Origin of the sequence: Bacteroides rodentium JCM 16496 (genome assembly GCF_000614125.1) — a bacterium.
Lineage (GTDB): Bacteria > Bacteroidota > Bacteroidia > Bacteroidales > Bacteroidaceae > Bacteroides > Bacteroides rodentium.
The window spans coordinates 115,343-173,013 of record NZ_BAKJ01000004.1 but is presented as its reverse complement, the minus strand read 5'-3'; the positions used below and the strand labels follow the sequence as shown (position 1 = coordinate 173,013).

Sequence of the window (57,671 nt, the reverse complement as noted above, 5' to 3'; positions counted from 1 at the left end):
ATCCGGAAGTCGAGATTGTGCAGACCCACCGGAGTGCCAAGAACCTGAACAATGACATGGCCCTGCTCGATGCCATCAGTGAGGAAATCAACAATACCATTTTCCGTCTGGGGCATGCCAAACTGGGCTTGTCGGCCGCCCTTATCGGTTCCGGCATGGCGTTCCGTTATGACTTGTTTCGTGATACGATGGCGGGCATCAAGGCTGTGGGCGGTTTCGACCGTGAATTGGAGCTGACCCTGCTCTATCGCGGCAAGCGCTTTTATTATCTGCCCGAAACCTTTGTGTTCGATGAGAAGATACAGAACACCGGTGATTTCTCCCGTCAGCGCCGCCGCTGGCTGTCGGCACAATGGCACTACTGCCAGATTTTCGCCAAGTTTCTGTGGAAGGCGCTTGCTGCGCGTAACTGGGACTTCTTGCGACAAGCTTTTCCAGCAGCTTTCCATTCCCCGCCTGCTGTTGATGGGCTTCACGTTCCTCTTCTCCGTGTTGTTTACGGTCTATCGCTGGACATGGGGGCTGAAGTGGTGGCTGCTCTTGGTGTTGCTCGCTGTGGCCCTGCTCGTTGCCGTTCCCAAAAGGTTCTGCACCAGCCGCCTGGCAATGGCCCTGCAAAAGATACCCTATACATTCCTGCTGATGGCAGGAAATATCTTCAAGCTGAGTGGGGCAAACAAGACCTTTATACATACCAGGCATGGGGTGGTTGAAAAGTAGGAGAGTTGCATTTACGTGAACTGAACAAGTCTATAAGCAAACAAATGATATACGGAAAATTCACTTTAGAAGATTGGCGTACAGCCTGCGTAGAGGGAGAAGAACCGGAACCTTCTTTTGAGAATCATCACCTGCGTCTATTCTTTTTCGGTACTTTGTACAACCGGGACGTCTTGCAGGCAGCCCCGGATGATACCAACGCCAAACTTGCCGCCGCCGCTTTTCTATCCGATCCTACTTATGGTTTCTCACGTCTGGACGGTTCGTTCACCATCGTATATTATTCCGAAAACGAGTGTGGAGTGGTGCGCGACCATCATGGTACGCATTATCCCATCTATTATACCACCGGCGGCTCTTTTTCCACTTCCTGGCAAGTGTTAGGGGAACGGCTGGAAAGTTGTTTCGACTATAATCCGGTTTCACTGAGTGCATTCCTTCAACGTGGCATTCTGAAGAATAACCGTTCCGCTCTGTCCGATGTCCATTCTTTGGGTGCCGGTGAAAAGCTCTACTCCGGTCTGAAGCGTGACAGCGTTTTTGCGCATGAACCCAAGGTCGTGACTGAACGGAATCCGGATGTGGAAGTCTACTCCCGCCGTTATGGAGAATTGCATGCACAAGCCATCCGCCGGCGTATCGGCCATAGCCGCAGGGTAGGTATCCTGCTGAGTGGCGGCTATGATTCCGGGTCCAACCTTGCTGCGCTGCGCAGCATTTACGACGGACAGATTGACTCCTATTCCGTAGGCTTTAAAGGGGATACCTGGACGGAGCTGCCCATGGCCCGCCTGATGTCCGAAACCTTTGGTACCCGCCATCACGAGTACGAGATTGACGGTACGGAAATCACTGCCTTGCCCCACATTGTCCGTTTTCTGGGTGAGCCTTTTATGGAAGGCGGGCTGATGGTAAACTATTGTGCCATGCGCATGATAGGCGATGACAAGCCCGACGTGATTCTGGGAGGTGACGGCAGTGACCAGTATTTCGGTACTTCCGGTCGCGAAGTGGCGCTGCATTATTTGGCCGCCCGCACAGGATTGCGTCCCTTGCTGCGTGGCATCAACCGTCTGCTGGAGCATGAAGCCTTTGATACCGGCGGAAAGCTTTCCCGCATCAATTTCCATTTGGATAAGATACTTCATATACTGGAAGGGGAGCGTTTCGGCTTCTCCGATTCTGCCTTGTGTGCCCTTCTGCAAAATCCGAAAGAAGATTTTGAGCCGGTAAAATCTCTGCGGGCCGATATCCGCAGCTTCGAACATCTTTACGCGCAGCATGCCATTCTTTCCGATTTGGAGATTGTAATCAATCGTATCATTCTTTTCAAGGCGTCCGGCATGGCACGGATGTTCGGTAACAATCTGACGTATCCTTTTATGGACCTGGAGCTTTTCCATTTCCTGCAGGAGCTGCCGGTAGGGTTGAAGTGCAGGGGCAACAGTGTACTGGACATTGCGCGGGGTCGTTCCGTTTCCAAGTATTTGTTGAAGCACCATTATAAACCTCTGCTTCCCGAAGCCATCACGTCGAAAAAGAAGCAGGGTGGTTTTGCACCCATGCCGCTGTTCTTCCGCGACAAGGCACGGCGGGCTTTTTTCAAGGAGTTCATTCTCTCTTCCGGCATTATGGGCGATTATCTCCGTCGTGACGCGGTGGAGAAATTTCTTGAAGATTATGAACTGGTTGCAGAGAAGGAGGGCGGTTGGTTCTGGCATAGGCAGAACAAGGCTTTGCAATATTTCAATCTGTTGACGCTTGTTGTGTGGTGGGAAGAGTTTGTGGAAGGGAGTGAGGTGAAATTCTGAAAATATGATTGAAAGTATGAAAGTTTCCATTATTATTCCGGTTTATAATGTTGCCAAGTACATAGAACGGTGTCTGCTGTCTGTGTTGAACCAGACCTGGCCGGATTTGGAAGTTATTCTTGTGAATGACTGCACTCCGGACGACTCTATGGAGATAGTCAGACGGGTGGTGGCTTCGCATCCGCGCGGAACGGTGGTGAGATGTCTGGAACATGAAGAGAACAGAGGACTTTCTGCTGCAAGAAATACCGGTATTTCTGCGTCTGTTGGCGATTATCTGTACTTCTTGGATAGCGACGATTATATTTCTGCGAATGCAATAGAACTTTTGGCAGATGCAGCGGGGCAGAAGCGACCGGATTTTGTGATAGGCAATTACGAGGTGACCGGTGCCAGACGTTGGGCTCCTCCTTTATCATTAGGCACCGGGTTTTATGAAGGGAATGCTCTTGTACTTTCCACTTATGTGCAGGGAAAATGGTATGTCATGGCAGTGAACAAGCTGATAAATCGTTTCTTTGTTTTGCAACATAAACTTTATTTTCAGGAAGGTATTGTACACGAAGATGATTTATGGTCATTTAAGTTGGCATGTATAGCCCAAAGTATGTATGTTGTTGATGAGGCAACTTACTTTTATTTTATGCAACCGAATTCTATTATGCGGGCACCGTCTATACGTAATTTGGAATGTCGTGTGCTGGTGCTGGGTTATATTTACGACTTTATCCGGTCTTCCCGGTGTTTGCAGGATAACCGGCATATATATATATACTTTGAGAATCTGAAAGCGAAATATTTTGACCGTATTCTGTATTTCACGAAAGACACATCCTTTCATTATCAGAGTTATTTGGTATTCAGGAACAAAAAGTATGCGTCTTTGTTGGAGATGACTGGCCTGCACCCCGAATGGAAGCTGATGTTGCAGAACATCCATTATGTGCTTCCTGCGTATGCCGGCTATCTGTATTTTAAGGCTTTTGTAAAGTCAGCCTACTATTTGTTGGTGTTGTCTATAAAAATGAAGGCAGTGTTGCATGCAAAATGAGCGAATATGAATAATCTTCCGGAAATATCCATTATAGTACCCGTTTATAAGGTAGAAGAGTACTTGCCACAGTGCATTGACAGTATTCTTGCACAGACCTTTACGAATTTTGAGCTGTTGCTGGTAGATGACGGGAGCTGACCGTTGCGGGGAGATTTGTGAAGAGTATGCCGGGAAGGATACGAGGATACGGGTGTTCCATCAGGCTAATGCAGGATTGAGCTGTGCCCGGAATACAGGTTTGATGAATGCTCGTGGAAGATATGTAACCTTTATTGATTCAGATGATTATGTAAAGCCTTGTTATCTTGAAAGGCTGTACGGTGCATTGCCTGCCGATAAAACGAAAGAGGGAGTGATAGTCGGTTCTCTTGATGCGTATCTGCCAAATGGGGACTTTCAGACGTTTCACGTTCCCGAACAAGATATAGCTTCGGAACAGATGTATCTTATATTGACAGACTTGATAGACAAGCGTGTTGCGTACGCAGGCAGCAAGCTATACGACAATCGGATTATCAAACAATACCGGGTGGGCTTTGTTCCTTTTGTTTCCGGACTGGAAGATATGCTGTTTATGTTGGACTACTTGATGTATGCGGATTTTATGGTTATTCGTGATTATAATAATTATATTTATAGAGTGGGCTATTCCATGGATGCATTGTCTGTACGTATAAACAGCTTCCCGGCAGAATATGCTGCATTCTCCAATTTTTTGAAAAGAGTCTATGTGTATCAAAAGAAATTTAATTTGGAGGATGGCTCATTGGGTGGCACATGGAATTCATTGACTGTCTTTTTCCATAAAGTGATTTTGGCCATCTATAAACCAGAGCATAAGTATACCCGGCAGGAACGGTTGTCTTTTTTACATCAAGTCCTTTTATCAGACAAAGAATGGATAAGAAGATTTTTTCTTCCACAGTATAAAGCGGATGTGTTTGGCAAATTCCTGCTTTGCAGAGTGGGGGCATCGGCTTTTGACGGGTGGATGCGTTTCTTGTCAGGTATAAAATTCAAGAAGATGTTTGGAGTAAAATAACGGAGGTCATTATGAATATCTTGTTTATATATCCCAGAATGTTTCATCCTCATCGCGGAGGTATCGAAAGAGTGAGCGATTTACTTTGCAGAGAATTGATAAAGAGAAAACACAAGGTGTTGTTTTTGCATAACATTTGTGATGAATCCCTTGAGGATTATCCATATCCTGCTCCTATTTATTTTTTCCCTTTTTCTGTTCAAGAAGTGGAGAAGAATGCTCCTTTTTATCGCAATTTTCTGATAGAACATCATGTTGATATTGTGATAAACCAAGATATTATGGCATATCATGCACTGTGCCGCTTTTCCAAAGACATCAGTGGGGTAAAAACAATTTCCGTGTTGCACTCGTCTCCTTTAAATATGTATGATCACTTGTTTGGCCTCACGATGCGTTTAAGAAACAAATCATGGATTGAAAAGGTCAAGCGAATAGCTCGTGTAATCAAGATTCCGAAGATAAAATCCGATTATTGGCAGAATTTGAAAGTCTGTTATGACGATTGTTTCCTTTATACAGATTTATTCTGCTTGCTTTCCTCAAAGTTCATTCCTGAACTGAAAAAGGTACATCCGGGCGATATGGAGCGGGTTGTCGCCATCGCTAATCCTAATACTTATACCACACAGACTTTTATAGAGACAAAGAAAAAACAGTTATTGTATGTTGGCCGGATAGAGTGGTATCAAAAACGGGTTGATCGTTTAATTAACATTTGGAGATATCTGTATCAAGATTTTCCTGATTGGGAATTGGTAATTGTGGGTGATGGACCGACAAGGAAGGAGTTGGAGCAAAAGTCTTCAAAGATGGAACGTGTTGTTTTTGCAGGATACCAAAATCCTGATTCGTTCTACCGAGATGCAAGTATTTTATGTATGACAAGTGATTTTGAAGGCTGGGGAATGGTATTGACCGAAGCCATGACATTCGGAACGATTCCGGTGGCATTCAACTCGTTCGCTGCTATAACGGATATTATAGAAGACGGACAGACCGGCGTGTTGGTTCCTCCTTTCTCTTGTAAGCAATTTGCACGGAAGCTGGGCGTATTGATGAAGGATGAGGAATTGCGCAGGGAGATGTCAAAGTATTGTATGGAGCATGTGAAACGTTTTGATATACAAAGTGTGGTGGATGAATGGGAGAAAGTTTTTGACCGTTTGAAAAACAATCAATGATGCCTTTTCAGTATCCGGTGGGCGAATGCACGTATGCCCGGAGTGAAAAGATAGAGTAACGAGCAGGTCAATATCCCATAAGTGGAAATCAGAATCATTCCATAGAGAATCCAATGTGTAAAAGAGCTTTCCGGTGTAAAGTCATTGCTTGGATAGAGATGGTAGCATACTATTCCCGGCAGCAGTATAATCAGCAGATGCTTGATGTAGCCCGTCCAATAGTGGAAAACGGATATTTTGAATCCTTGCGAATAAAGGAAGTAAGGTTTCCAGATGACTATGATGAGAAATAAACTGGTTATGTTGCCCATCAAAATTCCCGACAGTCCCCAAAAATGTCCGGCAATGATGGCAACAGTCAGGTTGATGATTACTTCCGCAATGGGAGCCCAAGTATCTTGAAATAAACCATACCCATAGGTAAATTGGTCTATGGCACCTCGGGTGTAGCTGATGAACGAGTTGATGATAATCAGATACAGAATGTGTTGGGGCAATACATATTCACTTCCCAACCATAATGAAATGAAAGCGCCGGTCAGTTGAAGCAGGGCAAATGAAATGGTTCCGGCTATCAAGAAACGGATACCCATCAACTCCCAGAATACTTGCTGTATACGTTTGGGATCTCCCTCGGCTATCAGATTGCCTACTCCTGCATTGGTACTCCCTAATAAATTACTGATAAATATACTTATCTTATCTATAATGAGGGTATAGTTTCCATAATATGCCACAGTCTTAAGAGAGACGAAGGCATATACCAGGAAGGGAGTGGTTTGGAACTGTACGAAACCGCCAAGTTTATGGACAAAGAGCTGTTTGGTATACCGGGTTACTTCCGGATATTTCTTGAAAAGCAGCTTTCCTTGTTTCACTTCGCTTTTCAGCCAGGGGTATACCTGGTTGACTTTCCAGTTCAGGATAATGGAATAGACAATGCCCAGCAGAAGTTCCAGGCTAATCCATAGGTAATAGTTGCCCGTATAGTAGACTAATCCCATTTGTAGACAAGTCTTTATCAGTACGGCACTTTGAAAATAGGCTGTCACTACATAGTTTTTCTGGTCCGCTCCCAGAAGGGTTTGCTTGTAATTGGCAAAATATCCTATTAGTGAAGTGGTCAGATACGAGAAAAATGCAAAATAGATGATGCCTAAATCAAAGACATTATTGGGGAATATCAGGGGTAGGAAGCATGCCAAGGCACATCCTGCACTTAGAATGATAAAACCGATACGGCGGTAGATGAAACCGAAAACGGAAATTATTTCATTGATTTTCCTTTCATCGTGTTCAAAGAGGGGCTTATACAGAACGTAGCCGATGGCTGTGCTGATACCCAATTCTGCAAGGTTCAGAAAACCCAAGAGATTGTTCAGTGTACCTATCAGCCCCATAAAGTCTGCGCCCAATGCATCCAGAAAGATTTTTCTGGAAAAAAATGATAGGGCTAAACTCAGGACATAAAAAATGAGGTTAACCCGCGCATTGAGCAATGATTTTTTAAGGCGTGACTCCTGAGACATAAGTTTTTTGTTATTACCGGCAAAAGTACACAAAAAAACAGTATGCTCCCTTTTTTTTGTGATTTGTGGGTAAATTATTGATAATTAGCAGCTTTTATGATACGATTTTATTCAATCTTCCATCCGTCAATACTCCTCTTCTCCAACGAAAAGTTTACGCCGATGCGATACAGTTTCCGGTGGTCCATTGCAAAGGGTTTGGCATATCCTTTGTCTTCTATCTGTTGCAGGGCTTCCTCGGGTGTACCATCCAGTTTAAACTCTACGATGTAGACGTAATCCTTAGTCTCTATCACCATATCCATACGGCTTTCACTGGTAGGACGCTCCACTTTGGTATAGAATCCCATCATGCGCATCACGATGAAGAAAGCATTCTGAAAATAGAGTTCGGCATCGCCTACAATCTTATAGTCCGTATCAGAAAACATGGTGGCCAGGCGGGTCATGAACTGCTCCGGATTACCCTTGCGTACGTCTGCTATGAAGTTTGATACAAAATAGACGGATTCACTGTCCTTTATCGGCATGTAGTAGGGCATCAGGTATTTGATGAATCCTTCAGCCACTTCCTTGTTGGGGAATCCCAGCCGATAGATGTTGAATTCTTCGTCATATTCCTTTATCGTGAGGTAGCCACTTTGGTAAATCACAGCAATGGGATTATCCTTGAACGACTCCACGTCTGTCAGTGTCTCTGCAGTCACTCCTTCACTCGTCAGGTCGGGCAGACAGAAGTTGTTGTCTTTCAGTAACTTCACAAGGTAGGTGGGGGTGCCGGTCTCAAACCAGTAGCTGCCGAACTCCAAGGAACGGAAGGTATTCAGCAGGCTGAAGGGGTTATACAGATTGGTTCCGTTCTGGCGGAAGCGGTAGCCGTCGTACCGTTCTTTCAGTCGCAGGCAGACTTCGTCGTAGGTGATACCGTAGTTTTCGGCTATCTGGTGCAGCGGTTCTTCAAAATAGGTGTGTATCTCCTTGTCTGTCATTCCGCAGAGCGTCTGGAACTGTCGGTCCATGGAGAGGTCTATCAGGTTGTTCAGGTCGCTGAATACACTGACCTTTCCGAATTTCGTTACCCCCGTCAGGAAGCCGAAACGGATATACCGGTCCTGCGTTTTCATTACGGAATAGAAGGCTTTGAGCGTGTTGCGATATTCATTTTGCAGCTCTTCGTCACCAATGGCCTGGAGCATGGGTTTGTCGTATTCGTCCACGAGGATGACCACGCGCTGGCCGGTCTGCTCGTAGGCGCGGCGGATGATTCCCTTGAAACGCAGTTCGGGGTTGACTTCGCTGGGGACAGTTCCGTAGATGTTTTCCCACTGGCAGAGGGTATCGTTCAATACATTGATAAGGCTGTTCTTTTCATCGTATTTGCTTGTGTTCAAATCCAAATGCAGTACCGGATATTTCGTCCATTCTTTTTCAAGCTGTTCTATTTCCAGTCCCTTGAATAGTTCCTGCTGTCCGTTGAAGTAGGCTTCCAGTGTGCTGATGAGCAAACTCTTTCCGAATCTCCGTGGGCGGCTCAAGAAGTAGTAGTTACTTGTATTAACCAATTGGTGAATCAATGCAGTTTTGTCTACATAGGTGTACTCACCAAGACGGATTTTCTCAAAACTCTGTATTCCAATAGGGTACTTCATACGACTGATTTTGTTTTGATACGCTTTTTGCTTAATCAAAACAAATGTATGAATAAAAAATGAGGTGGCAAAGCTTTTGTCATGCTTTGTCACCTCTCTTTTCTTGGTTACCACTTCTCTTTTTTCACTTCAAAACACGGGCATTGTTTCGTCCATTCCATCGGTTCCACCTCTCCGTTGTTGTTCAGGTCGGGGCTGAGGTCGCGATGTCCCGCCACTTTTGCTTCCGGATAGTCCATCAGCAAAGCGCGGACCAATACGCGGAGCGAGTGGCGTTGCCATTCCGTGCGTGTGTCTTTGGGATTCCCATAGTGGTCCAATCCGCCTTCGTAGGCGATTCCGATAGAGTGGGCATTGTAGCCGCGGGCGTGGGCGCCGGCCCTCTCGACCGGGCGGGTAGTCAGGATTTGTCCGTCACGACGGATGTAGAAATGATAGCCCGTGCCATCAAATCCACGTCGGCGGTGCGCGGCTTCCAGAGCTTGCCCGGTAAAGGGACGGTCCTCGCACGTGGCGCTGCAATGTATCACAATCAAATCAATTTTTCTCATTTTTCTTTACTGTTTGCCTTTGGGAGCTGTTCGCTAAAAGGGACCACCGCTGTTCATGGCGTGTGCGCTGAATGCACCCAAAAGCGCCGAAGCTACAGCAATGATTACTTTCAGAATCTTGTCCCAGGCTGATGATTTTGTACTCATAAAATTAAGGATTAAGGGTTAAGGGGTAGGGATTAAGGATTAAGGATTGGGGATTAAGGATTGGGGATTAGGGATTAAGGGTTATAGTCGAACAGAATTGGTTTGCGAAAAAATACGGAGTAGCTTACTTCTCCTCCTCCGGAGGAGGGGAATTAAGATACTCGCTCTATTTGCTTTTCTTTTCGCAAATCATTTCTGTTCTACTATAATCATTAGGGATTGATTAGCGATAAACGATTTGCTTGTGTTCATTAATCCCTAACCCTTAATCCCTAATCCTTAAATCCTTCCTTCTTTATCCCAGCGGATTCTCTCCCTGGTCTCCGTCGGAACCTCCGCCATCGGGATTATTGTCGCCGCTTCCGCCACCGGTGCTATCCTTGTCGGCAGTTACAAGCTCAAAGATGAGGTTGTTTGCTCCGCCTTTGGTGGTGGCGTTGCTGTCATTCACCAGCCGCAGGGTGTTGGCTACTTTGAAGCGGATGTTGACGCGTTCGATGTTTTTCACGGTGCAGTCTTTGGCCAGTTCGGTGGCACGGCATTTAAAGGTGGTGTGGAAGATGCCGAAGCCGTCCAGACGGACACTGTTGCCGTCCGTCAGCGTCTGGCGCATCTGTCGTACGATGCTTTGCCTACGTGCTCCACGTCTTCGGCCGACATGGCTCCCAGTGCTTCAATGTCTTGCGCGATACGGGCAAGGTCGAAGATTTTGGCATCTTGGGGCTTGCGTTTCAGGGTGTAGACCATGGGGGAGCTGCTGTCCCCGATTTTCTTGTGGCGCTGTGTGCGCACTACTAATGCTGTTGGCATGATGGTTAATGTTTAATGGTTAATGTTTCATTCCGAAAGGGGAAAGGAGGTGTCTCCGCGGCGATGGCCTCTGCTCCGTTTCGTTGATACAAAGATAGTATATGGGGCGGGGAGGCAGGGAGGTTAGGGGAGGTAGGAGGAGGATGGGAGGTTATTGTTTCTTTTGTTTTGGATTTGTGACAAATAGGAGGTATATTTGTATGCGCATAGATGTGCGTAAACTGAATAAAAAGACGTGGAATATGTTGGAAAACAGTAATCAGGATATACGCTGGAAGCAGCGTTTTCAGAATTATGAGAAGGCTTTCAAGCGATTGGTGCGTGCCATTGAGGTGGTGAAGGCCACGCCGGATGATGATTTGTTGCAGTCGGGACTTGTGCAGACGTATGAGTACACGTTTGAGCTGGCGTGGAAAACCTTGAAAGACTATCTGGAGCTGGAGGGCTTTCTGTTGCGCTCTCCTCGCGAAACCATTCGGCAGGGCTTTCAAAGCGGCTATATTACGAATGCCGAAGATTGGCTGCAGGCTTTGGCCGACCGCAATCTGACTACTCATATCTATGACGATGCAGTGATAACCCGTGTGCTGAAGGATATTTTTGAGCGTTACTTCTTCATACTTCAGGATTTTTACCAAACTTTTACAGCCAGGCGGGATGAGTGAAGTGCAATGGGAAAAATATGGCTTGAGTGAGAAGAACGGCAAGTGTGTATGTGCTGTTTTAGCTCGTTTTGATGAAGTGCGTGAAGCCGTACTTTTCGGGTCGCGTGCCAAAGGCAATTATAAAAAAGGGTCTGATATTGATATAGCAGTGAAAGGCCCCGTAGAAAAAGATGTCTTGGCGCAATTGATTATGGCTTTTGACGAGTCACTGTTACCCTATTTTGTAGATGTGGTGGTATATGCCAATCTTGAAAACGAGGCATTGCGCGAGCATATAGACAGAGTGGGGGTGAGGATTTATGCTAAAATGGGGGAGCCTTAAATCAAGGCTCCCCGAAGACATTAATCATAAGCTGCACTTGTGCGGGCGTGTACCGTCGGCAATAAGGTTTCATGCCCGTGGCAAGCAGGCGTTGTTCCAGCCCGGGGGCGGTGCGTATCCATTCGTTCAGCCGGTTGACGGCAGTCTGCTGGGCGATGCCCGGAAGGTAGTACATGGCCAGTTCGCCTTTCCCGTAACTGCGGACGGGGAAGCGAGGCTCTGCAAAGGAATCATTTTCTTTCATCATATTCTTTAAAGTTCAGGTTGTATGTTTTCTTTAATACGGATAACACGTGATTGCACGGATAACACGTGATTGTACAGTTTGCACATGCTTGCACCTATTCTCTTCTTTCCATCTTGTAAAGATACGGATTTTTACTCGAATAACCTGCCTTGTTCTTCATTATTTTTCAACCAATTTTCGTTGTCGAACTGTGTGTTTACCGGTCCCAGTTGCTCTCCTTGGGGGGTGTGGATGACGTCTTCCTCGCAGGGCCAGTAGCGTCCGTTCAGGTGGTTGTATACGAACTTGGCTTCGGTGTTGGCGCTGCCCAGGTGCTTGAAACGGACCTTCTCGATGTAGATGGTGGCTATCTGCTTCGTGTCGTTGCGGTCTACCACGAGGCAGAAGTCGGACATATTGGCGAAGTTGGCGGATCCGTTGATGTCGTTCATCTCGATGCGGCGCCGGGTGCCGTCCTTTTCGTTGCGGTTCACCTTGCGGGGGTGGGCCACGAGGATGACGAGGCACTGGTTGCGGGTGGCGAAACGTCCCAGCTTGTTCAGCGTGTCGGTGATGTAGTCCATTTCCGTCTGCCCCGGTTCCAGATGTTGTTCCAGGCGGTTCATGGGGTCGATGACGAGGATGCGCACCCCTTTGCGGCGCACCACTTGGCGGGCTTTCTCCAGGATGTGGTCGATGCCGTAGCTCCCGTCGTCGGGCAGGATGTGCGACACGTTGCGGTCCAGCCAGCCCACTGCCTGCTCGTAGACGGCATCCGTCATGCCCGGTCCGGGGGTGAAGCGGTGTCCGGTCAGCTTCTCTGCCAGCTTGTGCAGGTGGTAGGCGATGGGCATGTTTTCGGGGCTGAAGAAGGCGATTTTCCACTCGTGGCGCAGGCAGAGGCGCAGCACCAGTTCGTCGGTGAATTCGGACTTGCCGTCGCCGGGGCGTCCGGTTATCACCAGCAGGCGGCGGGGCTCGAAGGTGCAGTGTTCGTCGAAGTTCTCCCAACCGGTGTCGGCACCCCGCTGCAGGCCGTTTTCGTAGAGGGAGCGCAGGTCGTCGCGGCAGTCTTCGGCGGTGAAGATGCCTTCCAGGGGCATTTCTTCGGCTTGCTCGATGCAGATGCGGAGGCTTTCGGCGCCGTATTTCACCAGATGCTCGTTGGCATCCTTGCAGCCCTCGCCGAAGTGCACGATGCGGCAGCGTTCCACTCCGAGGCGGCGCGTGAGTTCCTGCCGGAGCGACTGCCTGCCGGGTCCTCGTCTACGGCGATGTAGATGGCCTGCTTGTCTTCGAAGTGCGACTCCACGAAGCGGTCCAGCCACGTGAGGTTGCTCTGGGCGCCGGCGGGTACGGAGACGACGTCCTTGCGTCCGGCGGCGATGATGGCTGCCGCGTCGAACTCGCCTTCGGTGATGATGCACTCCGGGGTGCCCAGGATGCTGTCCACGTTGTAGGGGATGAGTTCGGCGCCCTTCACCATCATGAAGTGTTTCAGGGCGCTGCGGTACTTGGTGTTGACGAGCGTCCCGTTCTCGAAGTAGTTGAAGCAGATGCAGTTCTCCTCCTGGCCGCTCTCGGGGAGGCGCACCGTCTCTTCGGTGATGCGCAGGGTGCGCAGCAGTTCCTGCGGCAGGCAGCGGACGGTGGTCCAGTATCGTTCCAGGTTCTCGGAGAGTTGCATCCGGGCAGGGTCGAAGGTGGGGCGGCGGAAGTGCTGGGGCGGTGCGGCGGGCTTCCGGCGCATGTCGCGGCGCTGCTGCTTGAGGCGTTCTTCGGCGTCGTCGGGCACGTAGAGCTTGTAGCCGCAGTGGTGGCAGTAGCACAGGCCTTTGTCCAGGTCTACGGAGAGTGACTTGTTGCCTTTGTGTCCGCGGGTGTCGTTGCATTGCGGGCAGATGGTCTTGATTTTGCCGCTGATGCGGCCACGGGTTTCGATGCCGTGTTGATGGAAGTTTCTCATATTGTTTTTGCTTTAGTAGTTTTCTGATAATTTTTTTAGGCAAATGCCACACTTCACGGGGGCAAATGCCACACTTGGGACGTGCTGAGGTGTGGCATTCGGAACGCTGACATGTGGCATTCGGAACGCTGAGGTGTGGCATTCCGGATGCTGACATGTGGCATTCCGGATGCCGGAGTGTGGCGTTTCAGCCGGGTTTCTGTTTCGACTTTTTCGATGACGGCGGCGGGGTTTGCGAAGCCCACGAACGGGTCGTTTCGTTCCAGAAGGCGGTATTGTCCGGTCGGGGCGGCGCTTCGTCGGGGATGGGGCAGCCCAGGTAGGTGCGCCGTCCGTTCACCAGCTGCTCGTAGCGGTAGGGGTCGGGAGGTGCGGCGGCGGACTGCTGCTTTTCGAGGCCCAGCAACAGCATGCGTAGTTCCTGCGAGGTGCGCTGGCCGGCTTGGGTGTAGAACGTGAAGTAGCTTCGCACTTCCTCCTGGCTGTCCATCTTCTCCTCTTTTCCGAGGAGCACGATGTGTTTCTTGAATTCTTCCAGTGCCGTGTCAAAATACTTGTTCAGCAGGACACTGTAGCCGCTTTTCATGCAGACCATTTCACGGAACAGTTGATTTTTCGACAAGCCATCCACTTGCTTCCTCCAGCTTTGGTAGGGAGTGATGCCGCCGTCGCCGCCGTTCTTTTGGACGACACCGTCGTCTTTTCTCTTCATCTTCTCTTCTCCATTCTGTTCTTCTCCATTCTGTTCTTCTCTATTCTGTTCTTCTCTTACGCGCGCGAGGTCGGTTTTCTTTGTATTGCCGCTGTTGTTCAGTGAGTTATCGTCGTTTTTCGCATCCTTCTGTTTTCTCCGGAGTTTTCAAATTGTTTTGCAAATGATTTCCTTTTTCCGTATAGTTGAAGTTGATGGCAGATTCAAATTCTTCTTCGTGGATAGTGAAAAGTTTGTATTCCCAGATGATTTTCTCCATGTATTTTTTGGAGAACCCTTTTCTTGAAATAATATTCAGTTGACTGAAACTGAGTTTCCTGTCGGGTTGTGCACAGAGCATCTCGATGATGCGCAGATACATACCATAGCCCCTGCATCCTTCATTATCGATGAGTGCGGCCAGTCTTTTGTCATTAGGCAAATCGTTGGGGTGTTTAAACCAAATCATTTTCTTCGTGTATTAGTTTTCTATTTCCTGATAGTTATTCTTATATTCTGAAAGGATAGAAGGGCTTCATAGTGACGTGTAAGGGGGAGACTGTTCAGCGGTCATATCTTTTAAAATATGCGGCAAAGTTACGTATAACAGAACGAGCCTGCAAATGGACTTTTGTAGGCTTGGCAGTATTTCATCGGCCCCAGAAGCTATTCTGCGTGTGCTCCCGCCTTTTTTCGGGTGCTTAGGCATACAATGGGGAAATTTGTGTTTTTTTTTACAGAAAGTAGCCGGTGGAGCTCTCTCTTTAGGCGGCCTTCTACTTGTTACATTCGTAAACATTTGATTCACAACGCAACTATCGGTTTCCGGACTTTGTCTTGTGCATACGCGTCATCTGCCGTATGTGGGCCAGTCCCCTCAGTTCGCTTTGGGAGAAAGACGTTTTCCTTTCCAGCAAGCCGCCAATTGCCTCTGCAATGATTTCCAACTGATCCAATAATGGATTTCTACTGTGTGCAGTATTCTTTTCTATGCTTACTGCGTTTTGACCCTCGCTTTGGAGGGTCAGGGTTACTTTTTTTACTCATTATACGTTTTTTTACAAAAACGCGGCAAAGATACGGATTTTGCCGGGAAGGAGATGTGTTTTTATGATTTTATAGTCGGACAGAACTGGTTTGCGAAAAAAAGAAGTGAAATAGAGAGTAACTCAATTCTGTTCTACTATAAAAGTGCGTCAATGCAGGAATAAAGAAAGAAATTGTGAGACCGGTTACAGATAAATTCCGTATATTTGCAATATGGCAAATGCAGAAAAAAACTTATCTGTTGAAACTTTGCGTGGCATCGCTATTCTGTTGGTAGTGGTGGGACATGTCATCGGTTCCGGGCCGATGGCGGCATGAAGATTGATTTCCCCCACCCGTTGCGCTATTTCTATGTATGGATAGATTATATTCAGATGCCTTTGTTTACAGCCATTGCCGGTTGGGCTTATGCACTGAAGCCTTTCTCCGCATCTTCTGGTTTTAGAAGTTTTGTCCGGAAAAAAGCATTGCGCTTGCTGGTGCCGATGGCGGCGGTGGGCACATTGTATTTTCTGGTACAGTATCTGATGCCGGGCACCAATAACAAAGGGGAGCTCAGCCAGATGTGGCGCATATACATATATCCTTACACTATATATTGGTATCTGCCGTCGTTGTTCCTGATTTTTGTCGTGCAATGGCTGATAGACAGCCGGGGGTGGATGGACACTCTTGCCAGGTGGAGTGTCTGCTGTGTGGTGGCTCTGGTGTTCAGCAGGATAAATGATGTCTGGATTCTGCATGAGGTTCCCAACCTGTTCAGTTTCAAGGGAGCCTTGGGGCAATTGCCCTATTTCTTTGTCGGCGTGGCTGCCTGCCGGTTTGCCGCATCACTCTATGGCAGGGCCGGTGTCAGGCGTGCCATGCTTGCAGTGGCATTGTTGGGGATTGTCTTGATACAGATAGTGTGGTTCTGTCCCGGTAAATACGCTTCTTTGGGCATGCTGCTCTATCCCGTGACGTTGATTCCTGCCTTGTTCCTGCTGCTGGCATTGAAGTGCACAACCGTTTCTTCGTCTGGATAGGCGGTTATGCATACAGTATTTATCTCTTCCACGGCTTCGGTACTTCCGGCGGACGGATTGTAATGAAGATGATGGGGATTGATGCGGTTGTCCCCATATTGCTGTCTGCCACTTTCATTGCAGCCGTCGGACCGGTGCTGGTGGACAAGCTGCTTGGCCGTTCCAGGATGCTGCGGATGCTATTTCTTGGCAAGAAATGACGCTCTCAGCTTGTTGCGTACCCTTATCAGGAAACGCCGCAGCCACGGGAATGTTTCTCCCGACTTCAAATTGTAGTACAGCGATTTGGATTCATAAATCATCTGGAACGTTTCCGTACAGAGTACCGGTTTCTTGGTCAGGCGGTTGATTTCCACGGCCTGCGGCATGGAACTTTCTACAAACAGCATGTAGTCGGTGGATGAACCGTATTCTTGGGCTTTGAAGGAGGCGTGGCAATTCGCCCGTTGGCGTGCAGCCATATCCGGCAGGTCCAGCATGACGAGCTTATTGTATTTTACATGGTTCTTCTGGAGCCAGGCTTCCGTCTCCGGACGGTATTTCTCCAAGCGTGAAGTGACCAGTGTGCCAATGGTGACTTTGGGAATGAATAGCGGAGGAGTGTTCAGCAGGAAATGCCGGTATTTCTCGCCGTCATCGTTCTCTTCCGGAGTGGGGTCTGCGCAAAGCACGCCGTCAATGTCCATGCATGATTTTTGCAGGATGGAGTGGTTCATTATGTTCCACTGGAAGAAACGGGGATAGCTCAGAATCTCAAAATGATAATCTACGCCTTTGGTGTTTTCGGGTGTGCTGTAAATGGCACAGTATTTTATTTCATAGCTGTCCTTGAGGTCCTGCAGCAATATCCTGCATTTATTCATGGCGTTTCCACTGGAGATGCTGTCATCCACCACCAATACTTTGCGGATGCCGGTCATATTGAAAGTCTTGCCGCGCTCTCCTGCCTGATAGATATGCCCGTTGCGGAAAGAATCTATGTCCGTGACCGGCAGGTTCAGATAGAGCGCCAGCAAGTTGGCGGGAAACATGCCGCTGCGGGGCACGCCGACGATGAGGTCGAAATCCCGTGGCAGAATGCTGAGATGTTGTAGGATACAATGGTTCAGGTCGTCTATATTACGATAGTTCATGTAGTTCTCTCCTTCAGGTATTTATCGATTATGTCATATATTTTCTTCACACTGTGCCCCCAGCTGTGAGTCTCAGCAAAGGCGATGCGCTGTTTGGCAAGTTCTTCGTCATCGGCTTCGGCCACAGCGCGGTCTATGGCCGAAAGCCACTCTTCCGGATTGGTAGCCAAGTGCGTGTGGGCTGCGAATATGTGGCGCATGGTATGCGTGCTGGTTGCGACGGTGGGTTTGCCCATGGCGAGGTATTCGTCTATTTTCAGCGGGTAGTTGCCGTCGGTAATGTCGTTCACCATTTGAGGTTGATACAGACATCGTAGGCTGTGATGTAAGCGGGCAGCTCGTCCACCTTTTTCTGCCCGGTGAAATACACATTTTTCAGGCTGTGGATGCGGTGTTGGCGAAAACCGTCGTCCTCCGGTCCGGTGAACACAAAACTATAATCGGGACGCTGGCTCATTATCAGATAGAGCAGTTCTCCGTCAAGGCGGGTACTGTTTATCGTACCCATATATCCGATGATAGGGCGTGGAATGTCTTGCATGTCACCGGGTGCCTCGTACTTCTTGGCCGGATTGTACAGCTCCAGGTTTACGCCGGTTTCGATGGGGTAGGTATGGGGATTGTAGGGTTGCAACTCTGCGGCAAAACGGGTGGAGTTTGCCAGAACAATGTCTGCAGAGGCTGCTAATTCCGGCTCAAGACGGGTGCCGTGCCTGCGCCAGTAGGCTTCACCGATGACGTAGTCGCGACGGTAATAGATGCTGACATCCGGATGGATGTATCCCTTCAGGTAGCGGCTACGGTAAATGTCTGTATCGATGAGGTGGATGTAATTCTTGAAGCCGAGGGCGGCAGCCTGCTCCACAATCCATCGGGCTATGCGGGCATTATTCTTTCTATTGACGATATTGAAAAGCGGTGCAGGCAGGAAGTTGGCCGAAAGCAAGGTGAAAGGACAGTCCAGCACCCACATGTTCGCGTTGATTTGCCGGAGCGGTGAAGCTTTTCCCTTGATGACGTCCATACGCCGGATGTATGACGGAGATTGTCTGTTCCCTCTCAGCCGGTTGGAGATGTCCATCGGAGTGTTTATGTAGAGCACCCGGTTCTGCTTTGAAATCTCCAATGCAGTGTTCTTGATGGTGCTGCCTATCTCAATGTCCCACGTCTGCAGGCTGGTGATGATGAAATCTCTCATAATTCTTGCCGGTTAATCATGAATACTTTGATATATATTTACATACTCTTGCGCAGTATGTTGCCAGGAAAATGATTTTACACGTTCCAGACTGTAAGCTACCTGCTGCTGATAGAATGTTGCATCATCCTCCAGACGCAACAGGGCATCCGCTATTTCCTGCGGTTCCTGGGGGTTGACCAGGATGGCGCCTTTGCCGGCAACTTCGGGCATTGCCGAAACATTGCTCGTCACTATGGGAGTGCCGCAAGCCATGGCTTCCAGCATGGGGATGCCGAAACTCTCCCGCAGGGAAGGATAGAGGAATGCGAATGCAGCATTATAAAGGGTCGCTAAATCCTTGTTGCTGATGTAGCCCGGATAGTACAGATGTTTCTTGATTCCGGTGATTCCTTCCTGCTGGAGAAGCACGTCGATATATTCTTCTTTCAAGTCGGCAATGAGCAAGGGGCGTTTCGCTCCGGATGCCTGCAGATACAGGGAGTATGCTTTCAAGGTCCGTGCCGCATTCTTTTTGGGGTCTGTATTTCCCAGAAAGAAAAGAAAGTCCGGGTGCGGTATATACTTCCGTACGATACTTTCGTCGAGAGGCATTTGGGGGGCAAAGTAGCTGCTATAGCCGTTGTATACAGCCGTGACGGATGTTTCCGGGAGGTGTAGCGCCGTACGTATGCGGGTGCACTCAAAATGTGAGACAGTGATGATTTTCTTTGCCTTTTTCAATATGCGGGGAACAACCAGGCGGCGGTAGTGCCATCCCATCTCCTGATAGAATGAGGGACTGCGATGCTGGCGCGGTTCCAGATAGATAATGTCATGAAGTGTCAGCACCAGGGGAACGGGACACCATAGCGGAGCCGTGTTCGAGGTGCAGTGCAGCAAGTCCGCTTTCAGCCTTCGGACTGCGCGGGGCAATGCTATCTGTTCCCACAATGGGTAAGTGGGGCATCGCAGCTCAACGATATGGAGATTCTCCGATTCTTGCAGGCAGCGGTCTTCGCCTGGGGCAACGAGCACATAGTATTCATTACCGTCTTTCCGCTTTTGCAGCTCTTTCAATGTCTCCAGGATGACAAAGTCCATCCCATGCTTGTCATTGCGGAAAATGCGTTGGGCTTCGATGGCTATTCTCATTTTACAGCATTTCCTTTCTTCCTTCTTCTGAATATTCTTGTGATGTGGCTCATGAAAGAAGTGAATACCAATATCGGCAGGGACCAGAAAGCGCGACGGAACCTGCGGCTGATTTCCCCTTCGGGCATAGCCATTAGGAAAGTGATGAATAAAGTGGCCAAGAGGGCATACCACTTGATGGACAGTGGCCATTCCAGCAATGTCATTACGACGGCACACACCGTGATGTACACAATGAGCAGAAAACGGGATGGAAGCAACCATTGGAACAGCTTCTCGCATAAATCCCATTTTCCTTGTAAAAATGCTATCGGAAACTGTCCTAATGCCAATAGGGAACTGCGGTATTGCGAACCCAACCAGCGCTGGCGTTCCCTGCTGTAGCCTGATGTGTCATCCGTCTTTTTACAGTAGCATACGATTTCTTCCATATATTCGGTGTATATGTTCTCCTTTAGAAGTTCCATTTCGGTGGCCTTTGCCAAGTCGCTCCCCGACAATCGTGGAGTGATTTTCTGGAACATCTCAAAGTCAAACATCATGCCGGAGCCTATGAGGGCAGACGAAAAGCCGAGTATGGTATGGGCTTTGCGGAATAAGTGGTTGTTGATTTCCTCACTGGTGGCATTAAGTATGGCAATGTTCGTATTCAGGTTCTCGGTCATGCGGTGTGCCTGGATAGCATCGCATCCGGAGTAGTATGCATTGTTGAAAAGCTCCAGCGCATTGGGAACTATCTTATTGTCGGAATTGAATATGGTAATGGCATCATACTCATGGGGAGAATAACGCTCCATGACTTGCTGTATGGCATATATCTTTGTACAGTGTTCTTTGTCGGGAACAACGATATTGACCGGCATCTGGAGCAGTGTCACCAAATCTTCTTCGGGCAACTGCGTGGCGGCCACTGCGATGTCATACTTGTCTTTCGGATAGATTTGTGTATCGAGGAAATGATTGATGGACTCTATTACTTCTTTACCATTTCTCAATACGACGAAGAGGACCAGGAACCGGTGCTGCTTTTTGGCGGGCGGATAAGGATTCTTGTATTTTCGCAAAGAAGCCAATGCGTAAATAAACAAATACGCTACGGGGATGGCCAGTAACAGAAAAAGAATGGCATCTGCCATTTGCAAGGCATTGTTGTTCTCGTCCATCCACCAGTCGGGATTGAATATGGAAAAAAAATCGTTCATATCTGTTTTTCTATTTAATTTTTTCTATTGTTTTTTTCGTTCTCAGTTTTTCTGTCAACAGCTGGTCTATATGTTCCCCATTAAGCAGGACAGATAAAAATAAAATGACCATGAAGCCCGTAGGAATTGCATGAAGAAGGCATTCCCGTAAGCGCTTATCATCAGCCCGAAAATTCCGCAGGCAATGGCTGTGAGTACACCGCGCAGTTCTTCGTTCTTAATCCGGAACATGATAAGATAGCATCCCCTTAACAATGCGCTTATATATATGGTAAGGAAAAGTATCAACTACAATGCCGGTTTCCATCCAAAGCTTTACATAAGACGAGTCATGCGGAGTCATGGTGGTGAGGCGCTCTCCGTATACTCTGGCTTCTACTCCTCCTAAGCCGAGCCCTTCGCCGAAAGGTTTGTATTTCAGATATTCAGCTAATTTCTTCCGGTTCTCCTGACGGACAATATATGAAGGGTCATCAGTCGGCCTGAAGGCTGTACGCATGCGTCTGATTTGAGGATTGCCTTCTCCGATATAAGTATGGGCGAAGAAAAGATAAACACATAAACCGAATATGGCTGTGGCTCCCATTAGTTTGGCATTTTTACTTAGGAAGGTGAATAGAATGATGCCTCCTATCGGGACAAATAAAGCTCCACGTGTTCCGGAAATGAATAAAGCATAGATGGCACAGACTGTAACGGCAATGAAATATATCTTTATGGAACGCTTTTTCATAAAGATTGCCGAAATTCCGAATAAAATAGCGGCAAAACCCATATTGGAACCAAAATTTCCGGCATCTGTGAAGAAAGAAAAATAGCGTGTGATGCCAGGCAAAATGTGTGTCTTGTACATCTCTGTCTCAATCAGCATGTTCATTTCTATGTCATCAAAACCGAAGTATTTCTGGTAGGCGGCTTTGGCAACAGCTGTTAAGGTAAATGCAGAGAGAAAGAATAGGATAATACGTAATCGTTTATAGGAAGTTATCGTCAGGACACCGATTAATGAAACGATGAAGGTGCTGTATATAATTCCGCGGGAATAGATCCAGGCTTCTGTGACGGCTGTTGGATTCATTACTTCCGCTGCAGTATATAGCGCCCATATACCACCTCCTAATGTAAGAATATTTTTTGTGTATTTCCATGAAACTTTTCCTTGATGGTAAGAGTATACTAAAAATACTACAAACAATATGATAGTTGAAGTGTCATACCAAACACTTAATCCGGTTCCTAACGTATATCTATACCAAAGTATAAAGAAGTAATTGAATGTAAACAAAAAGCATAAGCCGATGAATGGGTTCTTAAATGCTTGTATCAGTATTATTAGAAAAAAAGGGGAAAAGCAAATGTATGCAATGATATCCCAGGTACTGAATAGTACGCTATAGATAATTGCGCTTAATCCGATGATGAACACTAATAATGTGACCGCTAAGGGAGATATGCTATGTCCTTTGATATCCGTTTGCATTTATTTGACAGCTGCTGATTTTGACGTTAAACCTAATTGTGCCAACCGGCTGAAGAAACTGTGGAATGGGGTGTGAGGTGGCAATTCTCCAGTGAAACTCTCGACCACTTCACGATCTGCATTGTTGAGATACATGAATAGGGGAGTACCTTCCAGTTCTTCCTTCAACGGCTTCAACTGCGTGTCGTCGTCCTTGCCCCATAAGCGGGCGGCATTGGCTATCAGCAGATTGAAATCAGCTTTCTTCAATGCCGGCATAGGCAATGTTGCGGTACTGACAGCGGGATATTCCACCAAGATGATGTCCGGTATCTCTTCTGCTTCGTTCAATACCCAGAAGTCGGACAGTTCTTGAGCTTGTACATACGCTTTGGTTTGCGTGTCGAAATCGTGGTCGTATTGCACAAGGCGTACCTTCATGTCTTCAGTTTCCCAGTAATCGATGAAATACTTGGCAAGGAATGATTTCCCTTCACGCGGCTCCATACTGAGCAGGTTGATGACAGTAGGACGGTCCGGATGCAGATAGTTGTTCAATTGCCGGCAACTATAGGCAGCGGCAAGCCGGTTGCAAGCCTTGAGGAATCCACGGAATTTCAAGTTGCTTACGCCGTTGAATGCTGCAATGACAGAGAGTCCGGTCAGGCGTTTACTGCGGTCCGGGTCGCGGAGAGTGCGGTCTAACAATTCAATCAGCAGGAAGTAGCCGCTTATGAATACCAAACTGCCGAAAAATGCGGCAAGGATGTAGATAAGCCTTTTTCTGCCGTTGTCTGTCAATGGATACTCGGGCGATGCTATAACTTGCAGGTTGGCGGTCGTCATCTTGATGTTCTGCAGACGGAGATGGGCTTCTGCAAGGCCATGTAATTGCTGGCGGTAATTATCTTCAGCAATACCTACGGCACGCTCTTTTCGTTTTATTTGAGTGCCTACGGGTGAAAAATCCCGATATTGGTTGACGATGTCCTGCTGGCGGTCAATCAAAACTTTCATTTCGGCTTTGGCCTTAGCCTCATTGACACATGCCGTCAGCCATTCTGCCACCATATCTTGAATTCCTACACCTTCTTTGGAGAAACCATATTCATTCAAATTGTCGGAGAGATGACTGATTTTCTCTTCTGCCTTTTGCAGAGCATCTTTTTCTCTTTGAAGTTTACTACTGTTCTGCTGGCTCTGTTCTGTGGTGAATACTTCTTGTTCAAGAATACTTTGGTTTAGGGTGCTGACTTTATCCAACTCTTGCAGCAAACTAGTGTTGGTCCGTATAATCTTGGCACGTATATCCATCTTATTCTCTAACATCTGACGGAGCGCAATGGCACTTGCATAGTTTCGTTGGGCCTCTTCCATGCGGTCGTCAGTTGCATATTTGGTTATAGACAAAGACTTGGATTGTTCAGTGTAATTGATAACTTGCTTTTGGACACTGTAATCTGTTAAGTCATCTTCTTCGTCGGTAAGCTTGCTCTTGGCTATGCGTACTTGTTCCTCAAAATAGGCAATGGCACTGTTCGTTGCACTGAACCGGAGAAGCTCATAGGCTTTTAACAGTTCGTCTTCCAATATTTTGAGTGTGTTTTGTGTGATGCCGGGATCGGAAGAAGTATATACTAATTCTATCAAATCGCTGGTTCCCAGCCGTTTGATGATAATAGTATTCAATGCATTGTAGCTATAAAACGGGTAGGGGCGGTTGAATATGGAATAGACAAAATTACTGCTGTTCTCTTTCCGGTAATTCATCAGATTATTTGTAGTTTTATCCAAAGAAGAACGGTCTACCAAAGCCAACACTTCTTTAGGAAGGATTTGGACGAGCTGCCTATAATGCTTGGCTTGAATGTACATGTTGTCTTTCCACTCATCACCGTATACGAGGTTGGTTGCAAGCAGACGTACCGAAACCTTTGCCAAAGTGTTCTTGGACTTGCCTATATTGATGATATTGTCGAAGGTACTATTGATATTGATAAGCTGGCTTCCGTCCAGATTGGTACTGTTGGTTACACCTGCATATAGACTGCTGTTTACCGTATAACTGTATGGTAAAAACTGTGTGAAGTATATGACTAAAGCTGTAACAAGGAGGCTTCCCCACAATAACCAATAACGGATGCGGTAAAAGAAGCTTGCCAAAAATTGTACTATATTCATAACTGGTATTTTACTTGTCTGTTATAACTTTAACATTAGTCAGCATCTCTAACAATACGATAGAATTGTGCAGGGCTACACGGCTCTGTTCATAGTTGGTCACAGCACTGGTACGGCGTGCACGTTCCAAAGAAAGCGATATGATATCAATGGCTCCTTGTATGAAATTATTTTCAGAAATTTTCATTTGTGCGTTATACAATGCAGCTGTTTCCGCTTTGGCCTTTATCGTAGCCAATTGTTCGGTAACTGCATTGTAGGCTTCCAAGACCTTCAGCTTTCGCTCTTCCATTACTCCTTCTTGCGTATATTGCAGTTGCTCTATCTGGTAGCGGTAGTCTTTCAGTTTCAGCGGACGGTTAAACAAATCCCCTAAACTTACCCCAACGCTGGCCCCGACATTGAAGTTATGCTGGGCGCTTGACATCGTTGTCTGGTATACAGAGGTGAACTCGTCACTGGAATTGCCTATAATATTGTAACGTCCGTAAGAATAGTTACCGTTCAGTCTGAAGTAGTTCCACCAGTTCCTTTTTTCCAGGCGGTATTGGTTCCTGACTTGCTCCACTTGGGACTGGGCCTTTTTTACTGACGCATTCTCTGTCACTGCATCCAGAAAGACAGATAGAGGAGGAAGCTCTAATTCTTCAATTTCTATAGATGCCTTCGGACTGATTAATCCTAATGTGTTGACTTCTATTTTTTTATCCTCCATCTTGAGTTGCTCCAATATCTTGATGCGCTCCTCCCGTGTCAACTCCTGCTGCGCAGCCACAGACAAAGGCAATTCCGACAATCCTAAAAGGATTACACTGTAAATGACGGACTTGATGTGTCTCTTTATCATATTTAAAGCCATAATGATTCCTGTTATCTTTCTTTTTATACATTCTCTTTCTGCACAAACGCCGTCAGCGTCTTACACAGTATCTTCATGTCCAGCCAGAATGAAAATTCTTTGGCGTACTTGATGTCCAGCTGCTTGCGCTCTTCGGCAGACATCTTCCCGGCACCGCCTCGTTTCTCCACTTGCCACAGTCCCGTCAGTCCGGCGGGAGCCATGAAGCGCTCAATATACGCGTCGCTGGTCAGCAGCTCGGCCTCGTAGAGGGGGAGCGGGCGGTTGCCCACGATGCTCATGTCCCCCTTGAGGACGTTGAACAGCTGCGGCAGTTCGTCAATGCTGTACTTGCGGATGAAACGGCCTACGCGGGTGACGCGGGGATCGTTCTCTATCTTGATAAACGTATTCTGCTTTTCTTGGGCCTTCTTTTTAAGGAAATCTTCTTCGGAGATGACAAAGTCGTCCGAAATCAGCAGGGTGGCCTCCTCTTCGGAAGTGCCGGTCAGGTCGTCGAAGCGGATATCGGGCTGCTCGTCCGTAAGCTCTTCCTCTATCTTGTATTGGTTGAGGGCGTTCAGCTCTTTCAGGCGCTTGTCGGCATTGGTGTACATGGAACGGAACTTCAGGAAGTTGAATATCTGGTAGTTGCTGCCTACGCGCTGGGACTTGTAAATCACTTTTCCCTTGCTTTCCATGCGGATGGCTATGGCTGTCGCGATGAGTATGGGAGACAGCACGACCAGTACGGCAACGGCAAAGAGGATGTCGAATATACGCTTCCACATAGGCAGGTGGAAGGTGTTGAATATCTTACGGTGTGACTGGCTGAATTCCTGCAGCTTGTGCTCCTTGCGCAGCCGGAGGAATTTTGTCATTTGCCGGATGCTTTCTTCGCTTGCCATGGGAGGGAGGGTGTTGTTGATGCCTGCCTGCAAGTAGGCTTTGCGGCTTTCGCCGGGAAGATGCTCCGTGACAAGTATGTTGTAGACCCGCGGGAAACGTTTGTGAAGGAAGGCGATATTCCGGCAGTCTTTTTCGAGGGTGCCCTGCTCGTAAAGAATGGAGGTGTTATATCGTTCGCGGATGCCGTCGATGACTTTGGCGGCCTTGTTGCAGGAGGATACAGCCATGAACATGCCACCGGTCACTTTGGTCAAGTGGTCGATGGCGGTACGGTTATTTCCTATATATATAAAATATAACATGTCCATCTTGGAGGAATTTAAAAATTATCAACACTCATCTCTCGTCTCTTGTCTCTCGTCTCAAAGGAACCGCTTGATGCGTGCTTTCAACTCCATCGGGTTGAACGGTTTCAGAATGTAGTCTGCAGCCCCGGTTTCGAGCAGGCGGATGCGCTCGGTGGTACTCTCTTCGCTGGACAGCATGACTACCGGGATGTCCTTGAAAAGGGAATTGCCTTTCAGATAGGAAAGGAACTCGTCGCCCGTCATGCGGGGCATGTGGATATCCGATATAATCAGGGCCGGTTCATTGCCTTCGTTCAGCCATTCGATGGCTTTGATGGGGTCTTCAAAATATACCAGCTCGTTGTCGTTGCCTAAATACACAGAGAGTACCTTGCCTATGGCAGGTTTGTCATCTACAAATAATTATTTTTTTCATTGTTTATCTTTATTTATCTATATATATTCTTTTCTACAGGGTGCTCGTACCATTCCGTATTTTGTGTCCTGTCTTGCGCCCAATAGATGAATTGGGGGTAAGCGCTTTCTTCGGGAATGTCGGTACGCGAAATGTTGATTCTTTCCTTGGGATAGCGGAAACCGTAGGGGACACAGATGGCCCAGGTGTTGTTGCCTGCCAAATCCAGGTTCTCTTGCTGTACAGTTCCGGCGGCAGTGGCGCCATATCCCCAGAATTCGTATAAGTGGACTTCCATACGCTTCTGCATGCTTTTATATTGGTAGCAGATGAAGAAGTCGAGGTTGTCTTTCGAGAATAGCGGGTCTGTCTTGCTTTGGTCTGCCAGTTCGATGATGATTTCATACGTATAAGCTTTGGAGGTCATTCCGTCGCCCGTATTCACCAGGTTGCCCAATTGGGTACCGAACACATTGTGGACCTCGCCGACGATGGGAATCACGACGTCCGGGTCGGAGTCTTCCATGTGGCTGCCGCTGCTGTAATCGAGCAGGCTGTATGGGTCGTTGAAAGACCTTTGGAAACGTGAGTCATCTCCTCCGGTGTTGATTTCCTTGATGTCCGACTTCCGGATGCCTACAATACGGAGCCCTGCTCCGACAGCTTTGCTGGCTCCGGCGGCTGTGAGGGTGATGTTGAGCTGTATGCGCTTTATGTAATTTGTCTTTCTCTCGCGTTGGTAGCTGGTTGTTACATCCAAAACCACGTCGTTGAAGTCATAATCGCCTACTAACGGGAAGTTGTCTTCGAATACGTAAGTATAGGGGATGCCTTCCTGGGGCAGCTCCGAACCGGATTCGTCCGGAGTATTGCCTTCGCCCGTACATTCGCCGGCAGGGATGGTGATGGGGGATTCTCCCCATTTGGATATGGTTCCTTCGGTGTTCTTGATGGCATCAAGGAATTGGGCAAGCCAATTTTCTTTGGTGATGTCATCGTCTATCTCTTCAACTTCATAATAAATGTTTCCCTGGCTACTGAATCCGTTGATATCTTCTATCTCTTTTATTTTCACCAGTGCATACTCATTGTCCGGACCGATGAACTTGACTTGCGACAATTCTGCTTCATCGAGTACGGTTATCATGGAGTTGTCGCCCATCGTGATTTTGGTGTTGTAATTGTTGCTATGGTCCCCGAAATCCTTTATCTCTGCAGAAGAGGTGTCTCCCATGTTCAGTGTGCCTACAAATTCTTCCGCATATAGATAGCATCCGTTGTCTATAGTGATGTTGCTGTCGGTTTTCCCGATATAGGCTTTGCCCTGGTTGATGAATTTGCATCCGCTGTCGAAATCCATTTCATCGACACGCACGGTACCACAATTATAGAATGCTCCTCCCTGGCTGACATGGAAATCATCTATTTCCATAGTGCCGGCATTGTAGTTGTAGCTGCCTCCGGATGCATTGGTCAATTCGATGTCGTTCCCTTTGATGGTTCCACCCGCGTAGACGATAAACCGGCTGGATTGCACTAAAGTGAAGGTGTGTTCGTCCGGTATCACGATTTCCCCTCCGTCAATCACATAGAATTCGAAACCGCGTTCGACGGTCATGTTGTTCCCATTGGGTTTCCAGCTGCCTTCAATGATGATGATGGCCGGATTGTCACTTTCCATGCCATCCTTGCTGATTTTATTCTTATATATATTGTCTTTGGAGATTTTGTAGGCTTTTCCGTTTTGAAAATCGGTATTCGGCCTTATCTCTTCGGCACTTGATAGCATGGCGGTGATTTCCGCTTCGGACTTTTCCGGTGAATAGGTCTCGATGCTGACACTGCGTGTCCATGCGGCACGTGTTGTTGCGGGAGAACTGCCGAAAGCGGCATGGAGCTGACCGTTTTGGATGGATACGTATTTCACTATGTTGCGGCTGTGTGCATCGGTGCGGCACACGAAAGCGCTCGTCAGCACAGAAGGGCAGTCCATGACGGTGGTAAATGCTGTTGTATTATTGGCGGTGCTTCTGCCAGCAGTTTGGCGGACGACCGGCTGGTTAAGGGGTTCTTGTCGTAAATACGTATGGTGTAGTCCACGCCGGCATCTTCGGATACAGAAACATTGACCCGGACCTGCTGAGTCATTTTCCAATCCATAGCCGGGTCTATGTTCTTGACCGGAAACCTGTCCTGATAGGCTGCTTTTACTTTTTCGGGGTTAAAGACATCGTCTTTGCAACCCTGCAGCAGCATGCCTATTGTAAGAATAACAAGCGGCAGAAAGCGTTTGTATCGGATATGCTCTCCCATATTTTAATTTTGTTTTGCTTGGATAATAAGCAAAAGTACGTTTATTTAAGCTAATATGCTTTATTAATAGGGATAAAAGCAGTTCTATTAATGCTTTTTAACGCTTTTGTATGAATAGATAAAGCAAGTTTATCTTGAAAATTATCAATATTATGTATGCCGAAATTATGATTCTTCAACCGGAAAGAGCTTGCGGCAAAGATTCTGTTCCCTTTATATGTGTGCAAAGAGTCGATTTTCTTCATCGCAAGCTCCTCTGGATGGCAAAGCTTTTTTATTGTTTATTTCACAACGCCGCCATTTGGTTTTTTGTACCAGTCCTTATTGGTTGCGTAGTTGGCTCCCCATTCGCCGAAAGCGGGATAAGCGTCTGAAATATTGGTTCTTTCCGTAGGCCATGCCCATTCACCGGGAACACAAATCATCTGCGGGGCTGTGCCTTGTCCGGGAGCGGTGATGCGGACGGTTGCTTCCGAGTTGTCTTTAGTAATGACTTTTACGGAGAAGCCGCCCATGTTGTTGCTGGCCATGCTGAAATCTTTGTCGACATTGATTGTTACAGGTTCCCCGGCTGTGCCCTTGCTTCCGGTGGTGTTGATGAATTCGGTAGTGCTGCTTCCACCCAGCAAGGTGTGGATTTCACCCAACTCCTGGCTGCCGAAGCAGATGTAGGCGGGCAGTGTGCCTCCGGCTGCAAGCGGAGTGACGGTTGCGGTGGTCTCGCCGCTGACGTGGCTCACGCTGAACACAATGTCGTTGAAGTCGAAGTCATCGGTTGAACCGAGATCTTCGCAGGCAAGAATCCAAGGGTTGCCGACAGGCTCGGGAGTGGGGGTGGGGTCGGGCACGACGATTGGTGTATCGTCCGGTGCATAGGCGCCTTCGGCCCAGAATACAATGTCGTTCAAGTCTTCATCATGTCCACCGTCTTCGAAACCAACGAATGTGTGTCCTTTGAATGTCCAGGCAGCGCATTTCACGGCACCTTCTGCTGTGGTTCCGTTATAATTATTATTGCCAATGCGCTTATTCAATTCCGGTATGGAATAGTTGAAATTGTTTTTCCAATCACCATCGTTCTGATAGATGAAGAATACGATGTGGTATCCGGTAGGGAAGGTGTACGTGGCTGTCTCATTGTGGTCGTCTCCAAAGAAATAAAGCTTGTATTCTGTGCCATAGATTAAAGCCTCGTTTGTCTTGTCTTCGTCAGTCCACCGGGATAGCTCCATCCCTTGTACGGCTGTACCCCTCCAAGAACCATGATATATGTTTTCTGATGGGCGGGCATCGTTCATCAGGATGTAGTGGGGCTGGGTCAGAGGGTCCTGGCCGTCTTTGTAGTATACGTATCCGAATTTATTGGTGTTATTTGTTGCTCCATATATAAAAGGTATCTTGATTTCACCTCCGCTGGTTGTGATGGAGAAGCCTTTTTCCAATTGCGCAAGTGTAGCGGAATCATAGAGATCTAATTTGGGAGATTCATAGTATTTCTTTTGTTCCTCGAAGAATGAACCTGGTCCGAACATCGTATATCCCCAGCTCTTTCTCCATGGACTGGCTGCTGTCTTTTCTACACCGTTCAAGGGAGTGAGTTCAACACATTGCTCAGCTCCGTAATATGGTTGTACCCCCTCTTTAAGTTGAGGGTTGGAAAAGTCAAAAGTAACACTTATGACGTTATTATGGTTGTCACGTGTATAGGTTGCAATGGATTCAGTAGTGTATGGACCTGGATTGTTGTATTGGATACTTATTCCTAATTTTCTATAATCAGCCTCCCATTCTTCATAGGTTTTGCCTTGTCCCCATTCGCCTATTTTCCATCCCACTTGGGTTGTAGTATTGTATTTTACATTACTAGTCTTTTGTATGCTGCCTTTAGTCACATTGCTTGCTGCTCTGGTTTGTGCCACGCTCAAAGACGGCGTAATGCTTACAGTTCCGTTCTCTACGGCATAGTATCCGTATACGCGGTACAGGTCATTGCTTTCGATAGCAACAAATACTTGTGTCGTGGTGCTGGGTATATCAAAGCTGATGGTTCCTGTCCCGCTGTTCACTGCCGTTTTTGCCAGCAGTCTGGAGTCGCTTTCAAGCGGATTGCTTGTGTAGATACTCATGATGGCTTCGCCGCTGATGTAAGGCACATTGGCTACTGCCGTCACCCTTGCCGCCGTATTCCACGTCTGGTTCGGGTCGACCTTTCCGAACTGTTTTTCCCATGCGTTCTCGTACTTTTTTACGACAGCTTCCGGGTTATACACATCGTCGTTTGTACATCCACCGAGTAGCATGCTGGCAATACCGACACACATTATTGTTCTGAATAATGTTTTTTTCATATTACTATTATTTTAAAGTTGTGTAATCTTCTTTGTTGGCGAATTAGTTGTTTACCAATCTGTTCACAAAGATAGCCGGAAGTATTGTTATATATGTTGTAAATGTTATCTTTTTATGGTACAAATTGATTGAAGTTATGGGGTAAAATGTTATCTGTCCCTCTGTGGTGTATTGTAGAGGGGATTGGGAGGGTGGCCAAGAAATGCAACTTATTGCTTGGTGATTTCTCCTGCCAGGTCGGAATTCATGCGGTGGCGGATTTCGGCTTGGTTCAGTCCGTGCCCCAGGAGGAACATCAGTTTGGTGACGGCGCATTCGGGGGTGCTGTCGTAGCCGCTGATGACCCCTGCCTGGAGAAGTTGCAGTCCGGTTTCGTAGCGTCCCATCTCGACGGCGCCACTTTGGCATTGGGTGATGTTGACGATGACAATGCCACGTTCGCTGGCTTCTTTCAGCTGGCGGATGAACCATTCTTTCTGGGGGGCATTGCCGGAACCGAAGGTCTTGAGGACAACGGCTTTCAGACCGGGAACATGAAGCACGGAGTTGATAATGCTTTCCTGGATGCCGGGAAAGAGGGTGAGCACCACGACATTGGTGTCGAAAAGGTAGTGCGGCTTCATGGGGCGCGACGGGTCGGGGCGTCGGATGAGGTGCTCGTTATAGCGGATATGGATGCCTGCCTTTGCCAGTGCGGGATAGTTGAAGGAGCGGAAAGCGTTGAAATTCTCGGCATTGATTTTGGTGGTACGGTTGCCCCGCATCAGTTCGTTCTCGAAGAAGATGCACACTTCGGGGACGACAGGAGTACCGTCCGGATGCTTGGCGGCGGCTATTTCAATGGCGGTGATGAGGTTCTCTTTCCCGTCGGTGCGCAGGGTGCCGATGGGAAGCTGGGAACCGGTGAGGATGACCGGCTTGGAAAGGTTCTCGAGCATGAAGCTGAGGGCGGAGGCTGTATAGGCCATCGTATCGGTGCCGTGCAGGATGACGAAGCCGTCGAAATTGTCGTAGTTGTAGTTGATGATTTTTACAATCTTTGCCCAGAGGGAAGGCTCCATGTCGGAAGAGTCGATGGGTGGGTCGAACTGATAGGATGAGATGCGGTAGTTGAAGCGCTTCAGTTCGGGAACATGCTGCAGCAGTTGGTCGAAGTTGAAGTTCTCAAGCGCACCGGTCTCGGGATTTTCTATCATTCCGATAGTTCCGCCAGTGTAAATCAATAGTACGGAAGGGCAATCGACTTTCATAATATTCGTGTTAGAGCTTTTTTCGGGCACAAAGATACGAAAAATATGAGATGGGTAAAAATAAAAGAGACAAGTCGTGATGATTTTATCTCTTTTATTTTTATGCTACAGATTTCTTATCCATTTCTTGCCTGCAGATGATATCCATTTTGTTTTTCATTGCGAAAAATAAAATGGATGAGATTTGAATAAGCTCACTGTTTCAAATCTTCCTTCAACTGCCTGATAGCCTTTTCCGCATCTCCTTCCTTCTCGTTGAGCAGCGTGACGAAGCGGCTGCCAATGATGGCACCGGATGAGTGGGCGCAGGCGGCATCGAATGTCTGCTTGTTGCTGATGCCGAAGCTACCATGCGTGGATTGCGCAGGTTCATATCCTCTATCTTCTTGAAGTAGGCTTGCTTCCGGGTGTCGAAGTCTTTCTGGGCACCGGTGGTAGCGGCACTGGACACCAGATAGATGAATCCGTCGGTGTGGGCATCTATCTCGCGGACGCGGGCTTCGCTGGTTTCGGGGGTAATGAGCATGATGACACGGATGTCATACTTCGAGGCGATGGCTTTGTAGCTCTCTTCGTAGTCGCGGAAGGGGAGGTCGGGAATGATGACGCCGTCGATGCCGCATTCCACGCACTTCTGGCAGAAGCTTCGAAGCCGAACTGCATGATGGGATTGAGGTATCCCATAAGGACAAGCGGGATGCGGACATCGCGACGGATGTCGCGCAACTGTTCGAAAAGCAGACGGAGGGACATGCCGCCACGCAGGGCGCGGGTGGCGGCATTCTGGATGACAATGCCGTCGGCCATGGGGTCACTGAACGGAATTCCGATTTCAATCATGCTGACCCCGTTTCTTTCGAGGGCACGGATAACGTCGGCAGTGCCGTCGAGGTTGGGACAGCCTGCACAAAAGTAAATGGACAGCAGATTCTTGGGGCTGTCCTGGAAAAGTTGGTTAATGCGGTTCAACATACTATTTACAATTTTACAATTTACTATTTACTATTTGGCTGCGCAATATATGCTGCATGGGATGATTTACAATTTTACAATTTACTATTTGGCTGCGCAATGTACGCCGCATGGCAAATTGTACATTGTACATGGTAAATAGTAAATAGTCAAATCGTACCTCCCTTCAGTTCTTTCAGGAAGTTTGAGATGCGTTCCACATCCTTTATTCCCGGTGCCGTCTCGAAACGGCTGTTGATGTCGATTCCTGCGAGATAGGGATGGCGGAACTCCCGGAGGGCTTTTACGCTGTAGGGGTTGATGCCACCGCTGAGCAGGAAGGGGGTGGGACCGTTGTAGCGGTGAAGGAGGTTCCAGTCGAACTGGTTGCCGGAACCGCCGTACTGCGGGGTCTTGGTGTCGAAGAGGTAGTAGTCGCACAGACCATTGTAGGCAGATACGGAAAGCAGGTCCTTGGGCAGCAAGATGGAGAAAGCTTGATGAGGTGCAGGCCTGCATTGCGCAGGGAACGGCAGTACTCGGGGGCTTCATTGCCATGCAGCTGGATGTAGTCCAGGCCGAAACGGTCGGTATACATCAGGATGTTTTCCTTACTTTCGTTGACAAAGACGCCGACGCGCTTGGCGCAGGCTGGCAGATACCCGGGCATCTGGCACAGACAACGGGGAGATTTGGGGTAGAAGATGAAACCAATCATATCTACACCTTGCAGTTCTACATTGCGGATGTTTTCTGCTTCGGTCATTCCGCATACTTTGATGAGAGGAGACATTTTATTTACGATTTACAATTTACTATTTACAATTTGGCTGCGCGATGTAACGCTGTATGAGAGACTTTGGTATTTACAATTATCAACTTTCAACTTTTATAGTAGAACAGAAATGATTTGCGAAAAATACGGAGTAACTTACTTCTCCTCCTCCGGGGAGGAGGGGAAGTAAGTTACTCTCTATTTCACCTCTTTTCTTCGCAGGTCATTTCTGTTTGACTATAATTATTGATTGAGAGACTGTCTTGGATGAACTTGTTCAGGGTTTCGCCCGGGGTGGCTGTTTTCATGAAGGTTTCGCCGATGAGGAAGCCGCGGAAGCCGGCGGCACGCAGGCGGCAGATGGTCTCGGGGGCGGAGATGCCGCTTTCGGAGACAAGGAGCGGGGATGCCGGTCCGTGGGTGGCTTCGCGCAGTTGCCGGGCTATCCGGAAGGAGTTTTCCACATCGGTGACGAAGGAGCCGAGGTTGCGGTTGTTGACACCTACCATGTCGACCTCCTTATTTATATAGGAGAGTTCCGAAGGGCTGTGGATTTCGAGCAATACCTCCAGCCCGAGTTCGTGGGCTTGGGCGGTGAGGGTGCTGCACTGCTCCGGACTGAGGCAGGAGGCAATGAGCAATACGGCGTCGGCACCTACGATGCAGGCTTGCAGAAGCTGGTACTCGTCGATGATGAAGTCTTTGCGCAGAATGGGGATGTGGACCAGCGGACGGGCCGTGCGGATGTCGCGCAGCGTACCGCCGAAGAACTTCCCGTCCGTCAGGATGGAGAGGGCGGCAGCGCCGGAGGTTTCGTAGGCAGCGGGTATTTCCTCTGCCCGGGCAGCCTCGTTTATCCAGCCTTTAGAGGGGGAACGGCGTTTGAACTCGGAGATGATTCCTGTAGAAGAAGCGGCAAGGGCCTGCTTCATGCTGCGGCGGTGGGCCGCATTCTCCCGGATAATGGTTCCGGCTTGCTCCTGTAGTTGTTCCAGAGAGACGGTTTGCTTCTGCAGTTCAATCTCTGTTTGCTTATGGGCGATGATTTCGGACAGTATATCTTTCATTGCATCATTTATTAATCTCGATAAATTTTTTCAGTGTCGCCAGCGCCCGTCCGCTATCCAGCGATTCGCGTGCGATGGCGATGCACTCTTCAATCTCTTTCTGCGGCTCCATCACCTGGATGGCAAAGGCGGCGTTGACAATGACGCATTGCGTTTGTGCAGGTGTGGCATGCCCCGTAAGGATATTGTCGAAGATGCGGGCGGCATCTTCCTTGCATGCGCCGCCGAAGAGTTCTTCGGGACGGGCATCCTTGAAGCCGAGAGCCTGCGGACGGTAGATGCGCTCGTAGTTGCGGGTCATCACCTTGAACTCGTCCGTCAGGGAGATTTCGTCGTAGCTGTCGAGGCTGTTGACCACGGCAAAGTCAATGCCGAGCTTATAGAATACGTTGGTATACAGGCGCATCTGCGAGAGGTCTGCCACACCGAGCAGCTGGTATGCCGGGCAGCATGGATTCACCAACGGGCCGAGCAGATTGAACAAGGTGCGCACTCCCAGCGTCTTGCGTACGGGACCGACAAACTTCATCGCCGGATTGAAAAGCTGGGCATGAAGGTAGGCGATGTTGCACTCCTCCATGCTGCGTTTCAGCGTGTCGGGGTTGTTGGTGAAGCGTACGCCGTGCTGCTCGATGACATTGCTGGCTCCGCTCACGGAAGTGGCTCCGTAGTTGCCGTGCTTGGCAACCTTGTAGCCGGCTCCCGCCACCACGAAGCAAGCGCAGGTGGAGATGTTGAAGGTGTTCTTTCCGTCGCCTCCCGTACCCACAATGTCGATGGGGCGATAGGGGGCGAAGTCGATGGGGAGGCGTGTTTCCATCAGTGCTTCGCGGAAACCGATAAGCTCGTCCACAGTGATGCTTCGCATCTGGAAGGCAGTGAGCAGGGCTGCTATCTGCGCCTCAGGATACATTTCCTTGGTGATGTTGAGGAGGATTTGTCTGGTTTCCTCCGACGTAAGCTCTTCGTGGTTGAAGAGACGGGATAATATTGCTTTCATCTATTTATTTACTATTTGACAATCGATTCTATTTACTATTTGACGATTTACGATTTACTATTTGGGTTACTCTGCTCTCGTTTGAAATGCCGTTCATTTGCTTTCGGAATGCCACATGTTACCGTCCGTAATGCCACATGTCAGTAGGGACAAAGTGTGGCATTTGGCTTGATGAAGTGTGGCATTCCGGACGATGAAACGCCTCATTTGAAAAGCCAGTTTTTTACGATTGTTTTTCCGTCGGGTGTCAGTACGGATTCCGGGTGGAACTGGATGCCGTGTATGTCATATTCCCGATGTTTCAGCGCCATGATTTGTCCTTCGGGGCTGATGGCGGTAATGGCAAGTTCGTCGGGAAACTCCTTCGTATCCACTACCCAGGAGTGGTATCGTCCAACGGGAATCCTATGGGGTAAACCGCAGAAGATATAGTCTTCTTCAAGAGAAATACCTTCATAATCCTTCCCCTTAATCCCTAATCCTTCCTCCCTCATCCCTAATCCTTCCCCCTTCATCCTTATCTCCGTCTGTACCCCATGGAATACCTCTTCCAGATTGACCAGCTTTCCGCCAAACACTTGTCCGATGGCTTGTTCGCCAGGCAGACGCCAAGTATGGGTTTCCGTCCGGCATAGGTGCGGATGACATCCTGCAGCAGTCCGGCTTCCTCGGGGACACCGGGGCCGGGTGAGAGGATGATTTTATCGTATGGCTCCAGTTCTTCGAGCCGGAATTTATCGTTGCGCAGCACATCCGTTTCTGCGCCGAGCTCTTTCACCAGATGGGCAAGGTTGTAGGTGAAGGAGTCGTAATTGTCTATGATAACTGTTTTCATCGATTTATTTACTATTTGATGATTTACTATTTACTATTTGGCTGCGCAATGTACGCTGCATGGCAAATCGTACATTCAATTTACTATTTATAGTCGAACAGAATTGGTTTGCGAAAAAATACGGGGTAACTTACTTCTCCTCCTCCGGGGAGGTGGAGGGGGTGAGTACCCGTAGGGGGAGGTGGTAGCGATACGCACTGTACTATTTTTCATTACCTTATGCTCCCTACCACCCCGCCCGTTGGGCACCCCTCCTCCCCGGAGGAGGGGAATTGAGTTACTCTCTATTTCACCTCTTTTTTTCGCAAATCATTTCTGTTCCACTATACACTATACAATGTACTATTTGGCTGCGCAATGTACGCTGCATGGCAAATCATACATTCAATTTACTATTTACAATGTACAATGTACAATTTGGACTGACTGCAATTGTACGCCAGCATGGCAAATTGTACATTGTACATTGTAAATAGTAAATGAACTCATATTTTTTCCGCCATCTCAATCGCCTTTTTCAGTGCGCCGAGCTTGTTGTTCACCTCTTGCAGTTCGTACTCGTCGTTGCTCTTGGCTACGATGCCGCCGCCTGCCTGGAACCAGAGGAGACCGTTGCGGCTGACAAAAGTACGAATCGTAATCGCCTGGTTCAGCGAGCCGTTCAGTCCGATGAAACCGATGCAGCCGCCGTAGGCTCCACGGTTGTGCGGTTCCAGCTGGCTGATGAGTTGCATGGCGCGTACTTTGGGGGCGCCGCTCAGGGTACCGGCAGGAAAGGTGTCGATGAAGGCCTTGACGGGGTCGGCCTCTTCGCGGAGCGTTCCGCTGACACGGCTGACGAGGTGGATGACATGGCTGTAATACTGCGTCTCCTTATAGAAGTCCACCTTTACATCGTGGCAGTTGCGTGAGAGGTCGTTGCGGGCAAGGTCCACCAACATCACGTGTTCGGCGTTCTCTTTGGGGTCGTCGTGCAGGTATCGGGCATTGAGGGCGTCCTGCTCTGCATCGCCGGTACGCTTCGTGGTTCCGGCAATGGGGTCGATGTAGGCATGGCGGCCTTCGATGCGGCAATGGGTTTCGGGCGACGAGCCGAAAATGCGGAAGCCCCCGAAGTCGAAATAGAACAGATAGGGAGAAGGGTTGATGCTGCGCAGGGCACGGTAGAGCTTGAAGTCATCGCCCGTGAAACGCTGCTCGAACCGGCGGGAGAGGACAATCTGGAACACGTCGCCGCGCAGGCAGTGGGCGATGCCCCGGCGGATATTCGCCTTGTGCTCCTCGTCCGTAAGCGGGGAGGTGGTGGGGCCGATGGCGCGGAAATCGTAGGCGGTGTAGTTGCGGTTATGGATGGCCTTCTGCACCTGGTCCAGTCCGCTGGTCTCGCCGGGCGCCAGCATCTCGAGGAGCAGCATCTCATTCTTGAAGTCGTTGAAGACGATGAGGTACTTATATAATATGTATAGCATGTCCGGTGCATCGTTGGTAGCTTCGCGGCTGTCCTTCACGGGTATATTCTCGAAGTAGCGGACAGCATTGAAGGAGGTGTATCCGTAGAGTCCGCAGTAATTGCTGTATTCGCCCTCCACGCGGAAGCGGGCGCGGAAATCGTTCAAGGCATTCTCCACCCGGTATGTATCGGTGATGAGATGCTCTTCGCGGCTGTCGTCCGGCAGGCGGAAGATGGCCGTGCCGTGGTCTATGCTGACACTTGCCAGCGGACACAGGGCGATGAACGAGCGGTTGTTCTCGCTGCCATGATAGTCGGAGCTCTCCATTAGTGCGCTCTGCGGAAAGATGTCGCGCACCTTCAGATACGTGCTCACCGGCGTATGCAGGTCGCCGAGCAGGGTGCGGCTGACTGTCCTAAGCCTCACCCCCGACCCCTCCCCCGTAGGGAGGGGGGAGGAGGTTACTACTGAATTGTTTTTTGTATTCATATTTGTTTTCATTTTAAATAAGAGTCTTTTTAAATTTTCCTTTTAAAGCCTGTTGTCGGAATTAAATGATGTGGAAAAACCGAAAAACAGAACAGAATGAAGCCTGCGCATACCTCTAAGGAGGGGGATATGAAAGCAGTTGATTCCGCCAACGGGATTTTAAGTTTTTTATCTGCTTTCTTTTAGAGCCTGTTTAAATTTTGTCCTGCATTCTTTAGAGGTTTGTTTTTATAACAGGTAAGCTTCACCTCAGCTATTCAAGCGAGCTTGATAACGTTCGGTTCGCGTCATCTTTGCGGCTTTTTCTTTGAATGGCAACTTTCCATCTCATCAGATTCCCGGAGTAACTTCATCCTCCCCTCCCTACGGGGGAGGGGTCGGGGGAGAGGCTGTAGGTCTGCATATCCTTATCCCCCCGTCCCGACACCGTCAGCACCACCACGTCCGTCGGCTTGAACTTCATCTTCTCCAGCGCACCCAGTGCGTGGGCGCTTTCCAGGGCGGGGATGATGCCTTCGAGCCGGGTCAGTTCGTAGGCGGCCCGGACGGCTTCGTCATCATTGACGGCGAGGACGACGGCACGTTTCTGCTTGGCAAGGTTGGCGTGCATGGGGCCGATGCGGATAGTCCAGTCCGGCAGAGATGGAATAGGGTTCTTCTATCTGTCCGTCCTCGTTCTGGATGACGTAGGTGCGCGAGCCGTGGATGATGCCCATCTTGCCGAGGGCGATGGTGGCGGCTGTCATTCCCGTTTCAATGCCTTTTCCGCCGGCTTCGGCGAGGACGATTTGCACGTGCGGGTCGTTGACGTAGTGATAGATGGTGCCGGCTGCATTGCTTCCTCCACCTACGCAGGCGATGAGGTAATCGGGGCAGCTGCGTCCTTCATGCTCAAGAAGCTGTTTCCTGATTTCTTCGCTGATGACGGACTGCAGGCGTGCCACCATGTCGGGGTAGGGATGCGGGCCGACGGTGGAACCTATCACGTAGTAGGTGTCTGCCGGATGGCAGCACCAGTCGCGGATGGCTTCGTTGGTGGCGTCCTTCAACGTCATATTGCCGCTGGTGACGGGGACGACGGTAGCGCCGAGCATCTTCATCTTCTCCACATTGATGCGCTGGCGTTCCACGTCGGTCTTGCCCATGTAGACGATACACTCCATATTCATCAGGGCGCAGACGGTGGCTGTGGCAACGCCGTGCTGTCCGGCTCCGGTTTCGGCGATGATGCGGCGCTTGCCCATGCGGCGTGCCAGCAATACCTGCCCGATGCTGTTGTTGATTTTGTGGGCACCGGTGTGGTTCAGGTCTTCACGCTTGAGGTAAATCCGGCAGCCGTACTTCTCGGACAAGCGGTGTGCCAGGTAGAGTGGGGAAGGGCGTCCCACGTAGTCGCGCAGCAACTGGTCGTATTCACGCTTGAAGTCCTCACTTTGCAGCACCCGGAGGTAAGTATTCTGCAACTCTTCTACACATTTGTGGAGGATTTCGGGAACGTATGCCCCGCCGAACTCTCCGTAATAACCTTCTTTGTCAACTAAGAAATTCATCATGTTATTTACTATTTGACGATTTACTATTTCAGAAATCAAAACGAATTATTGCTTAAACGAAAAAAGCCCCGTCGCTTGGTGCGACAGGGCTCTTTTTATTTTTTACCATATATTACACATATACATACGAGCGCTGCTCCCTTACGACTGTCGGAGTTGTAACGGGTGCCACCACCAATATGTATTTACTAACATTGTTTTCATTGACTTTTTTTGTTTTATTGGGAGCAAAGACAGTGCAAACCGAATGTATAATAAAATGAACTTGTTCATTTTTTATGCTGAGGTGCAGCCTGTCTTCGTTTTCGCGACAAATATAAGCACTTTGTTTTAACTGCCAAAATAAATATGACTTTTTTTCCGGATTAAAACATTTTTCTTGAAATCTTGTTTTTATAGGTGTAGTAAAAACGAATATTCATTCAAAAAAAAGAAAGGAACAAACTATGAATAGAAAACATTTAGTTGCCATAGGCGTGGTTATTGCTGTGCTATTGTTATTATACTGGCTTTTTGTGGCCGAAGATATGAATGCCTGGCTGAATGTAAACTGATTTTTCGGGATTTTCGTGCGGAGTTATTCGGATAAAGATGTATCTTCGCAAAAAAACATAAACTCATGAAAGGATTAAGTTACTCATTTTTGCGTGCAATATGTGCGCTGGTTATAGGTTTGGTGCTGGTGATGTTTCCCGACCAGGCCGGTGATTATCTTGTCATTACGATAGGTGTCATCTTCCTGGTGCCTTCGCTCATCAGCATCATAGGCTACTTTGCACAGAGCACGGAGATGCGCCGCCGCTTCCCTATCGAGGGGGTGGGCAGCTGCTGTTTGGCTTGTGGCTGATTATCATGCCCGGCTTCTTTGCCGATTTGCTGACATTTGTATTGGGATTTATCCTGGTGATGGGAGGAGTGCAACAGATTGCCTCGCTTTCCGCTGCCCGTCGCTGGATGCCGGTGCCGTATGGCTTTTACGCGGTGCCTGTATTGATTCTGATTGCCGGTTTGGTTGCGCTGTTCAATCCTACGGGAGTACGCTCCACGGCATTTATTATTATCGGTATCAGCAGTCTGGTCTATGCGGCTTCGGAACTGCTGAACTGGTTCAAGTTTACGCGTCGCCGTCCCAAAACACCGGGTACAACGGACTCCTCTTCAAGGGAAATCAATAACATTGAAGATGCTGAAATCGTAGAATAAAAAACAGACCATGCGTTGGTTGTAAACAGATGGTCTGTTTGCCCTAAACGCATGGTCTGTTTGCATTGAATAGATGGTCTGTTTCAATCAAGCGGACCATCTGTTTTTTTATTCTTGCAGCCACTTGTTTATCAGTGAAATGGCTTCTTGCTTTTCCGCTTCGGGCAGTGTACCGATGCGTGCCCGATGGCTTCCCCCGGGCTCTACGAATACATGGATGTTTTTCTTTCCTTTCAGCCAGGTCACTCCGGCAGCTGTCCACGGGTCGTTTTCGCCGTAGATGAATATCATTTTCGGGTCATTCTCTTTCAGGAATTTCGTGATTTTCTTGCTTAGGGTCTTGTCGAAGGGCATGTCTTTCAGCTCTTCGGGAAGCATGAGGCGGTGCAGGTAATCCTTGCTCGATTGGATGGAAAGATATTTCTTGAAAGGCTTCGTATCGTAGCCGTAATAGCCCAGTTCGCGGGCGGCCTGCACAAAGAACGAGGCTGTGGGACTGTCGGCAATGAAGTAGTCGGGATTACTGATGTCGAGCAGGTGGGCAAATATCTCATCGTCCGGGGCCGTGGTTGCGGGAATGCTGCTGACGGGAGTTCCCCACTGCCAAAGGGCAAAAGAATACTCCAGCACGCAATAGTCGTATATCTCTTCAACGGGCGCACGGAACTTGAGCCCTTTTTCATCACAATATTTCTCAAAGCGGGGGAGCAGTGCGGCTTTCCGTTTCAACACTTCCAACTGGAAGTCTTCAATCCGTTTACGGTCCTTCGGAGTAGACACTTTCCTGAGGAAAGGCTCGTGGCGTCCGTCTTCCACCCCGTAGCAGAGCGGAGCTACGTATGGCACGGAAATATCCACGTCGTCCGGATAGAAAGTGCGGTAGAGCAGGGTAGTCTGCCCGCCCTTGCTGATGCCGGTCGCAATCCATTTGCCGGGATAGATGCTTTTAAAGGCGTTGCGGACGGCGTGCAGGTCGTCGGCGGAATTCTCGGCGGTGAGGTATTGCCAGTCTTTAGGTTCGGGCGTAGATTCCAGGAAATAACGGTATTCCACAAAAATCATGTTGGCATCGAGCAATTCGGAAAGTTCCTCGCGATACTTGGGATTGAGGGCATAGGCGGCTCCATAGCCTTCGGTTACAATCACCGTGGGACGGTCGAAGCGACGTGGGAGACAATCACACGCTGGCGGAAACTGCCCTTTTCGGGATGACGGTGGTCCAACGGCTGGGTGAAATAGGTTACATACTTCTCGGAGAACCGGGTGGATTCCAAAGGACGGGTTTCCGTAATGGCGGAAATCTGCCCCAGTTTTTGCTGCAAATCGGTTTGTGCCGGGGCGACAGCCGAAACAAACAGCAAGGCAAACAGCAGGAACGCTGCATAGCAGTTACGTAAATTCTTCATGATGATAGGGTTGTTTTATCTGACGGACAAAGATAGGTTATTTCCCGCTTATCGCCAACTGTTGGCATGAATGAAAAGAAGAGAGAGAACTGCCTCGCGGCACCTCTCCCCCTGCAAACTTAAAACAACCAACAAAAGAAATTTTCCTTATCTTATAAACAGTAACTCGCGATATTTGGGCAACGTCCACATCTGATTGTCGACGATGAGTTCCAGCTTGTCGATGTGGTAACGGATTTCCTCCATCATCGGTACGATGTTGTCGTGGTAGGCGATGGCTTTTTCACGTTCACTTTCAATTTTGTTGGCCACTTTGCGCGCCTCTATCATGGCATCCACATGCTCCTTGATGAAGGCGGTGCGGTCGGCAATCTCTTCAATGAGTTCCAGGTTCTTGGCAGACAGTTTTGCAGCCTTCTCTGCGGGGAACAGGTCTTTCATCTTGTAGACGTTGTCCACCAAATCGGTCTGATATTGGGTGGCTACGGGGATGATGTGGTTCATGGCCAAATCTCCGAGCACACGGGCTTCGATTTGGATTTTCTTGGTATACATTTCCCATTTCACTTCGTTGCGTGCCTCGAGTTCCTTCTTCGTCATGACGCCGATGGACTCGAACATCCGGATGCTTTCCGGTTTCAGGTAGTTGTCGAAGATGACGGGGACACTTGTCTCGCAGTCCAGACCGCGGCGGGCTGCTTCGGCTTTCCATTCGTCGCTGTAACCGTTGCCGTCAAAGTGGATGGGCTTGCAGATTTTGATGTACCGGCGGATGACTTCAAGGATGGCGGAGATTTTCGGCTCGCCCTTTTCAATCAGTTCGTCCACATCTTTCTTGAATTCCGTCAACTGCTCGGCAAGGGCGGAGTTCAGCGCAATCATGGCACTGGCGCAGTTGGCTTCGGAACCCACGGCGCGGAATTCGAAGCGGTTGCCGGTAAAGGCGAACGGGCTGGTGCGGTTGCGGTCGGTATTGTCTATCATCAGTTCCGGAATCTGCGGGATGTCCAGCTTCATGCCTTGCTTGCCGCTGAGGCTGACGAGGTCGTCCTTGGTGCTCTCCTCAATGTGCTCCAGCACCTGGCTCAACTGCTTGCCCAGGAAGGAAGAGATGATGGCGGGAGGCGCTTCGTTGGCACCCAGCCGGTGGGCGTTCGTCGCACTGGAGATGGAGGCTTTCAGCAATCCGTTGTGGCGGTATACGGCCATCAGCGTATTCACTACGAAGGTGATGAAACGCAGGTTCTCTTCGGGCAGTTTGCCGGGTGCGTGGAGCAGGATGCCGGTATCCGTGCCCAGCGACCAGTTGTTGTGCTTGCCACTGCCGTTGACGCCCTTGAAGGGCTTTTCGTGCAGCAATACGCGGAAGCCGTGGTTGCGTGCCACTTTACGCATCAAGGCCATGATGAGCATGTTGTGGTCTACCGCCAGGTTGCATTCCTCGAAGACGGGAGCCAGCTCGAACTGGTTGGGAGCCACTTCGTTGTGACGGGTCTTGACGGGGATGCCGAGTTTCAGCGCTTCGATTTCCAGCTCCTTCATGAAAGCGGCCACACGGCTGGGGATGGCCCCGAAGTAGTGGTCTTCCAGCTGCTGGTTTTTGGCGCTGTCATGGCCCATCAGCGTGCGTCCGGTCATCAGCAGGTCGGGGCGGGCGGCGTACAATCCTTCGTCAACCAGAAAATATTCCTGCTCCCAGCCCAGGTAGGCAACCACTTTCTTTACTTCCGGATTGAAATAGCGGCATACATCGACGGCGGCCTTGTCTACGGCACGCAGGGCTTTCAGCAACGGTGCCTTGTAGTCCAGCGATTCGCCGGTATAGGCAATGAAAATAGTCGGGATGCAAAGGGTGTCGTCCACGATGAATGCCGGGGAGGAGGGGTCCCATGCCGAGTAGCCGCGGGCTTCGAATGTATTGCGTATGCCGCCGTTCGGGAAACTGGATGCATCCGGTTCCTGCTGTACAAGCAACTTGCCGGTGAATTCCTCCATCACGCCGCCTTTGCCGTCGTGTTCCACAAAAGCATCGTGCTTTTCGGCAGTACCTTCGGTCAGCGGATGAAACCAGTGCGTATAGTGGGTCGCCCCCATTTCCACCGCCCATTTCTTCATACCTGCGGCAACCTCGTCGGCTATGCTGCGGTCCAGCGGAGCTCCGTTGTCAATCACATCCGTCAGTTTGGCATACACCTTGCTTGGCAGGTAGCGGAACATCTTCTCCTTGTTGAATACATACTTGGCAAAATACTCTGACGGACGTTCCGCCGGGACTGCCACTGCAACGGGTTTCTTCTTGAACGCCGTCTCTACTACTCTGAATCTCAATTTTGACATAATACCTTGAGTTATAATTGTTGGTTTAATAAAACATAAAATACTTATGCACCGTAGGCAGACTCTCCATGCTCGTAGATGTCAAGCCCTTCTTCCTCCACACGTTTGGAAACGCGGAGACCGTGGATTTTGTCGAGTCCTTTGAAGATGATGAATCCCATGCCTGCTGCCCATGCGCCTACTGCGAGTGCACCGAACACCTGCGCTCCGAGAAAGCTCCAGCCTGCACCGTAAAACAGTCCCTCGCTGGTGGAAAACAGCCCGGTAAGGATGGTTCCCGTGAAGCCGCAGACACCGTGTACGGAACTGGCCCCTACGGGGTCGTCAATTTTCAATGTCCGGTCGATGAATTCCACCGAATAAATCATCAGGATGCCGCAGACGGTGCCGATGATTGCCGCCCCGAACGGGGACACCATGTCGCAACCGGCTGTGATGCCTACCAGTCCGGCCAGAATACCATTCAGCGTCAGAGACAAGGAAGGCTTGCCATACTTCATCCAGCTTACTGCCAGTGCAAAGAAACCGCCTGCGCAGGCTGCCAGATTGGTGGTGAGGAACACATGCGAGATGGCCTTTGCATCGTCCGTAGTGGCTGCTGCCAACTGTGAGCCGGGGTTGAATCCGAACCATCCGAACCAAAGGATGAATACTCCCAGCGCCGCAATCGTGAGGTTGTGTCCCGGAATGGCTCTTGACTTGCCGTCTTTGCCATATTTCCCGATGCGCGGGCCGAGGATGGCCGCGCCTACCAGGCAATCCAGCCGCCTACGGAATGGACGATGGTGGAACCGGCGAAGTCGTGGAAAGTGGTTCCGAATGTGTCCATCATGAAGGAGCCTGCCTCGCCGTTCATCAGCCAGCCGCCGCCCCAGGTCCAGTGACCGGAAACGGGATAAATCAGCACACTGATGAAGATGGTGTAAACCAGGTACATGGAGAATTTGGTGCGTTCTGCCATGGCGCCGGACACGATGGTGGCAGCCGTTGCGCAGAATACAGTCTGGAATACCAGGAAACCTTCCGTGGGAAGCCCGCCGCCGTCGTAGAACGAGAGGTCGAAGAAATGGGGCATTCCTATGAATCCGCCTGCACCGAACATCAGTCCGAAACCGATGAACCAGTAGAGCAGACTGCCGAACATGAAGTCGACGAAGTTCTTCATCAGGATATTGGCCGTATTTTTTACTCTTGTAAAGCCTGCCTCGACCAGTGCGAAACCCGGCTGCATGAAGAATACCAGCATGGCGGCAAGCAGCATCCATACGGTGTTCAGTCCGTTGGCCAGTTCACCTGCCGTATCGGGAGTGGCAATGGCTGTACTGTCTGTGATTGAGGTGGCTTGTGCAAATATATCTGTAGTGAAGCAGAATGCTATGGATATGGCAAGAGCCATACGCAGTCTGTAGAGACTGCATTTACTATGTTTGTCCATAATTTCTTTTGGCTTTTATAGTAGAACAGAACTGATTTGCGAAAAGAAAAGCGAATAGAGCGAGTATCTTAATTCCCCTCCCCGGAGGAGGAGAAGCAAGTTACTCCGTATTTTTTCGCAAACCAATTCTGTTCGACTATAGTTGTATTGTATTTTCTTAGTTGTGTGGTTTGTGGCTGCCCGTCATCTTTCTTGTTCGGCATTGTAGAGGGCGATGTCGCCTCTCTCGGCGGTGCGGATGCGGATGGCGTCTTCAATGGGGATGACGAAGATGCGTCCGTCGCCTATTTCGCCGGTTTGTGCCGATTTGATGATGGCTTGTACGGTCTTTTCCGCATTCTTGTCGCGCACCACGATGGAGATAAGGATGCGTTCGATGGAGCTGGTGTCGTACATCACACCACGGTAGATGCGTGCCTGTCTGGACTTGCCGATGCCTCTTACCTCGTAGTAGGAGAACCATTCGATGTCCGCTTCGAGCAATGCTTCCTTTACTTCCTCGAATTTGGTCTTGCGGATAATTGCTTCAATCTTTTTCATACCTTGAATTATTTACTATTTGACGATTTACAATTTACTGTTTGCCTTTCGGTGTGTGCAGTGCGGTTTATCTTTCGGCGTGTGTAAATCATAGTGCTTTGCTTTTAGAAGCTTAGTCCGACCACGAAATAGGCACCTTCCGACCTCGGGTTCCAAGTTGCCTTGGCAAACAGCGGGAGGGAAAAGGAATCGGTGATTTTGATGTCTTTCGATACACCCAGGCTGACGTCGCATACGGCAAATCCGTTGGCCTCGTAGAAGTCCGTGGCCCAGGGAGTGGCGCCTATTTCAGCCGTCCAGTCCAGACCGCCCAGTGTGAAGGGGGCTGCCACGGAGATGTAGGATGAATAAGCACGGTCACCGTCTTTGCCGACACCGTCGTCGCCTGCAAAGTTGGTGTACCAGTTTACGGCTACGGGGCCGAAATCATAGCCGATTTGTGCTTCGAACAGATGTGAGTTGGCAGCATTGTGTGCACCGTACTGGAAGTATTTGGCTGTCACCCCATCTCCGGTCACGTTGTACCAGTAGTCCGTCACCGATATACTGAAACCTCCGGTCGAATATCCCAGTATGAGGTCGAACTCTTTCGTGTCCGAACTTTCGATGCCTACGGAGCCCCAGGCTCCCAGAGAGAAACCTTTGTAGGCGATGGATGCGCTCGGCTGGAGCTTACCCCTCCCAAATCCTGGCCGCGCCACACGTAACCGCTTACGAGGTCGACACCTATCGATGCTTCCACTTTATCCTGGGCCTTTGCCGTGAAAGGCATTGCCATTGATAACAGCGCCATTGCCATTATTACCCATTTTACGCTTTTTGTTTTCATATCTTCTTACCTTTAAGTTTAAAAAATTGCGGATGATCAGTCCGCCTCGATTATAGCGAGTACTTCACTAATTCAATTTTTTTATCAGTTTTTATTTCAGCCAGTTCCGGATGCGTTTCATGCTTCCACGCAGTCTTCGTGTTTGCCGAAGGCGGTCAGCCGGATATAGCCCTCGCCGCTGGGGCCGAACCCTACGCCCGGTGTACCCACTACGTTGGCTTCGTACAGCATCTGTTCGAAGAACCGCCAGGAGCCTGTTCCGTCGGGTGTCTTCAGCCAGATGTAAGGAGCGTTCACACCTCCGTAGACCTTCAGCCCGGCGGCTTCGAGGCCCTGCTTCATGGTGCGGGCATTGTCCATATAGTAATCTGTCGTTTCCTTTATCTGCCGCTGTCCCTCCGGTGTGTAAATGGCTTCCGCTGCCCGCTGGGTGATGTAGCCGGTGCCGTTGAACTTGGTAGATTGGCGGCGGTTCCAGAGTTTGTTCAGCGGGATGCGTTCGCCCGTCAGTGTGGCGGCGGTGAGTTCTTTCGGCACTACGGTGTAGCCGCAGCGTACTCCCGTGAATCCGGCAGTCTTCGAGAAACTGCGGAACTCGATGGCGCATTTCTTGGCTCCTTTTATCTCATAGATGGAGTGGGGCACGTCGTCTTCGCGGATGAAGGCTTCGTAGGCGGCATCGAACAGAATCAGTGTATCGTTGGCGAGCGCATAGTCCACCCATTTCTTCAGCTCGGGCTTGGTCAGGGTAGTGCCCGTGGGGTTGTTGGGGTAGCAGAGGTAGACGATGTCGATGCGCTTGTCCGGAATCTCCGGGATGAAGTTGTTCTCGGCGGTGCAAGGCATGTAGGTGACGTTGCTCCACTGGCCGTTTCCTTCCAATACTCCGGCACGTCCGCACATCACGTTGCTGTCTATATAGACCGGATAAATGGGGTCGGTCACGCCTACGCTGTTGTCGTGGCGGAGAATGTCGCCGATGTTTCCCGTGTCGCTCTTGGCTCCGTCGTTCACGAAGATTTCCGTGGGACCGAAGTGGATGCCGCGTGGAAGGTAATCGTGCTTGATGATGGCTTCTATCAGGAAGTCGTATCCTTGCTCGGGACCATATCCACGGAATGTCCGTGCGTCGGCCATCTCCTCCACTGCCTTGTGCATCGCTTCGATGCAGGCTGGTGGCAGTGGCCGGGTAACATCTCCGATACCCAGACGGATGACCTCTTGCTTGGGATGTGTTATCCTGAAAGTATTTACCTTCTTGGCTATGTCCGAAAACAGATAACTGCCCGGTAGCTTTAAAAAATGTTCGTTAACTAATGCCATACGCTTTTCTTGGTTGATAGTTGGTGGTTAGTCAATTAATTCAATTTTTCCGTCGAATACTTGGGTGGCTTCTCCCGTCATCAGTACATGCCCGGTGGCGATGTCCCATCGGATGGTGAGTGAGCCTCCGTCCATGATGATGACAGATTCCCTTCCTGCGCGTCCGGTGAGGAAGGCTGCCACGGCGGTGGCACAAGCTCCGGTTCCGCAGGCTTGGGTGATGCCCGAGCCTCGTTCCCAGACACGCATCCTTATTTTTCCTTCTCCCAATATCTGGGCAAATTCTACATTGATGCGTCCGGGGAAGAGAGGGTGGTGCTCCAGTTTGGGACCGACGACTGTAAGGTCGATGGCTTCAATGTCATTGACAAAGATTACCAGATGCGGGTTTCCCATGGATACGGCGGTCCCTACATATCGTTCTCCGTCCACTTCCAGGGGGTGTTCTTTCATCGGTTTGGCTCCCTTGCGTCGTAGTCTGCCGGTTCGTCGGCAGGTATGCCCATGTCTACGGTCACAGAGTTGACCTTTCCGTCTGCCAAGTGCAGGTTTAGCATCCTTATACCTGACAGTGTATCGAGTGTGATTTCTGTTTTCCGGGTCAGTCCGTAGTCAAAAAGATATTTTCCGATGCAGCGGCTTGCATTGCCGCACATCCGGGCCTCCGAGCCGTCGGCATTGAATATCCGCATGCTGAAATCGGCCTTGTCCGAAGCGCCTATAAGTACCAGACCGTCACTTCCGATTCCCGTATGCGGTGCACTCCATGCCCTGGCAAGTTCTTCCGGATGGCTGATAGGGTATCGGGTTGTATCTACATAAATGTAGTCGTTTCCGGCACCGTGCATCTTGGTGAATTTTATAGCCCTTGTCATTTTGCCCTTTATTGGTTGGTTAATATATCCTTTTGTTTTATTTCGATGCAAATATACGACGTTTTGTTTTACGATTAACTATAAAGCATGTCTATTTTCTATTGTTTTTCAGCGAAACTTTCATTCAATGAGGATATGTCACTGTCGGGCTTTCAATTTAAAAGTATATGGCTTTGTTTTTTGTATAAATTGTAATCCATGTGAAAGTTTAGTCTGATTCAAAATAAGAAAAAAGATTTTTTATAGGACTAACTGCTATCTTTTTGAAAATAACAAACCGCTCCATTGTAGACATAATGAAGCGGTTTGCTTGGTTTTTCTTTCTAAATGTATAAGGAGCGGCTATTTTTTCTTTAGAATTTCTTCCAGCACTACCGGTTCATTGGTTGTGATGAAATCTACTCCCTGGCCGATGAGCCATTCCATGTCTTTGGGTTCGTTTACGGTCCAGGCGTTTACTTTCATGCCGAGGTCGTGGCATTCCTTTATCCATTCGGGATGCTTGCGGAAGACACTGAAGTGATAGTCGGGACCGGCGCAACCCCATGCTTTCAGCTCCTTGGGGGTAAGGTCGCCGGTCAGATAGTAGACGGGGGTGCCTTTGGGTGCCAGACGGATAAATTCCTTGGTGGCATGTTGGGAGAAGGTGATATATTCCGTACGGTCCTCCAGCCTTTGTCCTTTATCATTTTTACGATGCCCTCTACGGCCCGTGTTTCCTGTTCGGGGGTCTTGTGGGCTTTCAGTTCGAGGATAAGGCGGGTTTTCAGGCTTTTTGCCTTGTCCAGATACTGTTGCAGGGTAGGGAGTTGTTCGCCGTTGTCCAGTTGCACGGCGGTGCATACCCGGGCGGTGGCATCTTGCATGGTCACGCCTTTAAAGGTGGCATCGTGGTTGACAACCAGCTGATTGTCCGTGGTGAGCCAAACGTCGAACTCGGAGCCGTAGCAGTGGATGGAATCAGCCTTTACAAGTGCTGCAAGGGAGTTCTGGGCCGAGCCGTCCGTAGTCCAGAAACCCCGGTGGGCAATGACTTCCTGTGCCTGGATGGTGCCGCATGCAGCAAAAAGCAGGGAGGAAGCAAAAAATAGTTTTTTCAGATTCATAATGATTAGGGTGTTTTGTTATGGATACAAAGATAGTGCATGCACCTTAAATATAAAATGAATCGGAGGTTATTTTGCTTTCGATGTATGGAACGCTGTCAGGAAATGCCACACCTCGGCAAGACAAACGCCACACTTTATAGTCGAACAGAACTGATTTGCGAAAAGAAAAGCGAACAGAGAGAGTATCTTAATTCCCCTCCTCCGGGGAGGAGGGGTGCCCAACGGGCGGGGTGGTAGGGAGCATAAAGTAATGAAAATAGTACAGTGCGTATCGCTACCACCTCCCCCTACGGGTACTCCTCCTCCCCGGAGGAGGAGAAGCAAGTTACTCCGTATTTTTTCGCAAACCAATTCTGTTCGACTATAACAAGGCAAATGCCACATTCCGGCAAGACAAATGCCACGCCTCAGCAGTGCAAATGCCATTCATTCGGACAGATGAAGTGTGGCATTTCAATCGCTGAGATGTGGCATTTGCCTTGCTGAAGTGCGGCGTTTGCGAAGTAGACGGTTTACTCCTCGTATGCTTCTTCGTGTACCCCCGCTACTGCCCGTCCGCTGGGGTCGTTCTTCCCTTGGAAAGAGGTGTCCCATGCCAGCGCCTCGGCGGTGGAGCATGCCACACTGGGTACGCTGGGCACGCTCCGGGCTGCGCTTTCACTGGGGAAATGCTCTTCGAAGATGGTGCGATAATAGTACTCTTCCTTGTTTTGCGGGGTATGTACGGGGAAGCGTTCGGCGGCACGCGCCATCTGCTCGTCGCTGACGGCGGCGGCAGTGACGGCTTTCAGCGTATCAATCCAACTGTAGCCCACACCGTCGGAAAACTGTTCTTTCTGCCGCCAGGCAACGCTCCGGGGAAGCATGTCGGCAAAGGCTTCGCGGACTACTTTCTTTTCTATCTCCTTGCCGGGGCACATCTTGACTGCCGGATTGATGCGCATGGCAACATCCAGGAATTCTTTGTCGAGGAAGGGGACACGCCCTTCCACTCCCCAGGCGGCAAGGCTTTTGTTGGCACGGAGGCAGTCGTACAGATACAGCTTGGAGAGCTTGCGCACGGTTTCTTCGTGAAAGGCTTGCGGTGTGGGCGCCTTGTGGAAGTAAAGGTATCCGCCGAACACCTCGTCCGCACCCTCGCCGCTGAGCACCATCTTGATGCCCATGCTCTTGATGACACGCGCCAGCAGATACATGGGGGTGGAGGCGCGGACGGTGGTCACGTCGTAGGTCTCGATGAAATAGATAACGTCGCGGATGGCATCCAGTCCCTCCTGAATGGTATAGTTGATTTCGTGATGCACCGTACCGATGTGTTGCGCCACTTCACGGGCTTTCACCAAGTCGGGAGCCCCCTTCAGCCGACGGCGAAGGAGTGGAGCTGCGGCCACCAGGCATCTGCCTTGTTGTCCGTCTCGATGCGTTTGGCGGCATATTTCTTGGCGATGGCAGAGATGACGGAAGAGTCGAGTCCACCGCTGAGCAGGACACCGTAGGGGACGTCGGACATCAACTGGCGCTGTACGGCGGCTTCGAGGGCATCGTGCACGGCAGTGACTTGTGTGCCGTAGGCTGTCCGGCCTGTCGAAGCCGGCACGGCGTTGCGTTCGGCGGCAGGGGTGTAGTTGTCCTTCACGGCGGCATAGTCCATCCAGTCGCGGGTGTACCAGCGGTGCATTTTGCCCTCGCTCCCCCGGTAGTAGTGGCCGGGAAGGAAAGGCTCGTACTCGTCGCAGAAGCCCTCAAGGGCTTTCAGCTCACTGCCGAAGTAGATGTGTCCCTCCTTGTCGCGTCCTATATAAAGGGGTATCACGCCGATGGGATCGCGGGCGATGAGGTAATCGTCCGTCTCTTCGTCATAGAGGGCAAAGGCGAAGATGCCGTTCAGTCTTCGAGGAAACGGATGCCTTTGTCTTTGTAAAGGGCAAGGATGACTTCGCAGTCGGAACCGGTCTGGAAGGCGTATTTTCCGGCATAGCGGGCACGGATGTCGCGGTGGTTGTAAATCTCGCCGTTGACGGCAAGCACCTGCTTGCGGTCGGGTGAATACAAGGGTTGTCCGCCTGATTCCGGGTCGACAATGGAGAGGCGTTCGTGGGCGAGGATGGCGGAGCCGCCCACGTAGATACCACTCCAGTCCGGTCCGCGATGACGGATTTTCTGCGCCATCCGTAGCGCTTTGTTTCTCAACTCAGGAGTTTGAGACTGTATGTTGAAGATTCCTGCTATTCCACACATGGTAATTATAAATTAAAAGTTAAGAATTAAAGGGAGGGGAATCATTTCCCGTTTTCTTTTAGGGGGGCGAGGTAGCGGTCTATCTCTGCCGCCACTCGTCGTCCGTCGGCCAAGGCGCGTACCACGAGGCTGGCGCCGTGGGCGGCATCGCCTGCCACGAATACGTTCTCTGCAAACTTCGGTTGCTCGGGCTTGAGGAAACCCATGGCAAGAAGCACCATGTCGGCTTCGATGACCTCTTTCTTGCCCGTAGGTTTCATGGTGGGGCGGCCACCGTCTGTTGCCGGAAGCCACTCCACTTCTTCCACTTCCACACCGCATACCTTGCCGTTCTTCCCGATGAACCGGGTGGAGGCGAGGGACCATCGGCGGGTACATCCTTCTTCGTGGCTGCTGGTGGTTTTCAGCACGACGGGCCATTGCGGCCAGGGAGTATGCGGGTTGTGTCCCATGGGCGGTTGGGGCATGATTTCAATCTGGGTCACGCTGACGGCTCCCTGGCGGATGCCGGTGCCTATACAGTCGGACCCGGTATCGCCGCCGCCGATGACGAGTACCCGTTTGCCGCGGGCGTTGACGAGCTGGTCTTTCGGGAAGGTTTCTCCATCCAGAATATGGTTCTGCTGTGCCAGCATGTCGAGGGCAAAGTAGATGCCTTTCAGTTCCCTGCCCGGAATGGCGAGGTCGCGGGCGGTGGGCGTACCGGTACAAATGGCGTAGGCATCAAATCCGGCGGGCAGTTTCTGTACATCGACATGGACTCCCATCTTGAACAAGATACCTTCGGCCTCGAGGATTTTCATGCGGCGGTCGATGACGGCTTTATCCAGTTTGAAGTTGGGGATGCCGTAACGCAGCAGACCTCCCGGCATCGGTTTGCTGTCGAATAGGGTCACTTCGTAACCTTGGGCGTTCAGCCGTACGGCGACACTCAATCCGGCAGGGCCTGCCCCGATAACGGCTACCTTCTTTCCGTTACGTTCGGGCTTGCACGGTGTGATGTAACCCTCGCGAAAGGCAGCTTCGGCAATGGCGGCTTCGTTTTCGCGGATAGTGACCGGCTCGTCGCACGAGAGTTTCAGTACGCACGACTTCTCGCAGAGGGCGGGGCAGATGCGTCCCGTAAATTCGGGAAAGTCGTTCGTGCCGGACAGTATCCGGTAAGCTTCGCGCCATTTGCCCCGGTAGAGTGCGTCTTGGAATTCCGGGTCTTTATTGCCCAGCGGACATGCCCAGTGGCAGAAAGGTACGCCACAGTCCATGCAGCGTGAGGCCTGGAGCTTGCGGTCGTGGCTGTTCAGTGTCTGTTCCACTTGGCTGAAGTCTGTGATACGTTCGTGTATCGGACGGTAACCCGCCTCTTGGCGGGGGATATTGAGGAATGCTTTAGGGTCTCCCATATAAAGCCTCTCCCCCCGGCCCCCTCCCCCGTAGGGAGGGGGAGGGCTGCGCTGTGGGGGTGTGCGTGAGGTAACGCTTGTTTAAGTGGTTAGTATTATTTGATGTAACTCTCTTTTTCCGTATCTACATATATATTGTAGGTCATTCATTGTTTCTCAGTACCATTCCCTCCCCCTCCCTACGGGGGAGGGGGTTGGGGGGAGAGGCTTTAGTCTCTCTGCATCTCTGCAATCTTCTGTTGCAGTTTCCGCATCTGCTCTTCCTGCAGCACCTTCTTGTATTCGATGGGGACTACCTGGATGAACTGGTCGGCATAGCGTGGCCAGTCATCGAGCATGGTGCGTGCCAGTTTGGAACCGGTGTACAGGTAGTGCTGGCGAATGAGTTCGTGCAGTTCCTTGCGGTAGGAGGTTTCTTCGATGAGGCTCAGCTCCACCATTTCCATATTGCAGAAATAGTCGAAGTTGCCGTCCGGGTTCCAGACGTAGGCCACACCACCGGACATGCCTGCGGCAAAGTTGCGTCCCGTCTGTCCGAGTACCACCACGCGTCCGCCGGTCATGTACTCACAGCAGTGGTCGCCTACGCCCTCCACTACGGCTATGGCGCCGGAGTTGCGGACGGCAAAGCGCTCGCCTGCACGGCCGTTGATGTAAACCTCGCCGCTTGTGGCGCCATAAAGCAGGGTGTTGCCTGCAATCGTGTTCTTCTCTGCCTCGAAGTTGCTCCGTACCGGGGGCAGGACGGCGATGCGTCCGCCACTCAGGCCTTTGCCAGATAATCGTTGGCCTCGCCCTCCAGCTTGAAGTTGACACCCGGGACAAGGAATGCCCCGAAGCTCTGTCCGGCAGAGCCTTTGAACTTCACGTTCAGCGTATGTTCGGGCAGCCCTTTCTCTCCGTACTTTGCGGCAATGACACCGGAGAGCATGGCGCCGCAGGCACGGTCGGTATTGGCGATGGTGTACTCCAGCGAGACTTCCTTCCGGCTCTCTACGGCTTGGGCGGCGGCATGCAGTATCTCCACGTCTTTCACATGGTCGATGCCGTGCTGCTGGTCGGTGACGTGACGGATGGCGGCTTCGTTGTCCACGCGTGCCAGTAGTTTGTCGAAGCTTATCAACTGATGTTTCCTGATTCCGTCATCCGGCTTGCGGACGATAAGGTCCGTGCGCCCGATGATGTCGTCCAGGCGTTCCACCCCGATTTCTGCCAGGTATTCGCGTACCTCCTGCGCCAGGAAAGTGAAGAAGTTCACCAGATACTCGCTGCGTCCGCGGAAGCGCTTGCGCAGTTCTTCGTTCTGTGTCGCCACCCCTACGGGGCAAGTGTTCTGGTGGCATTTGCGCATCATCACGCAGCCCAGTACAATCAGGGCGCTGGTGGCGAAACCGAATTCCTCGGCTCCGAGCATTGCCATCAGTATGATGTCGCGGCCGGTTTTGAGTTGTCCGTCCACTTGCAACATCACTTGCCCGCGCAGGCCGTTCAGCACCAGTGTCTGCTGCGTTTCGCTCAAACCGAGTTCGGGCGAGATGCCGGCATAGCGGATGGATGATGCAGGAGAAGCTCCCGTACCGCCCTCTGCACCCGAGATGACTATCAGGTCGGCCTTTGCCTTTGCCACCCCGGCGGCAATGGTGCCTACACCGCTTTCCGCCACCAGCTTTACGCTGATTTTCGCCCGTGGGTTCACGTTCTTCAGGTCGAAGATGAGCTGCGCCAGGTCTTCGATGGAGTAAATGTCG

At 50.0% G+C, this 57,671-nt stretch carries 34 protein-coding genes and 18 pseudogenes (2 of these 52 running past the window's edge); 10 read left to right on the top strand and 42 right to left on the bottom strand.

Annotated elements, in window-relative coordinates:
• The 5 genes and pseudogenes from JCM16496_RS03140 to JCM16496_RS03120 all read left to right on the top strand — a co-directional run.
• Positions 1-720, top strand: a pseudogene (locus JCM16496_RS03140) (glycosyltransferase family 2 protein) (it extends 453 nt beyond the left edge of the window).
• A 44-nt stretch (positions 721-764) separates the two neighbouring features.
• Complete coding sequence (locus tag JCM16496_RS03135) at positions 765-2,531, top strand: asparagine synthase-related protein (RefSeq protein ID WP_025832255.1); 1,767 nt, start codon at positions 765-767, stop codon at positions 2,529-2,531.
• A 16-nt stretch (positions 2,532-2,547) separates the two neighbouring features.
• Positions 2,548-3,582, top strand: a complete 1,035-nt coding sequence (locus JCM16496_RS03130) for a glycosyltransferase family 2 protein (RefSeq protein ID WP_025832253.1) — start codon at positions 2,548-2,550, stop codon at positions 3,580-3,582.
• 6 nt (positions 3,583-3,588) lie between these two features.
• A pseudogene (locus JCM16496_RS03125) lies at positions 3,589-4,627 on the top strand (glycosyltransferase).
• A gap of 11 nt (positions 4,628-4,638) precedes the next feature.
• A complete protein-coding gene (locus tag JCM16496_RS03120) occupies positions 4,639-5,811 on the top strand; it encodes a glycosyltransferase (protein WP_025832251.1) in 1,173 nt (390 codons plus the stop codon).
• On the opposite strand, the gene JCM16496_RS03115 is transcribed toward JCM16496_RS03120, so the two are convergent.
• From JCM16496_RS03115 to JCM16496_RS03100, 5 genes and pseudogenes are all read right to left on the bottom strand, one after another.
• Positions 5,805-7,340: a lipopolysaccharide biosynthesis protein gene (locus JCM16496_RS03115; RefSeq protein WP_025832249.1), complete on the bottom strand. Its 1,536-nt coding sequence runs from the start codon at positions 7,338-7,340 to the stop codon at positions 5,805-5,807. The genes JCM16496_RS03120 and JCM16496_RS03115 overlap by 7 nt on opposite strands.
• A gap of 107 nt (positions 7,341-7,447) precedes the next feature.
• On the bottom strand, positions 7,448-8,989 hold the full coding sequence (locus JCM16496_RS03110) for an ATP-binding protein (protein ID WP_025832246.1): 1,542 nt from the start codon (positions 8,987-8,989) through the stop codon (positions 7,448-7,450).
• Positions 8,990-9,096: 107 nt separating this feature from the next.
• Positions 9,097-9,540: an N-acetylmuramoyl-L-alanine amidase gene (locus JCM16496_RS03105; RefSeq protein WP_005827473.1), complete on the bottom strand. Its 444-nt coding sequence runs from the start codon at positions 9,538-9,540 to the stop codon at positions 9,097-9,099.
• Positions 9,541-9,573: 33 nt separating this feature from the next.
• Positions 9,574-9,687: a smalltalk protein gene (locus tag JCM16496_RS22620; RefSeq protein ID WP_005827475.1), complete on the bottom strand. Its 114-nt coding sequence runs from the start codon at positions 9,685-9,687 to the stop codon at positions 9,574-9,576.
• A 295-nt stretch (positions 9,688-9,982) separates the two neighbouring features.
• Positions 9,983-10,497 (bottom strand): annotated as a pseudogene (locus JCM16496_RS03100) (HU family DNA-binding protein).
• A 242-nt stretch (positions 10,498-10,739) separates the two neighbouring features.
• Between JCM16496_RS03100 and JCM16496_RS03095 the strand changes: the two are divergent.
• The gene (locus JCM16496_RS03095) at positions 10,740-11,162 is read left to right on the top strand and encodes a nucleotidyltransferase substrate binding protein (protein WP_128809419.1); all 423 of its coding nucleotides are present in this window, start codon (positions 10,740-10,742) and stop codon (positions 11,160-11,162) included.
• The gene (locus tag JCM16496_RS03090) at positions 11,155-11,484 is read left to right on the top strand and encodes a nucleotidyltransferase family protein (RefSeq protein ID WP_025832240.1); all 330 of its coding nucleotides are present in this window, start codon (positions 11,155-11,157) and stop codon (positions 11,482-11,484) included. The genes JCM16496_RS03095 and JCM16496_RS03090 overlap by 8 nt, the downstream gene beginning before the upstream one ends.
• A 1-nt stretch (position 11,485) precedes the next feature.
• Here JCM16496_RS03090 and JCM16496_RS03085 read toward each other — a convergent pair whose 3' ends face one another.
• The 4 genes and pseudogenes from JCM16496_RS03085 to JCM16496_RS23355 all read right to left on the bottom strand — a co-directional run bounded on the left by JCM16496_RS03085 (position 11,486) and on the right by JCM16496_RS23355 (position 14,836).
• Positions 11,486-11,731 (bottom strand): DUF4248 domain-containing protein, encoded by a 246-nt coding sequence (locus JCM16496_RS03085; RefSeq protein WP_025832238.1) that lies wholly within the window; start codon positions 11,729-11,731, stop codon positions 11,486-11,488.
• Positions 11,732-11,862: 131 nt separating this feature from the next.
• A pseudogene (locus JCM16496_RS03080) lies at positions 11,863-13,676 on the bottom strand (bifunctional DNA primase/helicase).
• Between the two features lie 187 nt (positions 13,677-13,863).
• The gene (locus JCM16496_RS23360; RefSeq protein ID WP_244440209.1) at positions 13,864-14,388 is read right to left on the bottom strand and encodes a DUF7833 domain-containing protein; all 525 of its coding nucleotides are present in this window, start codon (positions 14,386-14,388) and stop codon (positions 13,864-13,866) included.
• Positions 14,389-14,494: 106 nt separating this feature from the next.
• Positions 14,495-14,836: a Lin1244/Lin1753 domain-containing protein gene (locus tag JCM16496_RS23355; RefSeq protein WP_244440208.1), complete on the bottom strand. Its 342-nt coding sequence runs from the start codon at positions 14,834-14,836 to the stop codon at positions 14,495-14,497.
• Between the two features lie 892 nt (positions 14,837-15,728).
• Between JCM16496_RS23355 and JCM16496_RS03060 the strand changes: the two genes are divergently transcribed.
• Positions 15,729-16,439: an acyltransferase family protein gene (locus JCM16496_RS03060; RefSeq protein ID WP_244440207.1), complete on the top strand. Its 711-nt coding sequence runs from the start codon at positions 15,729-15,731 to the stop codon at positions 16,437-16,439.
• Positions 16,412-16,639, top strand: coding sequence for a hypothetical protein (locus JCM16496_RS23350; protein WP_244440206.1), 228 nt, complete (start codon positions 16,412-16,414; stop codon positions 16,637-16,639). The genes JCM16496_RS03060 and JCM16496_RS23350 overlap by 28 nt, the downstream gene beginning before the upstream one ends.
• Here JCM16496_RS23350 and JCM16496_RS03055 read toward each other — a convergent pair.
• The 21 genes and pseudogenes from JCM16496_RS03055 to trpB form a co-directional block, all read right to left on the bottom strand.
• Positions 16,619-17,572, bottom strand: coding sequence for a phosphoribosyltransferase (locus JCM16496_RS03055; RefSeq protein WP_025832234.1), 954 nt, complete (start codon positions 17,570-17,572; stop codon positions 16,619-16,621). The genes JCM16496_RS23350 and JCM16496_RS03055 overlap by 21 nt on opposite strands.
• The gene (locus tag JCM16496_RS23345; protein WP_244440205.1) at positions 17,569-17,865 is read right to left on the bottom strand and encodes a glycosyltransferase family protein; all 297 of its coding nucleotides are present in this window, start codon (positions 17,863-17,865) and stop codon (positions 17,569-17,571) included. The genes JCM16496_RS03055 and JCM16496_RS23345 overlap by 4 nt, the downstream gene beginning before the upstream one ends.
• Entirely contained in the window at positions 17,859-18,770 is a 912-nt protein-coding gene (locus JCM16496_RS03050; RefSeq protein WP_244440204.1) for a glycosyltransferase family protein, read from the bottom strand. The genes JCM16496_RS23345 and JCM16496_RS03050 overlap by 7 nt, the downstream gene beginning before the upstream one ends.
• A gap of 12 nt (positions 18,771-18,782) precedes the next feature.
• Positions 18,783-19,904: a glycosyltransferase family 4 protein gene (locus JCM16496_RS03045; RefSeq protein ID WP_025832232.1), complete on the bottom strand. Its 1,122-nt coding sequence runs from the start codon at positions 19,902-19,904 to the stop codon at positions 18,783-18,785.
• Entirely contained in the window at positions 19,901-21,106 is a 1,206-nt protein-coding gene (locus JCM16496_RS03040; RefSeq protein ID WP_025832231.1) for a glycosyltransferase family 2 protein, read from the bottom strand. The genes JCM16496_RS03045 and JCM16496_RS03040 overlap by 4 nt, the downstream gene beginning before the upstream one ends.
• A gap of 217 nt (positions 21,107-21,323) precedes the next feature.
• Positions 21,324-22,184 (bottom strand): O-antigen ligase family protein, encoded by an 861-nt coding sequence (locus JCM16496_RS23340; RefSeq protein ID WP_244440203.1) that lies wholly within the window; start codon positions 22,182-22,184, stop codon positions 21,324-21,326.
• A gap of 402 nt (positions 22,185-22,586) precedes the next feature.
• A complete protein-coding gene (locus tag JCM16496_RS03030) occupies positions 22,587-24,746 on the bottom strand; it encodes a GumC family protein (protein WP_025832228.1) in 2,160 nt (719 codons plus the stop codon).
• Positions 24,747-24,756: 10 nt separating this feature from the next.
• The gene (locus JCM16496_RS03025) at positions 24,757-25,593 is read right to left on the bottom strand and encodes a TolC family protein (protein WP_025832226.1); all 837 of its coding nucleotides are present in this window, start codon (positions 25,591-25,593) and stop codon (positions 24,757-24,759) included.
• Positions 25,594-25,628: 35 nt separating this feature from the next.
• Entirely contained in the window at positions 25,629-26,795 is a 1,167-nt protein-coding gene (locus JCM16496_RS24775) for a sugar transferase (protein ID WP_025832224.1), read from the bottom strand.
• A 60-nt stretch (positions 26,796-26,855) separates the two neighbouring features.
• A complete protein-coding gene (locus JCM16496_RS03015) occupies positions 26,856-27,179 on the bottom strand; it encodes a response regulator (RefSeq protein ID WP_128809412.1) in 324 nt (107 codons plus the stop codon).
• Between the two features lie 50 nt (positions 27,180-27,229).
• Entirely contained in the window at positions 27,230-29,188 is a 1,959-nt protein-coding gene (locus JCM16496_RS03010) for an LruC domain-containing protein (RefSeq protein WP_244440202.1), read from the bottom strand.
• Complete coding sequence (locus JCM16496_RS23330; protein WP_244440201.1) at positions 29,167-29,508, bottom strand: hypothetical protein; 342 nt, start codon at positions 29,506-29,508, stop codon at positions 29,167-29,169. The genes JCM16496_RS03010 and JCM16496_RS23330 overlap by 22 nt, the downstream gene beginning before the upstream one ends.
• 281 nt (positions 29,509-29,789) lie before the next feature.
• Positions 29,790-31,856 (bottom strand): DUF4114 domain-containing protein, encoded by a 2,067-nt coding sequence (locus JCM16496_RS03000; RefSeq protein ID WP_128809411.1) that lies wholly within the window; start codon positions 31,854-31,856, stop codon positions 29,790-29,792.
• 210 nt (positions 31,857-32,066) lie between these two features.
• Complete coding sequence (locus JCM16496_RS02995) at positions 32,067-33,107, bottom strand: asparaginase (protein ID WP_025832216.1); 1,041 nt, start codon at positions 33,105-33,107, stop codon at positions 32,067-32,069.
• Positions 33,108-33,301: 194 nt separating this feature from the next.
• Positions 33,302-34,076 (bottom strand): annotated as a pseudogene (trpA, locus tag JCM16496_RS02990) (tryptophan synthase subunit alpha).
• Between the two features lie 152 nt (positions 34,077-34,228).
• Positions 34,229-34,851, bottom strand: a pseudogene (locus JCM16496_RS02985) (phosphoribosylanthranilate isomerase).
• 185 nt (positions 34,852-35,036) lie between these two features.
• A complete protein-coding gene (gene trpC, locus JCM16496_RS02980; RefSeq protein ID WP_025832214.1) occupies positions 35,037-35,900 on the bottom strand; it encodes an indole-3-glycerol phosphate synthase TrpC in 864 nt (287 codons plus the stop codon).
• Between the two features lie 4 nt (positions 35,901-35,904).
• Positions 35,905-36,900, bottom strand: coding sequence for an anthranilate phosphoribosyltransferase (trpD, locus tag JCM16496_RS02975; protein ID WP_025832212.1), 996 nt, complete (start codon positions 36,898-36,900; stop codon positions 35,905-35,907).
• A gap of 203 nt (positions 36,901-37,103) precedes the next feature.
• Positions 37,104-37,735: pseudogene (locus JCM16496_RS02970) on the bottom strand (anthranilate synthase component II).
• A 485-nt stretch (positions 37,736-38,220) separates the two neighbouring features.
• On the bottom strand, positions 38,221-39,675 hold the full coding sequence (locus JCM16496_RS02965) for an anthranilate synthase component I family protein (RefSeq protein ID WP_244440200.1): 1,455 nt from the start codon (positions 39,673-39,675) through the stop codon (positions 38,221-38,223).
• A 349-nt stretch (positions 39,676-40,024) separates the two neighbouring features.
• Positions 40,025-41,225, bottom strand: a pseudogene (trpB, locus tag JCM16496_RS02955) (tryptophan synthase subunit beta).
• Between the two features lie 622 nt (positions 41,226-41,847).
• On the opposite strand from trpB, the pseudogene JCM16496_RS02950 reads away from it, so the two are divergent.
• Positions 41,848-42,431: pseudogene (locus JCM16496_RS02950) on the top strand (HdeD family acid-resistance protein).
• Between the two features lie 108 nt (positions 42,432-42,539).
• Here the strand turns inward: JCM16496_RS02950 and JCM16496_RS02945 are convergent.
• The 12 genes and pseudogenes from JCM16496_RS02945 to gltB form a co-directional block, all read right to left on the bottom strand.
• A pseudogene (locus tag JCM16496_RS02945) lies at positions 42,540-43,837 on the bottom strand (S28 family serine protease).
• A gap of 147 nt (positions 43,838-43,984) precedes the next feature.
• The gene (locus tag JCM16496_RS02940) at positions 43,985-46,174 is read right to left on the bottom strand and encodes a glutamine synthetase III family protein (RefSeq protein ID WP_025832208.1); all 2,190 of its coding nucleotides are present in this window, start codon (positions 46,172-46,174) and stop codon (positions 43,985-43,987) included.
• Positions 46,175-46,218: 44 nt separating this feature from the next.
• Positions 46,219-47,609 (bottom strand): annotated as a pseudogene (locus JCM16496_RS02935) (ammonium transporter).
• A 183-nt stretch (positions 47,610-47,792) separates the two neighbouring features.
• Positions 47,793-48,149, bottom strand: coding sequence for a P-II family nitrogen regulator (locus tag JCM16496_RS02930; protein WP_025832206.1), 357 nt, complete (start codon positions 48,147-48,149; stop codon positions 47,793-47,795).
• Between the two features lie 104 nt (positions 48,150-48,253).
• Positions 48,254-48,978, bottom strand: a pseudogene (locus JCM16496_RS02925) (hypothetical protein).
• Between the two features lie 91 nt (positions 48,979-49,069).
• Positions 49,070-50,301: pseudogene (locus tag JCM16496_RS02920) on the bottom strand (LL-diaminopimelate aminotransferase).
• A 27-nt stretch (positions 50,302-50,328) separates the two neighbouring features.
• Positions 50,329-51,176 (bottom strand): annotated as a pseudogene (gene dapF / locus JCM16496_RS02915) (diaminopimelate epimerase).
• Positions 51,177-51,518: 342 nt separating this feature from the next.
• Positions 51,519-52,282: pseudogene (locus JCM16496_RS02910) on the bottom strand (glycerophosphodiester phosphodiesterase family protein).
• A 515-nt stretch (positions 52,283-52,797) separates the two neighbouring features.
• Positions 52,798-53,834, bottom strand: a pseudogene (gene asnB, locus JCM16496_RS25200) (asparagine synthase B); the annotation flags it as partial.
• Between the two features lie 75 nt (positions 53,835-53,909).
• Positions 53,910-54,523, bottom strand: a pseudogene (asnB, locus tag JCM16496_RS25195) (asparagine synthase B); the annotation flags it as partial.
• 41 nt (positions 54,524-54,564) lie between these two features.
• The gene (locus JCM16496_RS02900) at positions 54,565-55,923 is read right to left on the bottom strand and encodes a glutamate synthase subunit beta (protein WP_025832204.1); all 1,359 of its coding nucleotides are present in this window, start codon (positions 55,921-55,923) and stop codon (positions 54,565-54,567) included.
• A 209-nt stretch (positions 55,924-56,132) separates the two neighbouring features.
• A pseudogene (gene gltB, locus JCM16496_RS02895) lies at positions 56,133-57,671 on the bottom strand (glutamate synthase large subunit); it runs 2,897 nt beyond the window's last position.

Excerpts from the sequence above, each read along its gene's own strand:
- JCM16496_RS03135 (WP_025832255.1), top strand. The coding sequence starts at position 765 with ATGATATACGGAAAATTCACTTTAGAAGATTGGCGTACAGCCTGCGTA.
- JCM16496_RS03130 (WP_025832253.1), top strand. The coding sequence starts at position 2,548 with ATGAAAGTTTCCATTATTATTCCGGTTTATAATGTTGCCAAGTACATA.
- JCM16496_RS03120 (WP_025832251.1), top strand. The coding sequence starts at position 4,639 with ATGAATATCTTGTTTATATATCCCAGAATGTTTCATCCTCATCGCGGA.
- JCM16496_RS03115 (WP_025832249.1), bottom strand. The coding sequence starts at position 7,340 with ATGTCTCAGGAGTCACGCCTTAAAAAATCATTGCTCAATGCGCGGGTT.
- JCM16496_RS03110 (WP_025832246.1), bottom strand. The coding sequence starts at position 8,989 with ATGAAGTACCCTATTGGAATACAGAGTTTTGAGAAAATCCGTCTTGGT.
- JCM16496_RS03105 (WP_005827473.1), bottom strand. The coding sequence starts at position 9,540 with ATGAGAAAAATTGATTTGATTGTGATACATTGCAGCGCCACGTGCGAG.
- JCM16496_RS22620 (WP_005827475.1), bottom strand. The coding sequence starts at position 9,687 with ATGAGTACAAAATCATCAGCCTGGGACAAGATTCTGAAAGTAATCATT.
- JCM16496_RS03095 (WP_128809419.1), top strand. The coding sequence starts at position 10,740 with ATGTTGGAAAACAGTAATCAGGATATACGCTGGAAGCAGCGTTTTCAG.
- JCM16496_RS03090 (WP_025832240.1), top strand. The coding sequence starts at position 11,155 with ATGAGTGAAGTGCAATGGGAAAAATATGGCTTGAGTGAGAAGAACGGC.
- JCM16496_RS03085 (WP_025832238.1), bottom strand. The coding sequence starts at position 11,731 with ATGATGAAAGAAAATGATTCCTTTGCAGAGCCTCGCTTCCCCGTCCGC.
- JCM16496_RS23360 (WP_244440209.1), bottom strand. The coding sequence starts at position 14,388 with ATGAAGAGAAAAGACGACGGTGTCGTCCAAAAGAACGGCGGCGACGGC.
- JCM16496_RS23355 (WP_244440208.1), bottom strand. The coding sequence starts at position 14,836 with ATGATTTGGTTTAAACACCCCAACGATTTGCCTAATGACAAAAGACTG.
- JCM16496_RS03060 (WP_244440207.1), top strand. The coding sequence starts at position 15,729 with ATGAAGATTGATTTCCCCCACCCGTTGCGCTATTTCTATGTATGGATA.
- JCM16496_RS03055 (WP_025832234.1), bottom strand. The coding sequence starts at position 17,572 with ATGAACTATCGTAATATAGACGACCTGAACCATTGTATCCTACAACAT.
- JCM16496_RS23345 (WP_244440205.1), bottom strand. The coding sequence starts at position 17,865 with ATGGTGAACGACATTACCGACGGCAACTACCCGCTGAAAATAGACGAA.
- JCM16496_RS03050 (WP_244440204.1), bottom strand. The coding sequence starts at position 18,770 with ATGAGAGATTTCATCATCACCAGCCTGCAGACGTGGGACATTGAGATA.
- JCM16496_RS03045 (WP_025832232.1), bottom strand. The coding sequence starts at position 19,904 with ATGAGAATAGCCATCGAAGCCCAACGCATTTTCCGCAATGACAAGCAT.
- JCM16496_RS03040 (WP_025832231.1), bottom strand. The coding sequence starts at position 21,106 with ATGAACGATTTTTTTTCCATATTCAATCCCGACTGGTGGATGGACGAG.
- JCM16496_RS23340 (WP_244440203.1), bottom strand. The coding sequence starts at position 22,184 with ATGAATCCAACAGCCGTCACAGAAGCCTGGATCTATTCCCGCGGAATT.
- JCM16496_RS03030 (WP_025832228.1), bottom strand. The coding sequence starts at position 24,746 with ATGAATATAGTACAATTTTTGGCAAGCTTCTTTTACCGCATCCGTTAT.
- JCM16496_RS03025 (WP_025832226.1), bottom strand. The coding sequence starts at position 25,593 with ATGATAAAGAGACACATCAAGTCCGTCATTTACAGTGTAATCCTTTTA.
- JCM16496_RS24775 (WP_025832224.1), bottom strand. The coding sequence starts at position 26,795 with ATGTTATATTTTATATATATAGGAAATAACCGTACCGCCATCGACCAC.
- JCM16496_RS03010 (WP_244440202.1), bottom strand. The coding sequence starts at position 29,188 with ATGGACTGCCCTTCTGTGCTGACGAGCGCTTTCGTGTGCCGCACCGAT.
- JCM16496_RS23330 (WP_244440201.1), bottom strand. The coding sequence starts at position 29,508 with ATGGGAGAGCATATCCGATACAAACGCTTTCTGCCGCTTGTTATTCTT.
- JCM16496_RS03000 (WP_128809411.1), bottom strand. The coding sequence starts at position 31,856 with ATGAAAAAAACATTATTCAGAACAATAATGTGTGTCGGTATTGCCAGC.
- JCM16496_RS02995 (WP_025832216.1), bottom strand. The coding sequence starts at position 33,107 with ATGAAAGTCGATTGCCCTTCCGTACTATTGATTTACACTGGCGGAACT.
- trpC (WP_025832214.1), bottom strand. The coding sequence starts at position 35,900 with ATGAAAGATATACTGTCCGAAATCATCGCCCATAAGCAAACAGAGATT.
- trpD (WP_025832212.1), bottom strand. The coding sequence starts at position 36,900 with ATGAAAGCAATATTATCCCGTCTCTTCAACCACGAAGAGCTTACGTCG.
- JCM16496_RS02965 (WP_244440200.1), bottom strand. The coding sequence starts at position 39,675 with ATGAATACAAAAAACAATTCAGTAGTAACCTCCTCCCCCCTCCCTACG.
- JCM16496_RS02940 (WP_025832208.1), bottom strand. The coding sequence starts at position 46,174 with ATGTCAAAATTGAGATTCAGAGTAGTAGAGACGGCGTTCAAGAAGAAA.
- JCM16496_RS02930 (WP_025832206.1), bottom strand. The coding sequence starts at position 48,149 with ATGAAAAAGATTGAAGCAATTATCCGCAAGACCAAATTCGAGGAAGTA.
- JCM16496_RS02900 (WP_025832204.1), bottom strand. The coding sequence starts at position 55,923 with ATGGGAGACCCTAAAGCATTCCTCAATATCCCCCGCCAAGAGGCGGGT.